Origin of the sequence: Streptomyces sp. NPDC058221, assembly GCF_042882365.1 — a bacterium.
Lineage (GTDB): Bacteria > Actinomycetota > Actinomycetes > Streptomycetales > Streptomycetaceae > Streptomyces.
On sequence record NZ_JBHVWF010000016.1, the window covers coordinates 34,348 to 85,767 of the forward strand.

Annotated in this window: 46 protein-coding genes, 1 tRNA gene and 1 pseudogene; 30 read left to right on the forward strand and 18 right to left on the reverse strand. The window is 70.9% G+C overall.

Annotated elements, in window-relative coordinates; all coding sequences use genetic code 11:
• The first annotated feature begins 74 nt into the window (after nucleotides 1–74).
• From ACFVW8_RS08085 to ACFVW8_RS08095, 3 genes are all read left to right on the forward strand, one after another.
• Nucleotides 75–1,016 carry an exopolyphosphatase gene (locus tag ACFVW8_RS08085; protein ID WP_389687289.1) on the forward strand — a complete coding sequence of 314 codons (942 nt, stop codon included), beginning with the start codon at nucleotides 75–77 and terminating at the stop codon, nucleotides 1,014–1,016.
• A 450-nt stretch (nucleotides 1,017–1,466) separates the two neighbouring features.
• Nucleotides 1,467–2,852: an NAD(P)/FAD-dependent oxidoreductase gene (locus ACFVW8_RS08090; protein WP_389687291.1), complete on the forward strand. Its 1,386-nt coding sequence runs from the start codon at nucleotides 1,467–1,469 to the stop codon at nucleotides 2,850–2,852.
• A 365-nt stretch (nucleotides 2,853–3,217) separates the two neighbouring features.
• Nucleotides 3,218–4,522, forward strand: a complete 1,305-nt coding sequence (locus ACFVW8_RS08095; RefSeq protein WP_389687293.1) for a class I SAM-dependent methyltransferase — start codon at nucleotides 3,218–3,220, stop codon at nucleotides 4,520–4,522.
• 72 nt (nucleotides 4,523–4,594) lie between these two features.
• Here ACFVW8_RS08095 and ACFVW8_RS08100 read toward each other — a convergent pair whose 3' ends face one another.
• The 3 genes from ACFVW8_RS08100 to ACFVW8_RS08110 form a co-directional block, all read right to left on the reverse strand.
• A complete protein-coding gene (locus ACFVW8_RS08100) occupies nucleotides 4,595–7,123 on the reverse strand; it encodes an ABC transporter permease (RefSeq protein WP_389687295.1) in 2,529 nt (842 codons plus the stop codon).
• A 102-nt stretch (nucleotides 7,124–7,225) separates the two neighbouring features.
• Nucleotides 7,226–7,996 carry an ABC transporter ATP-binding protein gene (locus ACFVW8_RS08105; RefSeq protein WP_389687297.1) on the reverse strand — a complete coding sequence of 257 codons (771 nt, stop codon included), beginning with the start codon at nucleotides 7,994–7,996 and terminating at the stop codon, nucleotides 7,226–7,228.
• A 251-nt stretch (nucleotides 7,997–8,247) separates the two neighbouring features.
• The gene (locus tag ACFVW8_RS08110; RefSeq protein WP_389687298.1) at nucleotides 8,248–9,267 is read right to left on the reverse strand and encodes a LacI family DNA-binding transcriptional regulator; all 1,020 of its coding nucleotides are present in this window, start codon (nucleotides 9,265–9,267) and stop codon (nucleotides 8,248–8,250) included.
• 222 nt (nucleotides 9,268–9,489) lie between these two features.
• Between ACFVW8_RS08110 and ACFVW8_RS08115 the strand changes: the two genes are divergently transcribed.
• From ACFVW8_RS08115 to ACFVW8_RS08155, 9 genes are all read left to right on the forward strand, one after another.
• Nucleotides 9,490–11,223, forward strand: coding sequence for an ABC transporter substrate-binding protein (locus ACFVW8_RS08115; RefSeq protein WP_389687300.1), 1,734 nt, complete (start codon nucleotides 9,490–9,492; stop codon nucleotides 11,221–11,223).
• A 119-nt stretch (nucleotides 11,224–11,342) separates the two neighbouring features.
• Complete coding sequence (locus tag ACFVW8_RS08120; protein ID WP_389687302.1) at nucleotides 11,343–12,338, forward strand: ABC transporter permease; 996 nt, start codon at nucleotides 11,343–11,345, stop codon at nucleotides 12,336–12,338.
• On the forward strand, nucleotides 12,335–13,240 hold the full coding sequence (locus ACFVW8_RS08125) for an ABC transporter permease (protein WP_389687304.1): 906 nt from the start codon (nucleotides 12,335–12,337) through the stop codon (nucleotides 13,238–13,240). The genes ACFVW8_RS08120 and ACFVW8_RS08125 overlap by 4 nt, the downstream gene beginning before the upstream one ends.
• 83 nt (nucleotides 13,241–13,323) lie before the next feature.
• The gene (locus tag ACFVW8_RS08130) at nucleotides 13,324–14,265 is read left to right on the forward strand and encodes an ABC transporter ATP-binding protein (protein WP_389687306.1); all 942 of its coding nucleotides are present in this window, start codon (nucleotides 13,324–13,326) and stop codon (nucleotides 14,263–14,265) included.
• Nucleotides 14,250–15,158: an ATP-binding cassette domain-containing protein gene (locus tag ACFVW8_RS08135; RefSeq protein WP_389687308.1), complete on the forward strand. Its 909-nt coding sequence runs from the start codon at nucleotides 14,250–14,252 to the stop codon at nucleotides 15,156–15,158. Before ACFVW8_RS08130 ends, ACFVW8_RS08135 begins: the two co-directional genes overlap by 16 nt.
• On the forward strand, nucleotides 15,155–17,575 hold the full coding sequence (locus ACFVW8_RS08140) for a glycoside hydrolase family 2 TIM barrel-domain containing protein (RefSeq protein WP_389687310.1): 2,421 nt from the start codon (nucleotides 15,155–15,157) through the stop codon (nucleotides 17,573–17,575). Before ACFVW8_RS08135 ends, ACFVW8_RS08140 begins: the two co-directional genes overlap by 4 nt.
• A 248-nt stretch (nucleotides 17,576–17,823) precedes the next feature.
• A tRNA-Leu gene (locus tag ACFVW8_RS08145) sits at nucleotides 17,824–17,909 on the forward strand.
• 363 nt (nucleotides 17,910–18,272) lie between these two features.
• Nucleotides 18,273–18,437, forward strand: coding sequence for a hypothetical protein (locus ACFVW8_RS08150; RefSeq protein ID WP_389687312.1), 165 nt, complete (start codon nucleotides 18,273–18,275; stop codon nucleotides 18,435–18,437).
• A complete protein-coding gene (locus tag ACFVW8_RS08155; RefSeq protein WP_389687314.1) occupies nucleotides 18,437–19,471 on the forward strand; it encodes an N-acetylmuramoyl-L-alanine amidase in 1,035 nt (344 codons plus the stop codon). Before ACFVW8_RS08150 ends, ACFVW8_RS08155 begins: the two co-directional genes overlap by 1 nt.
• A gap of 283 nt (nucleotides 19,472–19,754) precedes the next feature.
• On the opposite strand, the pseudogene ACFVW8_RS08160 reads toward ACFVW8_RS08155, so the two are convergent.
• Nucleotides 19,755–19,889 (reverse strand): annotated as a pseudogene (locus ACFVW8_RS08160) (dienelactone hydrolase); the annotation flags it as partial.
• Between ACFVW8_RS08160 and ACFVW8_RS08165 the strand changes: the two are divergent.
• Nucleotides 19,865–20,104 carry a GNAT family N-acetyltransferase gene (locus ACFVW8_RS08165; protein ID WP_389687316.1) on the forward strand — a complete coding sequence of 80 codons (240 nt, stop codon included), beginning with the start codon at nucleotides 19,865–19,867 and terminating at the stop codon, nucleotides 20,102–20,104. The pseudogene ACFVW8_RS08160 and the gene ACFVW8_RS08165 sit on opposite strands and share 25 nt — an antisense overlap.
• A 26-nt stretch (nucleotides 20,105–20,130) precedes the next feature.
• On the opposite strand, the gene ACFVW8_RS08170 is transcribed toward ACFVW8_RS08165, so the two are convergent.
• Nucleotides 20,131–20,859 carry a hypothetical protein gene (locus ACFVW8_RS08170; protein ID WP_389687318.1) on the reverse strand — a complete coding sequence of 243 codons (729 nt, stop codon included), beginning with the start codon at nucleotides 20,857–20,859 and terminating at the stop codon, nucleotides 20,131–20,133.
• Between the two features lie 106 nt (nucleotides 20,860–20,965).
• Between ACFVW8_RS08170 and ACFVW8_RS08175 the strand changes: the two genes are divergently transcribed.
• The 6 genes from ACFVW8_RS08175 to ACFVW8_RS08200 all read left to right on the forward strand — a co-directional run bounded on the left by ACFVW8_RS08175 (nucleotide 20,966) and on the right by ACFVW8_RS08200 (nucleotide 26,429).
• Complete coding sequence (locus tag ACFVW8_RS08175; RefSeq protein ID WP_389687320.1) at nucleotides 20,966–21,601, forward strand: TetR/AcrR family transcriptional regulator; 636 nt, start codon at nucleotides 20,966–20,968, stop codon at nucleotides 21,599–21,601.
• 406 nt (nucleotides 21,602–22,007) lie between these two features.
• The gene (locus tag ACFVW8_RS08180; protein ID WP_389687322.1) at nucleotides 22,008–23,564 is read left to right on the forward strand and encodes a hypothetical protein; all 1,557 of its coding nucleotides are present in this window, start codon (nucleotides 22,008–22,010) and stop codon (nucleotides 23,562–23,564) included.
• 25 nt (nucleotides 23,565–23,589) lie between these two features.
• A complete protein-coding gene (locus ACFVW8_RS08185) occupies nucleotides 23,590–24,171 on the forward strand; it encodes a hypothetical protein (protein ID WP_389687324.1) in 582 nt (193 codons plus the stop codon).
• A 36-nt stretch (nucleotides 24,172–24,207) separates the two neighbouring features.
• On the forward strand, nucleotides 24,208–24,657 hold the full coding sequence (locus ACFVW8_RS08190) for a hypothetical protein (RefSeq protein WP_389687326.1): 450 nt from the start codon (nucleotides 24,208–24,210) through the stop codon (nucleotides 24,655–24,657).
• A 39-nt stretch (nucleotides 24,658–24,696) separates the two neighbouring features.
• Nucleotides 24,697–25,110 (forward strand): DUF3592 domain-containing protein, encoded by a 414-nt coding sequence (locus ACFVW8_RS08195; protein ID WP_389687328.1) that lies wholly within the window; start codon nucleotides 24,697–24,699, stop codon nucleotides 25,108–25,110.
• A gap of 95 nt (nucleotides 25,111–25,205) precedes the next feature.
• The gene (locus ACFVW8_RS08200; RefSeq protein WP_389687330.1) at nucleotides 25,206–26,429 is read left to right on the forward strand and encodes an alpha/beta hydrolase family protein; all 1,224 of its coding nucleotides are present in this window, start codon (nucleotides 25,206–25,208) and stop codon (nucleotides 26,427–26,429) included.
• 103 nt (nucleotides 26,430–26,532) lie between these two features.
• On the opposite strand, the gene ACFVW8_RS08205 is transcribed toward ACFVW8_RS08200, so the two are convergent.
• Both ACFVW8_RS08205 and ACFVW8_RS08210 read right to left on the reverse strand, forming a co-directional pair.
• The gene (locus tag ACFVW8_RS08205; RefSeq protein WP_389687332.1) at nucleotides 26,533–27,006 is read right to left on the reverse strand and encodes a carboxymuconolactone decarboxylase family protein; all 474 of its coding nucleotides are present in this window, start codon (nucleotides 27,004–27,006) and stop codon (nucleotides 26,533–26,535) included.
• Between the two features lie 91 nt (nucleotides 27,007–27,097).
• A complete protein-coding gene (locus ACFVW8_RS08210; protein ID WP_389687334.1) occupies nucleotides 27,098–27,733 on the reverse strand; it encodes a hypothetical protein in 636 nt (211 codons plus the stop codon).
• A 269-nt stretch (nucleotides 27,734–28,002) separates the two neighbouring features.
• On the opposite strand from ACFVW8_RS08210, the gene ACFVW8_RS08215 reads away from it, so the two are divergent.
• Nucleotides 28,003–28,605: a DinB family protein gene (locus tag ACFVW8_RS08215; protein ID WP_389687336.1), complete on the forward strand. Its 603-nt coding sequence runs from the start codon at nucleotides 28,003–28,005 to the stop codon at nucleotides 28,603–28,605.
• 86 nt (nucleotides 28,606–28,691) lie between these two features.
• On the opposite strand, the gene ACFVW8_RS08220 is transcribed toward ACFVW8_RS08215, so the two are convergent.
• Nucleotides 28,692–30,035: an MFS transporter gene (locus ACFVW8_RS08220; protein ID WP_389687338.1), complete on the reverse strand. Its 1,344-nt coding sequence runs from the start codon at nucleotides 30,033–30,035 to the stop codon at nucleotides 28,692–28,694.
• A 59-nt stretch (nucleotides 30,036–30,094) separates the two neighbouring features.
• Between ACFVW8_RS08220 and ACFVW8_RS08225 the strand changes: the two genes are divergently transcribed.
• Both ACFVW8_RS08225 and ACFVW8_RS08230 read left to right on the forward strand, forming a co-directional pair.
• The gene (locus tag ACFVW8_RS08225; protein ID WP_389687340.1) at nucleotides 30,095–31,078 is read left to right on the forward strand and encodes a helix-turn-helix domain-containing protein; all 984 of its coding nucleotides are present in this window, start codon (nucleotides 30,095–30,097) and stop codon (nucleotides 31,076–31,078) included.
• Nucleotides 31,079–31,213: 135 nt separating this feature from the next.
• Complete coding sequence (locus tag ACFVW8_RS08230; protein ID WP_389687342.1) at nucleotides 31,214–32,074, forward strand: Bax inhibitor-1/YccA family protein; 861 nt, start codon at nucleotides 31,214–31,216, stop codon at nucleotides 32,072–32,074.
• Nucleotides 32,075–32,153: 79 nt separating this feature from the next.
• Here the strand turns inward: ACFVW8_RS08230 and ACFVW8_RS08235 are convergent, their stop codons facing one another.
• Nucleotides 32,154–32,381, reverse strand: coding sequence for a DUF4287 domain-containing protein (locus ACFVW8_RS08235; protein ID WP_136329858.1), 228 nt, complete (start codon nucleotides 32,379–32,381; stop codon nucleotides 32,154–32,156).
• 103 nt (nucleotides 32,382–32,484) lie between these two features.
• Between ACFVW8_RS08235 and ACFVW8_RS08240 the strand changes: the two genes are divergently transcribed.
• A complete protein-coding gene (locus ACFVW8_RS08240; protein ID WP_389687344.1) occupies nucleotides 32,485–32,802 on the forward strand; it encodes a hypothetical protein in 318 nt (105 codons plus the stop codon).
• Between the two features lie 90 nt (nucleotides 32,803–32,892).
• Here ACFVW8_RS08240 and ACFVW8_RS08245 read toward each other — a convergent pair whose 3' ends face one another.
• The 3 genes from ACFVW8_RS08245 to ACFVW8_RS08255 form a co-directional block, all read right to left on the reverse strand.
• Nucleotides 32,893–33,744: a hypothetical protein gene (locus tag ACFVW8_RS08245; protein ID WP_389687346.1), complete on the reverse strand. Its 852-nt coding sequence runs from the start codon at nucleotides 33,742–33,744 to the stop codon at nucleotides 32,893–32,895.
• A gap of 284 nt (nucleotides 33,745–34,028) precedes the next feature.
• The gene (locus tag ACFVW8_RS08250) at nucleotides 34,029–35,249 is read right to left on the reverse strand and encodes an acetyl-CoA C-acetyltransferase (RefSeq protein ID WP_389687348.1); all 1,221 of its coding nucleotides are present in this window, start codon (nucleotides 35,247–35,249) and stop codon (nucleotides 34,029–34,031) included.
• A 256-nt stretch (nucleotides 35,250–35,505) separates the two neighbouring features.
• Nucleotides 35,506–36,579: an SGNH/GDSL hydrolase family protein gene (locus ACFVW8_RS08255; protein WP_389687378.1), complete on the reverse strand. Its 1,074-nt coding sequence runs from the start codon at nucleotides 36,577–36,579 to the stop codon at nucleotides 35,506–35,508.
• Between the two features lie 209 nt (nucleotides 36,580–36,788).
• On the opposite strand from ACFVW8_RS08255, the gene ACFVW8_RS08260 reads away from it, so the two are divergent.
• Nucleotides 36,789–38,195, forward strand: a complete 1,407-nt coding sequence (locus tag ACFVW8_RS08260; RefSeq protein ID WP_389687350.1) for a cystathionine beta-synthase — start codon at nucleotides 36,789–36,791, stop codon at nucleotides 38,193–38,195.
• A 301-nt stretch (nucleotides 38,196–38,496) separates the two neighbouring features.
• Here ACFVW8_RS08260 and ACFVW8_RS08265 read toward each other — a convergent pair whose 3' ends face one another.
• On the reverse strand, nucleotides 38,497–39,312 hold the full coding sequence (locus tag ACFVW8_RS08265) for a helix-turn-helix transcriptional regulator (RefSeq protein WP_389687352.1): 816 nt from the start codon (nucleotides 39,310–39,312) through the stop codon (nucleotides 38,497–38,499).
• Between the two features lie 149 nt (nucleotides 39,313–39,461).
• On the opposite strand from ACFVW8_RS08265, the gene ACFVW8_RS08270 reads away from it, so the two are divergent.
• Entirely contained in the window at nucleotides 39,462–40,223 is a 762-nt protein-coding gene (locus ACFVW8_RS08270; protein ID WP_389687354.1) for an SDR family oxidoreductase, read from the forward strand.
• 23 nt (nucleotides 40,224–40,246) lie between these two features.
• Here ACFVW8_RS08270 and ACFVW8_RS08275 read toward each other — a convergent pair whose 3' ends face one another.
• The 3 genes from ACFVW8_RS08275 to ACFVW8_RS08285 all read right to left on the reverse strand — a co-directional run bounded on the left by ACFVW8_RS08275 (nucleotide 40,247) and on the right by ACFVW8_RS08285 (nucleotide 41,467).
• Entirely contained in the window at nucleotides 40,247–40,672 is a 426-nt protein-coding gene (locus ACFVW8_RS08275) for a hypothetical protein (protein ID WP_389687356.1), read from the reverse strand.
• 85 nt (nucleotides 40,673–40,757) lie between these two features.
• Nucleotides 40,758–41,087 (reverse strand): YrdB family protein, encoded by a 330-nt coding sequence (locus ACFVW8_RS08280; RefSeq protein ID WP_389687358.1) that lies wholly within the window; start codon nucleotides 41,085–41,087, stop codon nucleotides 40,758–40,760.
• Nucleotides 41,084–41,467, reverse strand: a complete 384-nt coding sequence (locus ACFVW8_RS08285; RefSeq protein ID WP_389687360.1) for a hypothetical protein — start codon at nucleotides 41,465–41,467, stop codon at nucleotides 41,084–41,086. The genes ACFVW8_RS08280 and ACFVW8_RS08285 overlap by 4 nt, the downstream gene beginning before the upstream one ends.
• A 59-nt stretch (nucleotides 41,468–41,526) precedes the next feature.
• Here ACFVW8_RS08285 and ACFVW8_RS08290 point away from each other — a divergent pair, with 59 nt between their 5' ends.
• From ACFVW8_RS08290 to ACFVW8_RS08300, 3 genes are all read left to right on the forward strand, one after another.
• Nucleotides 41,527–41,973 (forward strand): MarR family winged helix-turn-helix transcriptional regulator, encoded by a 447-nt coding sequence (locus ACFVW8_RS08290; protein ID WP_389687362.1) that lies wholly within the window; start codon nucleotides 41,527–41,529, stop codon nucleotides 41,971–41,973.
• A gap of 101 nt (nucleotides 41,974–42,074) precedes the next feature.
• Nucleotides 42,075–42,920 carry a MurR/RpiR family transcriptional regulator gene (locus ACFVW8_RS08295; RefSeq protein ID WP_389687364.1) on the forward strand — a complete coding sequence of 282 codons (846 nt, stop codon included), beginning with the start codon at nucleotides 42,075–42,077 and terminating at the stop codon, nucleotides 42,918–42,920.
• 644 nt (nucleotides 42,921–43,564) lie between these two features.
• Nucleotides 43,565–45,208, forward strand: coding sequence for a DNA repair helicase XPB (locus tag ACFVW8_RS08300; protein ID WP_389687366.1), 1,644 nt, complete (start codon nucleotides 43,565–43,567; stop codon nucleotides 45,206–45,208).
• Between the two features lie 13 nt (nucleotides 45,209–45,221).
• Here the strand turns inward: ACFVW8_RS08300 and ACFVW8_RS08305 are convergent, their stop codons facing one another.
• The gene (locus ACFVW8_RS08305; protein ID WP_389687368.1) at nucleotides 45,222–45,410 is read right to left on the reverse strand and encodes a hypothetical protein; all 189 of its coding nucleotides are present in this window, start codon (nucleotides 45,408–45,410) and stop codon (nucleotides 45,222–45,224) included.
• Nucleotides 45,411–45,791: 381 nt separating this feature from the next.
• On the opposite strand from ACFVW8_RS08305, the gene ACFVW8_RS08310 reads away from it, so the two are divergent.
• On the forward strand, nucleotides 45,792–47,894 hold the full coding sequence (locus ACFVW8_RS08310) for a HelD family protein (protein WP_389687370.1): 2,103 nt from the start codon (nucleotides 45,792–45,794) through the stop codon (nucleotides 47,892–47,894).
• Between the two features lie 153 nt (nucleotides 47,895–48,047).
• Here ACFVW8_RS08310 and ACFVW8_RS08315 read toward each other — a convergent pair whose 3' ends face one another.
• Nucleotides 48,048–48,737 (reverse strand): copper homeostasis protein CutC, encoded by a 690-nt coding sequence (locus tag ACFVW8_RS08315; RefSeq protein WP_389687372.1) that lies wholly within the window; start codon nucleotides 48,735–48,737, stop codon nucleotides 48,048–48,050.
• 252 nt (nucleotides 48,738–48,989) lie between these two features.
• Here ACFVW8_RS08315 and ACFVW8_RS08320 point away from each other — a divergent pair, with 252 nt between their 5' ends.
• Nucleotides 48,990–51,341 (forward strand): heavy metal translocating P-type ATPase, encoded by a 2,352-nt coding sequence (locus ACFVW8_RS08320; RefSeq protein ID WP_389687374.1) that lies wholly within the window; start codon nucleotides 48,990–48,992, stop codon nucleotides 51,339–51,341.
• Nucleotides 51,342–51,420 lie beyond the last annotated feature (79 nt).

Here is a 51,420-nt window from a genome sequence, read left to right on the forward strand (position 1 = left end):
GGAGGGGCTTGAAGTGCCGCCGGGAGGCTTGAATTGCCGTCGGAGCGGCTTGTTCTGCTGGAGAGGCTGAAGACATGACGCGTGTGGCCGCCATTGACTGCGGTACCAACTCGATCCGTCTGCTCGTCGCGGACGCCGACCCCGCTACCGGGGAGCTCGTCGAACTCGACCGGCGGATGGAGATCGTCCGGCTCGGGCAGGGCGTCGACCGGACCGGGCGGCTCGCGCCCGAGGCGCTGGAGCGGACGTTCGCCGCGTGCCGGCAGTACGCGTCGGTGATCAAGGAGCACGGCGCGGAGAAGGTCCGCTTCGTCGCCACCTCCGCCTCCCGGGACGCGGAGAACAGGGGCGACTTCGTCCGTGGTGTGCTGGACATCCTGGGCGTCGAGCCCGAGGTGATCACCGGTGACCAGGAGGCGGAGTTCTCCTTCGGCGGGGCCACCAAGGAGCTCGCCGGCCGGGACGACCTGGCGAAGCCGTACCTCGTGGTGGACATCGGCGGCGGCTCCACCGAGTTCGTCCTCGGTGACGACCGGGTGCGGGCGGCCCGGTCCGTGGACATCGGCTGTGTCCGGATGACCGAGCGCCACCTCGCGCGGGAAGCCGGGATCGTCGACCCGCCCACGCCGGAGGCGGTCGACGCCATCCGGGCGGACGTGGACGCCGCCCTGGACCTGGCCGGGGAGAGCGTGCCGCTCACCGGGGCCGGCACGCTCGTCGGGCTGGCCGGCACGGTCACCACCGTGGCCGCGGTCGCGCTGGGTCTGGAGGAGTACGACTCCGAGGCGATCCACCACTGCCGGGTCTCCCTGGAGCAGGTCCGGGAGATCACCGGGCGGCTGCTCGACTCGACCCACGCGGAGCGCGCCGCGATCGGTGCGATGCACCCGGGGCGGGTCGATGTGATCGCTTCCGGAGCGCTGATCCTGCTCGCCGTCATGGAACGGACCGGGGCCCGCGAAGTGGTCGTCAGCGAGCACGACATCCTCGACGGGATCGGCTGGTCCATCGCCTAGGAGCAGGCCGGGGAACAAGGGGTGCGGCGGAGGGCGGAAACGTCGCTCATACGCATTCCCGCCTGCACTTTTGAGCCGCCGGGAGGGCCTCTGGCGGCCCCTTGCGGGACGCGTCGCGACGAACTTCGTGAACTTCTTCACAAGGAATTGGGTCCCTGGGGGCGGACTTCTGCTCCGTACGGGCCCCGGGGAGGGTGCGCGGGGTCACTCGCGCCGTGTGCCGGGCGGTTCCGGGGGTGTTGCGGGAGCGTGAACCGACGGGGTGGTCCACCTCGCCCGGCGACTCAAGGGCCAGCTCACAAGCGGTGAACAACGTTCGCCGGAGTGCTGTGGTTCCCCCTCCGGGCCATGACCTGGGTCACGTGGGCGGCGAAGTGTAGCAGAGGGTGGGGCATACCTTGTGAAGGGGCTCACGAGCCTGCCCCCTGAGGGGGGTGGATACTCGATGGCATGAGCACCACGGAGCGTCCCAGGATCCTCGTAGTAGGCGGTGGGTACGTAGGCCTGTACGCAGCTCGGCGCATTCTGAAGAAGATGCGCTATGGAGAGGCGACCGTCACGGTCGTCGACCCCCGGTCGTACATGACGTACCAGCCCTTCCTCCCCGAAGCTGCTGCCGGCAGCATCTCGCCTCGGCATGTCGTCGTCCCGCTGCGACGCGTCCTGCCGAAGGCCGAGGTACTCACCGGCCGCGTCACGACCATCGACCAGGACCGCAAGGTCGCCACGGTTGCGCCGCTCGTCGGCGAGGCCTACGAGCTGCCCTTCGACTACCTGGTCATCGCGATGGGCGCGGTCTCCCGTACCTTCCCGATCCCCGGCCTGGCCGAACAGGGCATCGGTATGAAGGGCATCGAGGAGGCCATCGGCCTGCGCAACCACGTTCTGGAGCAGCTGGACAAGGCTGACTCGACCACCGATGAGGATGTCCGCCGCAGGGCGCTCACCTTCGTCTTCGTGGGCGGCGGTTTCGCCGGTGCGGAGACCATCGGCGAGGTCGAGGACATGGCCCGCGACGCGGCGAAGTACTACACGAACGTGAAGCGCGAGGACATGCGCTTCGTGCTCGTCGACGCCGCCGACAAGATCCTTCCCGAGGTCGGCCCGAAGCTGGGCACCTGGGGCCGGGAGCACCTGGAGTCCCGTGGTGTCGAGGTCTTCCTCTCGACTTCCATGGACTCCTGCGTCGACGGTCACGTGGTGCTGAAGAACGGCCTGGAGGTCGACTCCAACACCATCGTGTGGACAGCCGGCGTGAAGCCGAACCCGGCGCTGGCCCGCTTCGGCCTGCCGCTCGGCCCCCGCGGTCACGTGGACACCTCCGAGAAGCTCCAGGTGCAGGGCACCGACTACATCTGGGCCGCGGGCGACAACGCCCAGGTCCCGGACCTGATCGGCCGCAAGGCCGGCAACCCGAACGCCTGGTGCCCGCCGAACGCCCAGCACGCGCTGCGTCAGGCCAAGGTCCTCGGTGACAACGTCATCTCCGGGATGCGCGGCTTCCCGCAGGGTGACTACAGCCACGCCAACAAGGGTGCGGTCGCCGGTCTGGGCCTGCACAAGGGCGTCGCGATGATCGTCATGGGCAAGGTGAAGATCAAGCTCAAGGGCCGTCTCGCCTGGTACATGCACCGTGGTTACCACGGCATGGCGATGCCGACCTGGAACCGCAAGATCCGGATCTTCGCCGACTGGACCCTCGCGATGTTCCTCAAGCGCGAGGTCGTCTCGCTCGGCGCCATGGAGACGCCGCGCGAGGAGTTCTACGAGGCCGCCAAGCCGGCCCCGGCGCCCGCCGCGGCCCAGCCCGTGGGCGAGAAGGCCAAGGCCTCCTAGCGCGCACCCCGGACCGGGGGCCAACGCCTCCCGGTCCGCCCGCGGATACCCGTATCCGCGCAGAGCACGTCGCACGACGCCCGAAGGGGCCGTCCGCCATCCGTGGTGCGGACGGCCCCTTCGGCGTATCGGGGCAGGCCGGGGCGGGGCACGGTACAAGGGTTCGGCGGCCAGTGACCCGGCGGATGCATGGTCCGTACAGGTATTTTGCCGTTCCATTGCGAAGTAGCGGGATGGCGCGGCCGCCGGAAACTGTTGAGGGGGGTGTACCTCGCCTGCGGCGCCGAAGGGTGCCGGGGCGTGGTCCGAGACATGTGTGGGCATGTCTGGGCACGTCGGGAAACACCATCACGGAGGTGTGCGCCATGGCAGACGCCGCGTTGCGGCTGACCGCTCTCGCCCAGGAGTTGCTGGGAGAACCCCTACCGGTCCGCATCCGGGCCTGGGACGGCAGCGAATCCGGACCGCCCGGTGCCCCCGTCCTCGTCATCAGGAACCGCCGCGCCCTGCGCCGGCTGTTGTGGAAACCCGGCGAACTCGGCCTGGCCCGCGCCTGGGTGGCCGGCGAACTGGACATCGAGGGGGACCTGTACGAGACCCTGGACCTGATGGCCGGGCTGATCTGGGACCGGGGGGCCGAGGCGAAGGACAGCGTCCATCCGGTCCGCGACCCGAAGCTGCGGGCCGCCGCCAAGGGGATGCTGCAGCTGGCCGGGCCCTGGCCGCCGCCGCCTCCGCCGCCGGAGGAGGTACGCCGCCGCACCGGAGCCCTGCACACCAAGCGCCGCGACAAGGAGGCCATCAGCCACCACTACGACGTGGGCAATGACTTCTACCAACTGGTCCTCGGCCCGTCCATGGTCTACTCCTGCGCCTACTGGGAGGACGACGGCACCCTGGAGGACGCCCAGCGCGACAAGCTGGACCTGGTCTGCCGCAAGCTCGCGCTGAAGGAGGGCGACCGGCTCCTGGACGTCGGCTGCGGATGGGGCTCCATGGCCATCCACGCGGCCCGCGAGTACGGCGCCCGGGTCACCGGTGTGACCCTCTCCACCGAACAGGCCGCCTTCGCCAGGAAGCGCATCGCGGAAGAGGGCCTGACCGACCGGATCGAGATCCGGGTCCAGGACTACCGGGACGTCAGGGACGGCCCGTACGACGCCATCTCCTCCATCGGGATGGCGGAACACGTCGGCTCGGTCCGCTACCGCGAGTACGCCGACGACGTCTACGCACTCCTCAAGCCCGGCGGGCGTCTCCTCAACCACCAGATCGCCCGCCGCCCGGAGAAGGACGAGTCCGCGTACCACGTGGACGAGTTCATCGACGCCTATGTCTTCCCGGACGGTGAACTGGCCCCGCTGGGCCGTACCGTCGCGACCCTCGAAGAAGCCGGTTTCGAGGCCCGTGACGTCGAGTCGCTCCGCGAGCACTACGCACTGACCCTGCGCCGCTGGGTCGCCAACCTGGAGAAGGACTGGCAGCGCGCGGTGAAGATGACCTCGCCCGGCCGGGCCAGGGTCTGGCGGCTCTACATGGCCGCCTCCGCGCTCTCCTTCGAGCACAACAAGATCGGCGTCAACCAGATCCTGGCCGTGCGGCCGGCGGACGGCGGAACCGCCCGTATGCCGCTGCGCGCCCGCGACTGGAAGGCGGACGCGACCGGCTGAGCCGGGCACGCGCAGGAGGGCCGGTACCCGCGGTGGCGGATACCGGCCCTCCTGCGCGTATGCCGTCCGGCGCTATTCGGTCTTGATGGCCGTCAGCATGTTGAGCTTGGCGGCGTTGCGAGCCGGCCACAGGGCGGCCAGCACCCCCACCAGCCCGGCGAGCACCAGGAAGAGCGCGATCCGGCCCCACGGCACGACCAGTTCGTACTGCGGGATCGAGGACGAAGCGGACTGGCCGATCGCCCAGCCGAGGAACATGCCGAGCCCGATGCCGACCACCGCGCCGAACAGCGAGATGACGACGGCCTCCAGCCGGATCATGCGCTTGACCTTGCGCCGGTCCAGGCCGATCGCCCGCAGCATGCCGATCTCCTGCTGCCGTTCGAAGACGGACATGGCCAGGGTGTTGACGACTCCGAGCACGGCGATGATCAGCGCCATCGCCAGCAGGCCGTACATGATGTTCATCATGAGGTTGATGTCGCCGCCGAACGTGTCCCGGATGTCCTGGCGGTCCATCACGCTCATGCCCGGGTTGTCGCCCAGCGCGTTCACCACGGACTTCTCGTTGGCCGCGCTCGCGCCGCCGTCCGCCTTCACGAAGATCTCGCGGATGTCCGGACGGCCCTCGTGCGGGGCCACCTTGTCGCGGGGGATCAGGACCGGCGACAGGAACTCGTTGTCCTTGTAGAGCGCGCCGACCTTCAGGTTCTCCTTCTTGTCGTCGTCGTACGTCACCGGGACGGTGTCCCCGGTCTTCCAGCCGTTCGACTTCGCGGTCTTCTCGGAGACGACGATCTCGCCCTTGCCGAGGGAGTCCGCCGAGCCCGAGACGGTGTCGACGGCGAGCACCTTCTGCACGTCGCCGGGGGTCACGCCGGACGCCGAGAGGTCGGCGCCGCCGACCGTCAGCCAGACGGACTGCTGGGGTGAGACCGCGGTGACGCCGTCGGCCTTCTCCAGGGCGGTGAGCGCCGACTCGTCGAGGGAGTCCCCGCCCGCCATCGAGACCATGTAGTCGGCCTTGATGTAGTCCGTCGTCGTCCGGTCGACCGCCTGGCCGAGGGTGACGCCGAGCACCGAGATGCCGGTGACGAGGGTGAGACCGATCGCCAGGGCGGAGGCGGTGGCGCCGGTGCGCCGCGGGTTGCGGACCGCGTTCTGCGCGGCGAGCTTGCCCGAGACCCCGAACAGTCGCCGCAGCAGCGGGCGCACCAGGGCGATCACCGGGCGGGACAACAGCGGGATGAGGATGATGACGCCGATCAGCGCCAGGAAGGCGCCGGCCGCGATGGCGAGCTGAGCACTCGTGCCGGACTGCGTGGAACCGGCCACGATCGCCACCGCACCGAGCAGCGTGATGACCGCGCCGATCGAGTTGCGCAGCACCAGGGACTTCACGGTGGCCACCGCGTACTGGCTGTTCATCGCCGCGACCGGCGGGATCTTCGCGGCCCGCCGGGCGGGCAGCCAGGCGGCCAGCACGGTGATCAGGACGCCGACACCGAAGGCGGCGACGACCGTGGTCGGAGCGACCACCAGCGGACCGGCCGGGATCTTGCCGCCGATCAGTCCCATCGCGGAGCGCAGCCCGGTGGCGAGGGCGAGGCCCACCGCGAAGCCGATGACGGACGCGATCAGACCCACCACACCCGCTTCGAGCAGCACCGAGCGCTTGACCTGACGGCGCGAGGCACCGACGGCCCGCAGCAGCGCCAGTTCCTTGGTGCGCTGGGCGACCAGCATGGTGAAGGTGTTGGCGATCAGGAAGATGCCGACGAAGAGGGCGATGCCCGCGAAGCCGAGCAGCAGCTTGTTGAGGCTGCTCAGGCCGCGTTCGGTCTGCTCTGCCTCCTCGTCCGCGACCACCTTGCCGACCTTGGCCTCGGCGTCCTTGGGCAGCAGCGGCTTCACGGCGGCCAGCACCTGCTGGTCGGACGCGCCGGACGCGGCGGCGACGGAGACGTTCCGGAACTCGCCCGGCCGCAGGAAGAGCTTCTGCGCCACCGCGGTGTCGAAGAGGACCAGGCTGCCGCCGGCGTTGACCGCGCCGTCCTCGGTGGTGAAGACGCCGGAGAGGGTGTACTCCTTCACCGGCCCGTTCGTGGCGACCCGTACCTTGTCGCCGACCTCGTACTCGCCCTTCTCCGCGGTGTCCTTGTCCAGGGCGATGCTGCCCGCGGCGGTCGGACCGGAGCCGTCGGTGAAGGTGTACTGCGGGTCCTTGCCGCCCTTGCCGGGGGCGAAGTTGGCACCGGTGTTGGTCCAGCCGTTGCCGATCAGCTTGCCGTCGGGGTCGGCCACCCCGGCGAAGCCGTCGACCCGGCCGGTGGCGGTGCGCACACCGTCCAGGGCCTGGATCTTCTTCAGGGTGGCGGCGTCGATGGCGGGGGTCTTCTCGTCACGCTGGTTGGCGTACGTGGAGACCGCGACGGCGACGTCGTCGTAGTTCTTCGCCGACTGGTTGCGGAAGGCGTTGCCGAGAGTGTCGGTGAAGACCAGGGTGCCGGAGACGAAGGCCACGCCGAGCATGACGGCGAGGACGGTCATCAGCAGCCTGGCCTTGTGCGAGAGCACATTGCGCAGGGCGGTACGGAACATGTCAGTCAGTCCTGGGAGCAGAGGGGTTCCGGATGGGGGCATGGCTCAGTCGTCGCGCGGCACGGGGCGGTGCGACGGAGGAGCCCGGGAAGGGCGCGGGGCTCAGCTGGTGCGGCCCTTGGCGTCGAACGCCTTCATCCGGTCCAGCACCCCGTCGGCGGTGGGGTGCATCATCTGGTCCACGATCGCCCCGTCCGCGAGGAAGATCACCCGGTCCGCGTAGGAGGCGGCGGCCGGGTCGTGGGTCACCATCACCACGGTCTGGCCCAGCTCGCGCACCGAGTTGCGCAGGAAGCCGAGGACCTCGGCACCGGAGCGGGAGTCCAGGTTCCCGGTCGGCTCGTCACCGAAGATGATCTCCGGCTGCGAGGCCAGGGCACGGGCCACCGCGACGCGCTGCTGCTGGCCGCCGGAGAGCTCGGTGGGCCGGTGCTTCAGCCGGTCGGAGAGGCCCACCATCTCGATGACCTTGTGCAGCCACTCCTGGTTGGGCTTGCGGCCCGCGATGTCCATCGGCAGCGTGATGTTCTCCAGTGCCGTCAGCGTCGGCAGCAGGTTGAACGCCTGGAAGATGAAACCGATCTTGTCCCGGCGCAGCTGGGTGAGCTGCTTGTCCTTGAGCGAGCCCAGCTCCGTCTCGCCGATCCGCACCGATCCGCTGCTGAAGCTGTCGAGCCCGGCCACGCAGTGCATCAGCGTGGACTTGCCGGAGCCGGACGGGCCCATGATCGCGGTGAACTCGCCCTGCGGGAAGTCCACGGTGACCCGGTCCAGCGCGGTCACCTTGGTCTCGCCCTCCCCGTAGACCTTCGACAGTTCCGTGGCGCGGGCAGCCACCGCGGTGGCGCGGTGAGCGGTGGTCATGGTGGTCACGGGAGACTCCAGGGTCGGTTTCGTACGGAACGGAGAGTGTGCGTGGCCGGCCCCTGCTGGGGCGGCGGCCGGGGAAGGGCACTGCTCCATCGTCTCTTCCGCCGGGCCACCGGTCGTCACTCCCGGTGCCCGTTCCCGGGGCCGCCTTGAGTCGCACCGGGAGGGTCCCGCGTCCTCCTGCGGTATGACACGGGCCCTGAGACGGGCGACGCCGGCCGGGTGCCTGCCCGGCAGGGATTACGGGGCAGCCCCTACCGCGGCGCTGCCGTCGACCCGCGTGGGACGAGCCGGGCCGCCGCGTCCTCGAACCCGTCGGCCGCGCCGTCGGTGACCAGGGCCAGCAGGGTGCGCGCGGCGTGGCCGCCGTACGCGGGGATGTCACGGCTCAGCGCGGTCAGCGGCGGCCGGACCACCCGGGAGAGCTGGGAGTCGTCCCAGGCGACCAGCGAGAGGTCGCCCGGTACGTCGAGTCCCATCTCCTGGGCGACCGACAGCCCGGCGACGGCCATGATGTCGTTGTCGTAGATGACGGCGGTCGGCCGCTGCGGGGAGCTGATGAGCTGTCGGGTGGCGTGCGCCCCGTCCTCGCCGGAGTAGTCGGTGTGGACGATCACCGGCTCGCCGAGCCCGAGTTCGGCGCAGACCTCGCGCTGGGCGCGGTCGCGCAGCCCGGTGTGGTTCAGCCCGGGCAGCCCCGCGACCCGGGCGATCGACCGGTGCCCCAGCGCGGCCAGATACGTGAGGGTGTCCCGTACCGCCGCCGCGTCGTCCGACCACACCGAGGCGAGCGGGCCGGCCGCCGACGGGTGGCCGATCACCACGGCCGGCAGCCCGAGTCCGACGATGCCCTCGATCCGCGGGTCGGGGCTGTGCAGATCGGCGAGGAACACCCCGTCCACCCGGCCCTCGCCCCACCAGCGGCGGTAGACCTCCAGCTCCTGGGCCGGGTCGCTGACGACCTGGAGGAGCAGGGCGCAGCCGCGCGGCGAGAGCTCGCTCTCGATGCCGCTGATCAGCTCCATGTAGAACGGCTCCATGCCGAGCAGCCGGGCGGGCCGGCACAGGGCGAGGCCCACCGCGTCGGCGCGCGCCCGGGTGAGGGCGCGGGCCGCGCTGTTGGGCTGCCAGCCGATCTCCTGCGCGATGGCCTTGATCGAGGCGCGGGTCGCCGGGGAGACGCCGGGCCGGTCGTTCAGCGCGTACGACACCGCGACCTTGGAGACGCCGGCGCGGCGTGCGATATCGGCGATCGTGGGGCGGTGCCTGGGCATGCGACCTCGCTTAACCGGTTCGTGTTCGACGCCCATCCTAAGCACCGGCGGCCTCCCGGTCAGCACCTTACCGGGAGGCATTGATCACTCAACTCCCTTTGCCAGCAACGAAATGGGAGCGCTCCCGCACCCTTGACAGGCTCTCCGGGCGGCCTTAACTTCACGGCACTTACCCGGTTCAGTAGCTCCGCTCGGCAGGGACGGCGGGGAGAAGGAGGGACGATGGGCACGGGATTCCGGGGACGGATCGCGACCACGCTCGCCGTGATCGCACTCGCCGCCACCGCGTGCACGGGGGGCGGCTCCTCGGCGGGCGGCTCGGGCGGATCCGGCGGCGGGAGCGGTGCGCTTCCGCGTAACGAGACGCTCTACACCACCGGTACGCAGTGGGGGCCGCCGGCCAACTACAACCCGCTGCACAACTGGGACCACGCCACCGGCACCAAGGGCCTGGTCTACGAGACCCTGTTCCACTTCGACCCCAACGCGGGCAAGCTGACACCCTGGCTCGCCGAGTCGGGCAGCTGGACGGGCGACAGGACGTACGAGCTGAAGCTCCGTCCGGGCATCACCTGGTCCGACGGAAAGCCGCTCACCGCCAAGGACGTCGCGTACTCCTACGGGCTGGGCAAGATCGAGGCCTCGTCCTTCCACACCCTGTGGAGCTGGCTGTCGGACGCGAAGGCGGTGGACGCCACGACCGTCCGCTTCACCTTCAAGGAGGCCCGCTACCAGGAGTGGGACTACACCCTCTACGGCCAGCCGATCGTCCCCGAGCACATCTGGGGCAAGCGCTCCGAGAAGGAGATCCTCGACGGCGTCAACGACAAGCCGGTCGGCAGTGGCGCGTACACGCTTCGGAGCCACTCCCAGGACCGGGTCGTCTGGCAGCGGCGCGACGACTGGTGGGGCGTCAAGGCGCTCTCCATGAAGCCCGCACCCCGCTACATCGTGGACGTCTCCAACCCCAGCAACGAGGTCGTCATCGGCCAGCTGGGCCAGGGCCAGCTGGACCTGAGCAACAACTTCCTGCCCGGCGCCGCCTCGCTGGTCAAGAGCAAGAAGGTCGTCTCGTACTACGACAAGCCGCCCTACATGCTCTCCGCCAACACCGCCTGGCTGGTGCCCAACACCACGAAGAAGCCGATGAACGACGCGGCCTTCCGCAGGGCTCTCGCCGCCTCCGTCGACGTCGGGAAGATCGTCAAGGGCGTGTACGGGGGGCTGGTCAAGCCCGCCGACCCGACCGGGCTGCTCCCGCAGTGGGACAAGTTCGTCGACCAGGGCCTGGTGGCCAGCGAGGGCTTCCGCTTCGACACGGCCAAGGCCAGGCAGACCCTCGCCGACGCCGGATACAAGGACACCGACGGCGACGGTCTCGTGGAGAACAAGGACGGCTCCAAGCTCAGCCTGAAGCTGGCCGTACCCACCGGCTGGACCGACTGGATGGAGGCCGCCAAGGTCATCGCCTCGTCCGCCAAGGCCGCGGGCATCGCCGTCACCACCGAGTTCCCCGACGCGAACGCCCTCAACGAACAGCGCGGCAAGGGCAACTTCGACCTCGTCGTCAACAACGAGCGCCAGCTGTCCAACACCCCGTGGACGTACTACGAGTACATGTTCCAGCTGCCCGTCCAGAAGCAGCAGAACACGGTGAACTTCGGCCGCTACGAGAACAAGGAGGCCTGGAAGCTCGTACAGGAGCTCGGCGGGGTGAAGACCGATGACACCGAGGGCATGAAGAAGGTCATCTCCAGGATCCAGGACATCCAGCTCAAGGAGATGCCGGTCATCCCCCTCTGGTACAACGGCCTCTGGGCCCAGTCCACCACCGGGAGCTGGACGAACTGGCCGTCGGACGCCGCAGGTGCGCCCAAGTACGCACCGGCGCTGTGGCGCAACTGGCTGGAGATGGGCGGCTTCGAGGCGCTCACGCAGCTCAAGCCCGTCAAGTGACACGGCCGTTCTGAGAACGACCGGCACCCCGCCGGTCTCTCCGCATCCATGACCGCCCCGCCGTGCGCGTGCCGCCCTGACCGCTGCCCGCACGGCGGGGCTCTCCCCGGGGAGCTCCCTTGCGCCGCTACTTCGCCCGAAAACTTCTGATCTACGCGCTGACCTTCGTCGTCGCCGTCACCGTCAACTGGATGATCCCGCGCTTCATGCCCGGCGATCCGGTCGCCGCCATGGTGGCCCGGGCCAGGGTCTCGCAGCCCGAGGCCGTCGAGGCGATGCGCTCCTACTACAACGGCCTGTTCGGCTTCGACGAGCCCGTCTGGCAGCAGTACCTGCACTTCTGGAGCGCCCTGCTGCAGGGCGACTTCGGGCTGTCCATCTGGGTCTTCCCCAAGCCCGTCGCCGATGTGCTGCTCGACGCCCTTCCGTACACGCTGGGTCTGATGATCCCGGCCGTCCTGCTCAGCTGGTTCGTCGGCAACTGGGCCGGGGCGCTGGCCGCCCGGCGCAAGGTTCTCGACAACACCGTGCTCCCGGCCGGGTACCTGCTGACCGCGATGCCGTACATGTGGATCGCCGTCATCCTGGCCTGGGCGCTCGGCTCCAAGGCGGGCTGGTTCCCGATCTCCGGCGGCTACAGCCTCGACATCCAGCCGAGCTGGTCCGCCGCCTTCGCCGTCGACCTGCTCCAGCACTGGGTGCTGCCGTTCCTCTCGCTGTTCCTGGTCGCGCTCGGCGGCTGGGCCATCGGCATGCGCAACATGATCATCTACGAGCTGGAGTCCGACTACTCGTCCTATCTGGCGGCCCTCGGCGCCCCGCAGCGGCTCATCCGCCGCTACGCCTTCCGCAACGCCGTCCTGCCCCAGATCACCGGACTCGCCCTCCAGCTGGGCGTCCTGGTGGCCGGGGCGCTCGTCACCGAGATCGTCTTCGCCTATCCCGGGCTCGGCTCGCTGATCCTGGCCGCGATCCAGAACCAGGACTTCTTCCTGCTCCAGGGCGCGTTCCTGTTCATCGTCATCGGCGTACTGATCGCCAACTTCCTCATCGACCTGGTGTACGTCGTCGTCGACCCCCGCACCCGTACCGGCATGGCAGGAGGCCAGTCATGAGCACCGTGCCCGAACCGGCCACCGACCCGGCCGCCGCGCCCGCCTCCGCCGCACGCCCCGGCCGGGAGACGCTCCACTACGCCGTGCGCAACCCGAAGCTCCTCATCGGGTTCTCCGTCGTCGTGCTCCTCCTGCTCGTCGGCCTCGTCGGACCGCCGCTGCTCGACAGCTCCGACCCCAACGAGTACGTCGGCCCGCAGGCGGCGGCGCCGGACGGCACGTACTGGATGGGCACCACCACCTTCGGCCAGGACGTGTACGCGCAGTTCGTGCACGGGCTGCGCGCCACCTTCCTGGTCGGCGCCGTCGGCGGGGCCATCGCCGCCGTCATCGCCATGCTCGTCGGCTTCCTGGCCGGCTACCGCGGCGGAGTCGTCGACGAGATCCTCAACATGCTCACCAACGTGGTCCTCGTGCTGCCCGCGCTGGCCGTGCTGCTGATCATCAACGCCTACCTCGGGGTCCGCTCGGTGCCCGTGCAGGGCCTGTTCATCGGGCTCACGTCCTGGCCCTGGGCGGCGCGGGCGATCCGGGCCCAGACCTTCTCGCTGCGCACCCGGGAGTTCGTGGACCTGGCCCGGCTCAGCGGCAGCGGCACCTGGCGGATCGTCTTCCGCGAGATCGCACCCAACATGAGCTCGTACCTCTTCATGATGTTCATCCTGCTGTTCGGCGGTTCCGTGCTGATCGCCTCCTCCCTCGACTTCATCGGGCTCGGCCCCACCGAGGGCGTCTCGCTCGGGCTGATGCTGCAGAGCGCCCAGCAGTGGAGCGCGCTCCAACTCGGCATGTGGTGGTGGTTCGTTCCGCCGGGCGCCGGGATCACCGCGATCGTCGGCGCGCTCTACGTCGCCAACGTCGGCCTCGACGAGGTCTTCAACCCGAAGCTCCGGGAGGCCTGAGACATGACGTCGACCGTGACCGGTCCCGGAGAGACCCGGGCAGATGCCGCTGACTGCGACCGACCTGCGGGAGGTCCGAGGACATGACCCTGACCGTGAACGATCTACGCGTCCACTACCGCACCCTGCGCGGAGAGGTCCGGGCCCTGGACGGCGTCTCCTTCGGACTGGCCGACGGGGAGATCCTGGGCCTCGCCGGTGAGTCCGGCTGCGGCAAGACCACGCTCGGCAAGTCGCTGATCCGCCTGGACGGCCGGATGCGGCACGCGGGCGGCACCGTCACCCTCGACGGCGACGACGTACCGGTCGCCGACGACCGGGCGATGAACGCCTTCCGCTTCCACCGGATCTCACTCGTACCGCAGTACTCCATGAGCGCCCTCAACCCGACCCGCCGCATCGGACGCATGATCCGCGAGCTGCTCGCCTCGCGCGGCGTCAGCGTGGACACCGCCGAACTGCACCGCAGGCTCGACCTGGTGGGCCTGGACCACGACGTCCTGGACCGCTATCCGATCGAGCTCTCCGGCGGCATGAAACAGCGCGCCGTCATGGTGATCTCCACCCTGCTCGACCCGGCCGTCCTCATCGCGGACGAGGTCACCTCGGCCCTCGACGTCTCCACCCAGCGGGCCGTCGTCGGCGCGCTCACCGGACTCCGCGACAAGGGCCTGGTCACCAGCATGATCTTCGTGACCCACGACCTCGGCCTCACCTCGCACATCGCCGACTCCATCATGGTCATGTACGCGGGCAAGCTCGCCGAGAAGGCCCCCACGAAGGTGCTGACGACGCAGCCCCGCCACCCGTACACCAAGCTGCTGCTCGGCTCGCTCCCCGAGGTCGGGGCCAGGTACGCCGACAAGCCCCTCAAGGGCATCGCGGGCGCCCCGCCCTCCCTGCTGAACCCGCCGGCCGGCTGCCGCTTCCGGGACCGCTGCCCGATCGCGGACGAGCGGTGCGCCGAGGAACCCCCGGTCGTGGAGATCGCCCCCCGTCACTCCGTCGCGTGCTGGAAGGCCTGATGCTGACCCTCGACCACGTCACCAAGACCTACCGCGCCGGAGCCTTCGGCGGCGGGTCCGTCACCGCCGTCGACCGGGTGTCCTTCACCGCCGCACCCGGCGAGGTCGTCTCCCTCATCGGTGAGAGCGGCAGCGGGAAGTCCACCATCGGCCGGATGATCCTCGGCCTGACCGGCGTCAGCTCCGGCAGCCTCACCCTGGACGGACGAACGGTCCGTCCGGGAAAGGACTTCTACCGCCGGGTCCAGGGCGTCTTCCAGGACCCCTTCTCCTGCTACAACCCGGTCTTCCGGGCCGACCGCGTCTTCGACCTGATCCGCCGCGCCTACCACCCGGGCGTGCCCGACAAGGAGTGGGCCGACCGCGTCGAGAAGGCGGTACGGGACGTGCGCCTGGACCCCGGACAGGTGCTGGGCCGCTACCCGCACCAGCTCAGCGGCGGCCAGCTGCAACGGCTGCTCATCGCCCGCGCCCTGCTGCTCGACCTGAGCTTCCTGGTCGCCGACGAGATCACCAGCATGCTCGACGCCTCCACCCGCATCGACGTCCTCAACCTGCTGGCCGTCCTGAAGGAACGCGGCCTGGGCGTCCTCTACATCACCCACGATCTGGCGCTCGGCACCTACCTCGCCGAGAAGACCGTGGTGCTGCGCCGCGGCCGGGTCGTCGAACGGGGCGACACCCAGAAGGTGTTCGGCAACCCGCTGCACCCCTACACCCGAACCCTGCTGGCCGCCGTGCCCCGGCTCAACACCCCGTGGACCCCGGCCGAACCGCTGGAAACCTGCGCCTTCCACGAGGCGGGGGCGCCCGGGACCGACCTGTACGAGAGCGAGCCGGACCACTTCGTCGCCTGCGCCCAGCTCCACGACTGCGGAAGGACCGCCACGTGACCCTTCGCCACCTGCCCCTGCACGAGGCCTGGACGCTCACCGCGGACAGCCACGTGCCCCTGCGGCTCCCCACAGGCGGCGTCCCCGCTACTGTGCCCGGCTGCGTCCACACCGACCTGCTCGCCGCGGGACTGATCGACGACCCGTACCTGGACGACAACGAGAACCGGCTCGGCTGGATCGGCCGCACCGACTGGACATACCGGACCACGTTCGACTGGACGCCGGACGGCCACGACCACGCGGCCCTGCGCTTCGACGGCCTCGACACCGTCGCCACCATCCTGCTCAACGGCACCGAGGTGGGCCGCACCGCCAACCAGCACCGCTCCTACCGCTTCCCGGTTCGCCCGCTGCTCGTCGAGGGCACCAACACCCTCGCCGTACGCTTCACCGCCCCGTACACCTACGCCGAGGAACTGCGCGACCGGCTCGGTGACCGCCCCGGCGCGTATGCGGAGCCGTACGCCTTCATCCGCAAGATGGCGTGCAACTTCGGCTGGGACTGGGGGCCCACGCTGGTGACGTCCGGCATCTGGCGGCCGGTCGCGCTGGAGACGTGGAGCGGTCCGCGGATCGCCTCCGTGAAGCTGCTCCCGGACCTGGATGCGGACGGGGTGCCGCGCCTGACCGCCGAGCTGGAGGTCGAACACGACGGCCTGGCGCCGCCGTCGGGCGAGGTCGGGGTGATCGGGGCGGGCGCCGTCTTCATTGCCTCGGAGGACGAGCACCGCATCTCGGTCACCCTCTCGGTTCCCCAGGCCGAGGTCTGGTGGCCGCACAGCCACGGCGAACAACCGCTGTACGACGTGACAGTCCGCGTCGGTGACGACGTCCGCAACCTCAGAACGGGCTTCCGCGCTGTCACCCTCGAACAGGAGGCGTTCCGCTTCGTCATCAACGGCGAATCCGTCTTCGTGCGCGGCGTCAACTGGATCCCCGAGGACTGCTTCCCGCACCGCCTCACCCGCCAGTGGATCTCCGCCCGCCTCGACCAGGCGGTCGCCGCCGGAGCCAACCTGATCCGGATCTGGGGCGGCGGCCTCTACGAGAGCGACGACTTCTACGAACTGTGCGACGAGAAGGGCCTGCTGGTCTGGCAGGACTTCCCGTTCGCCTGCGCCGCGTACCCCGAGGAGCAGCCGCTGTGGGACGAGGTGGCGGCCGAGGCCCGGGAGAACGTCACCCGGCTCGCCCCGCACCCCTCCCTGGTCCTGTGGTGCGGCAACAACGAGAACCTGGAGGGCCACGCGGACTGGGGCTGGCAGAAGGAGCTGGGCGACCGCACCTGGGGACGGGGCTACTACCACGAGCTGCTCCCCGCGATCGTCGCCGAGACGGACCCCACCCGCCCCTACTGGCCCGGCTCGCCCTACTCCGGCACCGAGGACATCCACCCGCAGGACGCGGCCCGCGGCACGATCCACATCTGGGACGTGTGGAACCGCGCCGACTACCGCGCGTACGCGGACCGGGTGCCGCGCTTCGTCGCCGAGTTCGGCTTCCAGGGCCCGCCCGCGTACGCGACCCTGCGCCGCGCCGTCAGCGGCCCGCTCGCCCCCGACGCCCCGCTCATCGCCCACCACCAGAAGGCCGAGGACGGCAACGCCAAACTGCTCCGGGGTCTGGGCGACCACCTGCCGCAGCCGGGCCCGGACTTCGACGACTGGCACTGGCTCACCCAGCTCAACCAGGCGCGCGCGGTCGCCTTCGGTATCCGCCACTTCCGCTCCCACACCCCGTACTGCATGGGCACGATTCTCTGGCAGCTCAACGACTGCTGGCCGGTGGTCTCCTGGTCCGCGGTCGACGGCGACGGCCGCCGTAAACCCCTCTGGTACGCCCTGCGGTCCGTCTACGCGGACCGCCTGATCGCGGTGCGCGACGGCGCGGCCCACCTCGTCAACGACGCCCCCACCCCATGGACCGGCACCCTGCGGCTGACCCGGCACGGTCTGGACGGGGCGGTACTGGCCGAGGAGGAGGTGGCGGTGAGCACGGCAGCGCGCTCGGTCACCCGCGTACCGCTGCCCCCGTCGCTCGGCGAACCGGCCGACCGGACCCGCGAACTGCTGGTCGCCCGGCTGGGCGACACCAGGACGGTGGAGTTCTACGAGGAGGACACCCGCCTCGCGCTCCCGCCGGCCCGCTACGAGGTGACGGTGACGGAGACGGCGACGGAGGACTCGGCAGGGCCCCCCGGCTACCGCGTCGAGGTCACGGCCCGCACCCTCCTGCGGGACCTCGCGCTCTTCCCCGACCGGCTGGCCCCGTCGGCCGAGGTGGACGACATGCTCGTGACCCTGCTGCCCGGGGAGAGCACCGTGTTCATGATCACAGGTGCGGTCCTGCCGGACCCCGGGGCCCTGGGCTCGCGGCCCGTGCTGCGCTGTGTGAACGACTTCGTCAGCCGGTAGGGGTGGCGCGCCCCTGGCGATCCGTGGCGCGCCCCTGGCGAATCGGCTGTGTGGGTGCGGCGAATTTCCGTCAATTCGGATTGCCGGCCGCCGCGCCCACAACCCCACCAGGGCATGTGACTATGCCTCCTGGCTGTGCTGACGCACCCTCAAACGGTCAATAAAATAAGACAACATCGAGCCACTGTTCGGCCGATCGAGGGAGAGCCCCGGATAGGGTCATGTGCCAACGCGAACCCGCGCGCCAAGCCCGGATGGTGGAATGCAGACACGGCGAGCTTAAACCTCGCTGCCCCTCGGGGGCGTGCCGGTTCAAGTCCGGCTCCGGGCACCACCGCGCACGTGGTCTGACCTGCGTATACGGCCGATTCCGTACGTCTGCCCTCCGGGTGACCGGGCGCACCGTGGGCGCGGGCGACGGGAGCCCGTTCGTCATGGGCGCGGACGGCGCCGAGGTGCCCCCGTGACGACGTCCGGCCCTGCGCCTTTGCATCGCGTGTGACCTCCCGGCCGGCGTCGTCACCGCGCACCCGCCCGACGATGCGGGCAACGACGGGAGCGGGGTGCGGGCTGACCGGTGGCGGGTTGGCCGGCGCGTCGCCCGCCGTGACGTTTGACCGGGGCGGCCGTGGCGCATCGTACAACCGAATCCAGGTCAACATCCGCGTCCTGGTGATCAGCTTCCAAGGAGTTCCCCATGACAGCAACTGCCTTCGCGCTGACAGGAGTTCATCCGAGCGAGGTGTCGGTGACGTGCCGGGCCCCCGGCTCCGGGCATTTCGGCACCGGGGCCGAGGAGCCGGAGACGACCGCCCGGCGGCTCTCCGGCCATGAGGGACCGGCCCCGGCGGACGGTGTGTGATGGCGACCCCGCTCACCGCTGACGCGCTGCTGAAGGCCCTGCGTGCCGAGGGTGTGACGGTGGTGCAGGTCGGGGACTGGCGCACCCACAACCGTAACCACAAAGGCGCCTGGGGTCCCGTGCACGGATCGATCGTCCATCACACGGTGACGTCCGGGACTGCGGCCACGGTCGCGATGGTCCGGGACGGTTACGCCGATCTGCCGGGTCCGTTGTGCCACGGGATGATCGCGAAGGACGGGCGGGTGCACCTGGTCGGGTACGGCCGCGCCAACCATGCCGGCGGCGGCTGCCCGGTCGTCCTGGAGCAGGTCATCGCCGAGTCCTACGGCGCCCGTCCTTCCCCGCCCACCCGCGGCAACAGCGACGGCACGGATGGCAACGCGCGCTTCTACGGGTGGGAGTGCGAGAACCTCGGCGACGGAAAGGACCCGTGGCCGGAGGTCCAGTACGACGCGATCGTGCGCACCCAGGCCGCGCTGATCCGGGCCCACCGCGCCAAGGGCGATGAGTGGGGCACCGAGGCCAAGTCGTCGATCGGGCACCTGGAGTGGTCGAACGACAAGATCGACCCACGCGGATTCACCATGCCGGCCCTGCGCGCGGACGTCGCGGAGCGGCTGCGGCACCCGGCGAGCTGGAACCCCACGGAGGACGACATGCCCGAACGAGCCAATCCCACGGTCAAGAAGACGACTGCCCGCTCGTCCGGCGAGTGGCTGACCGTGCCGCTCTCCGGTCCGCTGGTCACCGGCGCCGCGCACTACTCCGGCACCGTGACTCTGCGCCTGGCCGGCGTCAGGGCCGGGGCGACGGTGCAGCTGCGGTTCTACGAGACCAAGGGCGGCAAGCGCCACAAGACCGGCCAGATCGTCGAGCGCGCCGGCACGGACGGGGACACCTTCGTGGACGTGAGCAACGCCGGCGGGCACGCTGATGACGGCGCCGCCCTGGGCGTCGAGTACGCGGTGTTCGGCGACGAGGGGACGCACGATCTGCTGTCCGGCCAGGCCCAGCTCCTCTACTGGAAGTGAGGTCGGGCTGACGCGCCTTGTCACCCATCGAGGAAGCGGCCGATCCGGGATCTGTTCGCCCGGCACCGCCCGTACCGGCTGACGCCGAGCGTGCACGGTGCCCGACCGCCGAGACGCACGGACAGGGTCACCCGGCGAGCGAACGCACGACGGTGCCGGGCGAAGGGGGAACAGGCATGGCAGGAACAGGCATGGCAACAGGGCAGGGCCCGTGGTCCGGCAATGCCCCCGCGCAGGGTCGGAACGGTGCTCGGCGAGCGTGACCTGTACGACGACGTCCGGATCACTCCGTCACGGGCAGGCACTCGGCGAGCAGGCCGACGACGTCTTGCCGGGCTCGCTGCGCAAGCCGCGGGTGGTATCCGACGCCGGGGCGCACGGTGTGGTCGACCGATGGGTGGTGGAAGGCGTGCAAGGCCCGTAGACCACGAGGCGCCGGACTTCTACGTTGTCCCTGAACAGCGCAATCGCGGTCTGGGCAGGGCCCTGCTCGACGAGGCCACCGGCTACGCGCGCGCTCACGGCCTGGATACGTTGATCGTGTGGCCGTCCGAGCGCAGTGCGCCGCTGTACCGGCGCTGCGGATTCGACGGACCGGACGAACTCCTCGAACAGCCCGTCGCGCCCAGCTGAGCGAAGGGCCGGTGCGCCCGTCCTCGTCACGCCGTCCCGTGCGGGGCCTCCCCGCCCGTCGCGGCACGGGTGTCAGGTGCGGGGCGGTCCGCGGTGCGGTGGGTGAGGGCGCAGACCGCGGCGCCCAGTGCGAAGCCGTAGACGGAGACCAGGCCGTGGCCGTTGGACTGGGTGAACCAGACCGCGAGGCCGAGTGCGGGGACGGCGGCGGCGAGCAGGGTCTCCTTGAGGTGCTCCCGGTCGTTGCGGCGGCCGGTGCGCAGGGTGTGCAGGAGCAGGGCCGCGGACAGCGTTGCCGCGAGGAAGTACGTGGCACCGGAGCTTCCGGCGAAGTTGCGGGGGTCGGTGCTGTGGCCGTTCTCGCCGAACAGGGCGTCGATCTGCTGGGGCAGCAGGATGCCGGCGAGGAACAGGCCCAGCGTGAGGGGTGCGCCCCAGAACCAGTTGGCCAGGGCGGCGATGACGGCGAGGGTCGCGATGTTCCACGCCCCGCCGAACAGGCCGCCGTTCTGCATGAAGGTCGAGGTGAGGACCCGCCACCAGCCGGACCTGGCGGGGTCGCTGTCGAGGGCGTCCATCGCGCCGGACCAGCAGGCCTGGGTGATCACCCCGGCCAGGGCGACCGCGGTCAGCCCCACCGCCGCCCACGGGACGCGGCGGCCCCGCAGGGTCTCCTGGCCGAGCAGGGCCAGTCCACCGTTGAGCATCAACACCATCAGTACCGCCGTGGTCACGTTGAACAGCAGTCCGCCCATCGCCACCACCCCCCTTCTAACGCTGTTTGAATCCCGGTGGTGACGACAGTAGGCGAACGTCGGCGAATTTTCAAACATTGTTTGAAAGTCGGTTACAGTGGGTCCCATGAAGCTGAGCAAAGACCGGATCATCGACGCCGGCATGGCGGTGTTCGCCGAGGCCGGCTACCACGGCCTGTCCATGCGGCAGGTGGCGAAGCGGCTCGATGCGCAGGCCGGCAGCATGTACTACCACGTGCCCAACAAGGCCGCCCTGCTCCAGCTGATGGCCGACAGACTGGCGCAACAGGCGTACGACGCGGGCACCGAGGCGCTGGCCGGGCTGCCGGAAGGGGCGGGCTGGCCGGAGCAGGTCGAGGCCCAGGCCGTCGCGCTCCGGCAGAGCCTGCTGAAACATCCGGGCGGCGCCGTCATGTTCGCCGACAGCCCGAAGGTGCTCAGTACCGGGGCGCTGTCCCTCATGGAGCGGCTGCTGCTGACCCTCAAGGACGGCGGCATCCACGACGAGCACCTCGGTGTCGCCGGCGACGCGGTGTTCAGCCACATCACCGGGTTCGTACTCCAGGAACAGAGCGAGCCGCCCGTTCTCGACGTCAGCGCCGAGGACGTCGCCGAACTCCGGCGGCGCTTCCCGATGACGCTGGCCGCAGCGGCCTCCCACGAACAGGACGAGATCTTCGCCCGCGGCGTGCGCCTCCTCTGCGCCGGGATCCGGGCGCTCGGAGAGGAAGGGCACGCCTGATCGGCGGGACGGCATCAGGCCGACCGGCTGGTGACCGGGGGAGTATGGGTCCGCCTGCGTACCTGCGTACCTGCGTACCTGCGTACCTGCGTACCTGCGTACCTGCGTACGTACCTGCGGGCCTGCGTGCCTACGGTCCGTCGGCGCCGTGCTGAGACCCTGTCCGGGAAATAGAAGCGAGCAATGCAGCCGGGCGGCCACTCCAAGCAACATCAATTACGTTCTCCACTGCTCGCTGACCCCTTTTGTCCGCCGGGTCGGTCCTTTGGTCGGCAGCGTCTCCGAATTGGAACCTGAATTGGGCCCACGGGCCCGTGCCGTAACAGGCGCACCTCTCATAACCTCCCTGCCCTGAGGGTCATACGGGGAGGACGAGAACATGCCGCGGACGAGGTATCGGGATCCCATGCCCAGAAGCAGACGGGGTGACCGGGGGGCGACCGCGTTCGAGTATCTCGGCACGATCTTGGTCGTCGTCGCCCTCATCGGCGGTGTGGCGGCGGCCGGTGTCGGCGGGCAGATCGGCCACCGGATCCACTGCCTCGTCGCCTCGATCGGCGGTGGCAACGGCGGGTGCGACTCCGGCAAGGGCGGCGAGGCGGGCGCCGATCCCAACGCCGAATTCGAGCCCATCACCTGCGCGACGGTCACGAAGTCCGGTACTCAGGGCGGCAAGGTGGGCGTTTCCTTCGAGACGCTCGGTATCGAATTCGGCGGCGAATTCGGCTTCGAGGAGACGACGTCCAAGGCCAAGACGGACGTCAACAAAGACGGAAAGATCGACGACAAGGACGAACAGGTCTCGCTCACCTTCACGGACGCCGCGTCGGTGAAGGGAACGGAAAAGCCGAAAGCCCGGGTCAAGATCGGCGACGTGGGCAAGGACAAGGTCGAGATCGGTGCCGGGCTCTCGGTCACCACGGGCGACACCTGGGTGTTTGACAGCCAGAAGGAAGCCGATCAGTTCCGCAAGGACCTCGAGGAGTACAAGAAGCTCAGCCGGCTGAACAAGCTCTCCAACCTCAGCCCGGTCGTGGGCGGCGCCACTGAGGTGGCCAAGTGGTTCGGCAAGGGGCCGAAGGCCAAGGAGAGCCGCCTCAAGAAGAACATCGAGGACAGGCTCGGCAACAAGCACATCACCACCCAGAAGCTGAGCCTGGAGGTCGCCGCGCAGGCCGGGTTCCAGTTCGGGTCGGGGATGAACGCCCCGGACACCACCAACCCGGACGGCACGACGACCCCGGCGCCCAAGCCCGGTGCCACCGCCGAGGCGGGCGTCAAGATCTCCGAGTCCCAGGAGGTCACCCTGACGCAGAACCACATCAACAACACCGACGCGTACACCTACCAGGCCAAGGCCACCGGTGGCGCGTATGCCAAGGGCGAGGCCGGGCCCGCCAAGGCCGGTGCCGAGGCGAACGGCTCGGCGGCGGGCGCCATCACCGTCACGGTCGACAGCAGGACCGGCAAGCTGAAGAGCATCACGATGACCCGGACCCTTGAGGGGAAGGCGGACGCCAACGCCGGTCTCAACGGTGACGTCAACGGCAACAAGAAGGGCGGCGGGACGACCTCCCAGGTCGTCACGACCACCGTGCCGCTCGACGACAAGAGCCTCTCCAAGGAGGAGTCCGACCGGATCAAGGCCCAGATGTTCTCCGGGCAGGGCATGAACAGTGCGTTCAACTACCTGTTCACCGGCACACCCGTCCCGACCGAGGACCCCGGCACCGACGACCCGTTCGGCCACTACGCGTTCCAGCACGGACAGGTCAGCAAGCAGGAGTACGACGGCTCCTCCTCGTCCGAGGAGATCGGCCTCGACGTGAACCTGGAGGTGGCGGGTATCAACGGCGCCTACACCACCTCCGAGAGCGAGAAGAACCTGCAGAAGGCCGAGTTCCTGGGGGCTCCCGCCAACGGGCAGCGCTCCTTCGTTCCGTACAGCTACTGTGCGAACTGATCGACCAGCACTAGGAGACGTGATCATGACCTACCGCTCCCTCCGCCGGACGGTGCAGGCCGTCGCCGTCACGACCGCTGTCCTCACCGCCGGACTCACGCTCGGCGGCTGCGGCTCCGACAAGGACGACGCACCGGCCGCGCCCAGCGGCTGGAAGGAGCTGTCGGGGCCGACCGTGTCACTCTCCTACCCGGCCGGTCTCACCGAGCAGAGCAAGGCGGAGCGCGGCAAGCTCAACGATGCCGCCGCACTGCGCAGCGAGGGGGACCGGCCCACGGTCAAGGTCTCGATCCAGAGCGGCTTCGCCAACGCCTCCAACGCGGACGACGCGGCCTCCGTCGGCCGCGCCCTGCTCATGGCGACCACCGAGGTGAAGGACACCAAGGACGCCGGTATCCCGGGCGCGAAGGGCGCGAAGCGCATCGACTTCAGCTACACCGGTACGGGTGTGCCGCAGTCGCCCCCGAAGGGCGCCAAGGTCAACGGCGTGGTCATCACGGGCGTCGACTCCAAGGGCAAGATCTACTCCGTGCGCATCGACGCCCAGGCGGGCAAGCTCAGCGACGCCGACCGGACGAAGATCGTCGACAGCATCGAGGTGAAGTAGTGCCCGAGCGCCGGCCGACGACGAAATGGCAGCCGAATGTCCCGATCTGACGCACATCGCGGGTACGCTCCCGCCGCCTCGGGCGGCAGGCCGCGGCTGATCGACCTGATGCTGCCCTGGGCCGCGGGCATCCTGGTGACCCTGGTCGCGGAGCTGGCCGTCGCGGTGGTCGTCTGGGACTGGGTGGCGGGCGACGACCCGTCGAAGGTGGCCTCGCCGGCCCGTACGATCCTGTTCCTGCATCTGCCGTCCGCCATCTGCATCGCGCTCGGCACCTGGGCCGCGGCGGCCCTGCACCGCTCACCGTCCCGGGACTCGCGCGTCAGGCACGCCCTGGCCGCGTTCGCGCCCGCCGTCGCTCTGCAGCTGGTGATCTACGTGTCCCAGGGGTCCGACCTCACGGTCGTCACCTTCCTGGTCCAGTTCGTGGTTCTGCCGGCCGGCTGTGCGGTGGGCTTCCTCGCCGACCGGCTGCGCAACGGCTAGCGGGACCAGGGACCAAGGCATCGAAGGATCAAGGATTCCATGAACACCTCGTACGTACTCATAGCTGTGGTCGCCCTGGCGGCACTGAGGTCGCTGGGACGGACCGCACAGCAGCTGCGTGGGGCGCGCTCAGGCGTCTCCGCGCCGGCGCGCTGCATCCGGGCGTACGAGCGCGACACGGCGACCGGCTCATCGGGCGACCGGCGGGCCCGGCACGTCTTCGCGTTCACCGCGCAGAACGGGGAGTGGGTCGAGTTCCAGGACGGCGGCAACAAGCGCTTCATCGAGGGCGCACGGGTCACGGTGCGCTACGACCCCGCCGACCCGAAGCGGACCGCGACCCTGGCCGGCAGCCCGCGTGCGGCCCTGGCCGAGGGGGCCGTCGGCCTGGTCCTGATGGCGCTCGTGCTGGTGATGTTCCTGACCGACTTCCCGGAGAACCTCTTCTCCTGACCGTCCGCGCTGTGCGGTGTACCTCTCTGGACGTATGCCAACTACCTCTGCGGAGCGATGTGTTGGGCGGGGCGCGCCGCCTAGGTTCCGGACCCATGAACAGACGTAGCCGCGCCTCCTCCGCACTCCCCGCACTGCCCGTGCTTGCCCTGGCCCTCACGCTTCTCACCGCCGGGGCGGCCTCGGCGGCCCCGGTCCCCGCCCCCGGGGTCTCCGCCGCCGCCGGCGCCACGGCCGCGGAGTCCGGGATCGAACTTCCGCGCCCCGCAGGCCCGTACGCGGTCGGCGTACAGACCCTGCATCTGACCGACCACACCCGCCGCGACCCGTGGGTGCCCTCGGCGGACAGAGAGCTGATGGTGTCGGTGCACTACCCGGCCCGTGCCGGGCGAGGTGCTCCGGCGCCCTATATGACGGACGAGGAGGCAGGGCTCCTGCTGGAGGCCCGGGGCCTCGGCGGCGTCGTTCCCGCCGCGACCGTCGGCGCCACGCGCACCCATGCCCGCCAGGACGCCGGGCCGGCGGCCGGCCGCTTCCCGCTGCTGTTGCTCTCGCCGGGCTTCTCGATGCCGCGTGCCACCTTGACCTCCCTCGCGGACGACCTGGCGAGCCGCGGCTATGTCGTCGCCGCCGTCGACCACGCGTACGAGTCCGTCGGCACGGCCTTTCCCGGCGGACGGGTGCTCACCTGCCTCGCCTGCGAACAGGTCACCGACGACGAGGAGCAGGCGCGTGCGGTGGTGGGCCGCGCGGACGATCTCTCGTTCGTCATCGACCGGCTGACCGGTCGGAACGGGCCGGCCGTGACCGTGCGGGGGCGGCCGGGCCTTCCGTACGCGCACATGATCGACCCGAAGCGCATCGGCGCGGCGGGGCATTCGATCGGAGGCGCGAGCGCGGCCGCGCTGATGGCGAGGGACGAGCGGGTACGGGCCGGCGTGAATCTGGACGGCGACTTCTTCGCCCCGCTCCCCGCCGGGGGCCTGGGCGGCCGGCCGTTCATGATGATGGGCGCCGAGTCCACGCACGCCCCCACCGCCGGGGCGAGCGACTGGCCGGCGGCCTGGGCGCTCCTGGACGGCTGGAAGCGCTGGCTGACGGTCTCGGGGGCCGAGCACTTCTCCTTCACCGACCTGCCGGTCCTGGCCGACCAGCTGGGCCTGGCCGATCCTGCGGCTCCGCTCACCGGGCAGCGGAGCTGGCAGCTCACGCGTGACTATGTGGCCGCGTTCTTCGACGTGCATCTGAGGGGTGCTTCCGATCCGCTGCTCGACGGCCCGGCAGCGGACCGCCCGGAGATCACGTTCCAGCAGCCGTGAGCCGTGATCCGGGCGTGGGTTGACCGGCCGGAGCGGTCCCGTGGCGCCCTGAGGCTCTCCGTCGGGCCACAGGGCGCCCACCGGCTCCCGGCTCCCGGAGCCGCTATCCGTGCCGGCCGACCTCGTAGCCGCCCGCGGGCTGCCGGGTGATGACGTTCAGCCGGTTGAAGGCGTTGATGATGGCGATGACGCACACCAGGGCGGCGAGCTGCTCCTCGTCGTAGTGCTTGGCGGCGTTGGCCCAGACCTCGTCCGGGACACCGCCCGCCGCGTCGGCGATGCGGGTGCCCTGCTCGGCCAGCTCCAGTGCGGCGCGCTCGGCCTCGGTGAAGACGGTGGCCTCCCGCCAGGCCGCGACCAGGTTGAGGCGCAGCTCGCTCTCCCCGGCGTGTGCGGCCTCCTTGGTGTGCATGTCGATACAGCCCGCGCAGCCGTTGATCTGGCTGGCGCGGAGCTTCACCAGCTCCTGCGTCGCCATCGGCAGCGCCGAGTCGGCGAGGGTGTTGCCCGCGGCGATGACGTGTTTGAGGGCCTTGGCCGCGACCGGGCTGTCGAAGGGGTTCAGACGGGCGTTCATGATGCGCTCCCTTGCGGTCTCTGTTCGGTGCCTCTGCCTCTTCGACGGATCGGCCCGGCGAGATGTAACACCACCAAATGTGACGTACGTCTCAGGATCCCGCTCGCGGTGCGGGTCCGTCGGCCTCGTCCATCACCTCGTCCAGGGCCTCGCGGGCCAAGGGGGCGAAACGCCGCTGCGCGGTCTCCACGAGGAGGCCCGTCTCCGCCGAGGCGGAGCGATAGTGCTCCTTCTGCTCTTCGCTCAGTGGCCCCTTGCCCAGCTCCATCAGGTATTCCACCGGCGGATGGATGTGCCGGTCGATGGCCTCCGCCCAGGCGGACGCGGCCCGCGCCACCGGGGCGGGGCCTTCGAGCTGAACCCGGTTGGCGGCCTGCCGGGTGGTCCGTGCGGCGTCGATGGCGAGGCCGCGCCTGGTGTCGTAGCGCTGCTGGTCGTAGGGGTCCAGCGTCAGCCTGGCCAGTTGCCAGACCGCTCCCTGTGCTTCGTGCCCGGCGTCCATGAGGGCCTGGTAGGCGGCCTGTCTGCTGTCCCGGCGCCACTTGCGGTGCTCGACTCGCAGATCGCGCCGCCGGGTTCGGTCGTCGGCCGCCTCCTGGCGTATCTGCTGCCGTTGCAGGGACTCGTCCTTGCGCCGTTCGGTCCGGGCGGTCACCAGCGCCGTCAGCCCGCTGCCGAGCAGGGTGCCGCCGACCGCGATGCCTGTGGTCATCCAGGTGCTCTCCATGGGGAGAGATTGTGCGGCAGGGCGCGAGCGGACCGGGAGCAGGGCCGAACTCCGCTTCTCGGCCGCCCCGTTGGGGCCCCTCGGCCGGGCATCGGGCCGCGGTAGCCTCGCTCCATGTCCGGGACATCCGTAGCGCGCTTCTACGACGAACTGGCCGACGACTACCACCTGATCTACCCGGACTGGGACGCGTGCACGGCAACGGCGCCCCGCGCACGCATGTGAATAAGCCGTTGGAGAGGGACCGGGCGCCCTGCCAGGTTGGGCTCATGATCGGAACAGGCCACAAGAAGGACCTTCACCTCTATCTGCAGGACGCGCGCGACACCTTCCTGTGGAAGCTGGAAGGGGCGTCCGAGTACGACATCCGGCGCCCCCTGACCCCGACCGGCACCAACCTGCTGGGGCTGGTCAAGCACGTGACCGGAGCCGAGGCGTTCTACTTCGGCGCCGCCTTCGGCCGGCCCGTCGACGCGCCGGAGCTCTGGATCGCGGGTGACGCCGAGCCGAACGCGGACCTGTGGGCCACCGCCGACGAGACGCGCGCTGCGATCGTCGCCCAGTACCGCCGGGTGTGGGCCCACTCCGACACGACGATCGACTCGCTGGAGCTCGACGCCGTCGGCCGCCTGCCCGGGGAGGCGGGGACGGAGCTGACCCTTCACCGGATCCTTGTCCACATGGTCGCCGAGACCCAGCGGCACGCCGGGCACGCCGACATCGTCCGGGAACTGATCGACGGGACCACGGGCCTGCGGATCGGGAGCGACAACATGGCCTCCGGCGACGCGGAGTGGTGGGCGGGCCACCGGGACCGGGTGGAGCGCGCGGCCCGGGACGCCCCGGACGGCTCCGGTTCGCCGGTTCGCTGAACCGTCGGAGGAGCCGCCCGCCCGGTACGCCCCGGCCTGTCCGGCCCGCGGGGCCGCTGTCACCGGCACCGGGTGCCGGGACACCGTCAAACGGCACCCGCCGGACCCGGAGCGGCCGGAGCGGTCTCAGAGGCAGCGGCGCGGGCGTGGGGCAGACGGCGTACGGCGCGGGAGGCCAGGGGGAGGATGGCCGCGGCGGCGGACACGACGCCCGCCGCCGCGGCGACGTGGAAGGCACCGCAGGCCTCGGCCAGCGGGCCGACCGACAGCTGGCCTACCGGGATCGCGACGTAGGAGAGCAGGTCGTCGTACGAAGCGACGCGCGAGAGCACCTGGGGCGGGACGTGCTCCTGCAGCGAGGTGTCCCAGGAGACCGCGGTGACGGCGGAGCCCAGCCCGGCGACGAACGCGGCGGCGAGCAGCCACGGGGCGGGCAGACGCGCACCGATGGCGAGCAGGGGGAGCGCGGCGAGTGCGCTCGTCAGTTGTCCCAGGCGCAGCAGGTGCCGGACCACCAGCCGGTACATCAGCAGACTCGACACCAGCAGCCCGATCCCGCGGGCGCTGAGCACGAAGCCCCACGTCGCCTCGCCGCTGATCTGCCGGGTGAGCTGGGGGCCGAGAATCTGCCAGGTGCCCGTCTGGGCCAGATTCATCAGGCAGAAGGACAGCGTGCCGACCCACACCCAGCGGATCGCACGGAGCTCCGTCCACCCGTCGCGGATGTCGGTCAGCACGGTGGTGGCGGCGGCCTTGCGCGGGGGCGCGCTCGTATCGCCGGCCACCGCGTTCTCGCCGGGGAACGTGAGCCGCGCGAGGAAGGCTGCCGCGAGCAGGTAGGTGAACGCGTCGAAGGCGATGGCGGGGCCGCTGCCGACCGCCACCACGAGCACGCCCGACAGGCTCGGCCCGAGAATCTTCGTGGCGTTGCGGGCCGTTCCCAGCAGCGAGTTCGCCTGCTGGAGCCGGGACCTGTCGACGAGCTGCGGCAGGACTCCGCGCAGGGCTGGGGTGGTGAACGCGGCCAGTGCGCCGTTGAGGAACTCCAGTACGGCAACCGGGAACAGCGAGTAGTGGCCGGTCAGCAGGAGCGTCGCGACACCGCCCTGGGTGAGCGCCGAGCCCAGGTGGGCGGCGACCAGCACGTTCCGGCGTGAGGAGCGGTCGGCGACGGCCCCGCCCACCAGGAGCAGCGCCAGCAGCGGCAGCATGTGGACGGCCAGGACTACACCGAGGTCATGGGCGCTGCCGGAGGCGTCCAGGACCGCGAAGGCCAGCGCGACCGGGGCCATCGAACTGCCGAGCAGCGACACCAGACGGCCGGCGTAGAACGCGCGGAACCGCGGCTGCCCGAGAAGAGGCGGCTGTTTGAGGAGAGGTGGCTGTGTGGGAGGAGGGGGCTGCTTGGGAAGAGGGGGAAGCGGATGCACCGGGCGGATTCTGCGAAGGTCCGCCCGGTGCGCGCTAACGTTTCGGCAGGAGGCGAAAGATGGTGCTGCTGCGGCTGAGCTCGATGGCCCTGTCCCGGTCCAGGTTCGCGCTGTCGCCGCTGGCCGAGACGCTGGGGTCGATGAGCGTGCTGATCAAACCGTGCTCCGACCCCTGGCTCACTCCCTGGTACACCCGTCACCGCGACGCCTTTCTCGCCGTCCTTGACGCCGACCCCTTCGCCAAGGGGCTGGTCGAGCTGATCTGCTCGACCAAGTACCTGCCCGGCTTCGTCACCCTCCCGCCGTCCGGCGGCATGCGCACCGCCTTCGCCGACGAGCTGGAGCCGGTGGCCGCCGCCCCCGACGCGGCCGTGCGCGCCGACCTGGAGGCAGCGGTGGCGCACAGCTGGCAGCGGCACGACCTGGAGTGGCTGACCGGGCACGGATGGGGAGCCCGGACAGCCGGCTTGTTCCGGTACACGTGGGAGACGCACGTCCTTCCGGACTGGCCGCGCCGCCGGGCACTGCTGGAACGGGACGTCAGCCACCGGGCGGGGCTGCTGGCCGCCTACGGCTGGCCCCGGGCCCTCCAGCAGATGAACCGCCGCAGCGCCTGGGTCGGGGCTGACGCGATCCGCTTCAGCCACCAGCCCGGACCGGACCGCGTCGTCGGCGAGGACGGCATGCTGTTCGTACCGGTCTGTGTGACGAGCGGCACCTGGCTCTCCGAGGAGCCGCCGGCCCGCTACGCCCTGGTCTACCCGGCCCGCGGGTCCGCTGCCGCCGCCACCGGGCGGCCGGAGCCCGCCCACGCACTGGAACGGCTGATCGGCACCGGCCGCGCCGCCGTGCTCCACGAGCTGGAACGCCCCGCCACCAGCACCGAACTCGCCCACCACTTCGGCCAGTCGCTCGGCACGGTCGGAGGGCACCTGGCCGTCCTGCGCGAGGCCGGCCTGATCGCCGGTACGAGAGTCGGCCGGCGTGTCGTCTACCGGCGTACCGGGGCCGGCGATCTCCTCGTCGGACCGCGCCCGGTCTGAGCAGGGAACGAGGCGCCGCCGGGGCCGGGCCCGGCGGGCGATCGCGGAAAGATCCTCCCCTGGCACTAGAGAGTTTGTTTTGCCTACCCATTACTCTTGTTCCAAGGCCACGCTGGGTGGCCATGGAGGAGTGAGATGAGGAGCAGCAACCCGGTCTTCTCGCGACGGGGCTTCAGCCGCGACAACGGTTACGCGAACTTCAACGCGGCGCCGCAGGCCGGGGCCCCCGTGGCGGGTGCCAACCCGTACGCCACCAACCCATACGCCCAGCCGGACGCCCAGTACGGTGCCCCGCAGGCGCCTGCGCGCCCGAGGGCGATGACGATCGACGACGTCGTCACCCGTACGGCGCTGACGCTGGGCACGGTCGTGGTCGGTGCAGCGCTCTCCTGGGCCCTGCTCCCGGTCGACGAGGCCAACCTCGGCAAGTCGTACGGAATCGCGATCGGCGCCGCGCTGATCGCCTTCGTGCTGTCGCTCGTCCAGTCGTTCAAGCGCAAGCCCGTTCCCGCGCTGATCATCGCGTACGCCGCCTTCGAGGGCGTGTTCCTCGGCGTCATCTCCAGTGCGGTCAGCACCTACATCTCGCCGGGTGTCGTGATGCAGGCGGTGATCGGCACCATGTGTGTCTTCGCCGGTGTGCTGTTTGCGTACAAGATGCGCTGGATCCGCGTCACCCGCCGTTTCTACGGCTTCGTGATGGCTGCCGCCATGGGCTTCATGCTCCTGATGGTGGTCAACCTGCTGTTCGCCGCCTTCGGCGGCGGTGACGGCCTCGGCTTCCGCAGCGGCGGTCTCGGCATCCTCTTCGGTGTCGTCGGCATCATCCTCGGCGCGTGCTTCCTGGCCCTGGACTTCAAGATGGTTGAGGATGGCATCGCCTACGGCGCCCCGCGCGAGGAGTCCTGGCTGGCGGCCTTCGGCCTCACCCTGACCCTGGTGTGGATCTACCTGGAGATGCTGCGCCTGCTCTCCATCCTGAGCGGCAACGACTAGACCTGGCGCCCGGATACATCAACGGCCCGCAGACTCCTTCGCAGGAGCCTGCGGGCCGTTTCCGTTGCGCGGGGAGGGGCTACAGAAGCTTGCGGGCTGCTCGTCGCAGGTCGTACTCGTGGATGAGCGCCTTCGCGTGTCCGTACGCGAGGTCGTGTTCGCTCCGCAGCCAGCTGACCTTCTCCTCGAAGCGGAGAGCGGGGCCGTCCTCGACGGTGCGGAGCCAGTCGGAGATCTCACGACCGGTGCAGTGCGGGATTCTGGAGAGCAGATTGCGATGGGTCTCTTCGGACAGGACTTGGGACATCGGCGCCTCCGACGCGTTGTGCGCGGTACTGGTCCTTCCCGACACCGTGCCTGAGCGTCGGCCCGTTGGCAACCATCCCGGCGGGGGCGCGTAGGGTCGCGGCGTGCTCGATACGACGCCTTTGATCATCGCCGTGGACCGATTCGCCGACCGGCTGCGCGCGGCCCCGCAGAGCAGGCTGCAGCGGGGGGCGGCCGCCGAGGGGCTGGCCGTGGCCAGGCAGCTGGCGGTGCGGGCCCAGCGCATCGAGGCACCCGACCGGGAGCCGAGGACCATGCCGGACGGCGGGATCTTCGCGATCGGCGACCAGCTCGCGGTCGCGGGGCGGGATCTGGCCGTGGCACTGGAAAAGGCCCCGTCGGCGGAGCTGGACGAGGCCGTGCGATGCGTCGAGGAGGCGAACGCCCGGGCGTTCGCCTAGGCGGTGAGCGCGCGCTGCGCGCGGTGTCCTGCGGCAGCGGCCGGCGAGGGCCGCTGTGTGGGGGGAGGGGCCGGACGACCGGTCAGCGGGCTAGAAGCTCGCGATGACGCGGTCGGCCAGTATGTAGACGTTGTCCCTGCCGCAGGAGAACGTCAGCGCGTACGCACCTGAGACACCGGAACCGCCCAGCAGCACCGGGTGTTCACCGGAGCGCAGCGACTCGGCGAGCTGCTCGGCCGTCTCGCGGTGACCGGGGGTCATACAGAGCGTGGTGCCGTCGGCGAAGACGTAGACGTCGAGAGTGCCGAGCGGGCCGGGGCGCACGTCGGAGAGTTCCGTACGGCTGTCGGCGAGCTCTTCCAGGCGGTTCACCGTACGCTCGTGGTCGGTGACAACGGGTGTCTGCACCGGCACGAAGTCGGGGTGTGAGGGGTGGCGGCGGCGGGCCGCGGCCAGCTCGGGGGAGTCCTCGGCGAACTCGGCCGTCTCGGGGAACTCGGTGATGTCGGCCAGCTCCGTCAGCTCCTCCAGCGCCTCGGCGGCATCGAGGTCCATCGCCTCCAGGCCGACGAAATCGGCCTGGCGCGGCATGAAGAACGGGGCGTCCTCGCCGAGTCCGGCCAGACCGCCCAGCAGGGACGGTGCGTCGGCGGCGTCACGGGCTTCCTGCGAGGCCCAGAAGGCCCGGGCCTCGGCGAGCTCGCGCTCCCGTTCCTCGGCCAGCGCCTCGGCGACCGCCGCGCGTATCTCGGCGGCGGGGGTGGCGTCGTTCCGGCTCTGGGCCGGGACGGCGGCGGTACGGGCGTGGCCGTCGGCCAGCTCCCTTCGAAGGGCCGATACCTGCTTACGCAGCCCGTGAGCGGCGTGCAGAGCAGCGGCGCCCACGGCCGTGGCAGCGGCGGTGGTCAGCAACAGGGCAAGAGGCATGGCGCTCACTGACATACTCCCGATTTCAATCGATCCCCCGACTTCCTACATCAGCTTGACCTCTACCGGCACCATGTGTCAGTGCATTACGTCACGAATTGGACAGGTCTTTGTGCCTGAGGTTTAGCCCTGATGCGGGTGTGACCTGCGGGGATACCTCTCCCTCAGGAGATAGGTCACATCCTGGGGGAGATTCGGTCACGGTCGGGGCTCGGAACCGGCCACGCGGCCCGGTCCGGAGGGCCCGAAAGGCCGAAGGGCCGGGGCATCCCGGCCCCGGCCCCGGTCTCTGTCTCAGCTCAGCTCAGCCGCTCGATGACCATCGCCATGCCCTGGCCGCCGCCCACGCACATCGTCTCCAGACCGAACTGCTTGTCGTGGAACTGCAGGCTGTTGATCAGGGTGCCGGTGATCCGGGCGCCGGTCATGCCGAAGGGGTGGCCGACGGCGATGGCGCCGCCGTTGACGTTGACCTTGTCCAGCGGCAGGCCGAGGTCGCGGTAGGACGGGATCACCTGGGCGGCGAAGGCCTCGTTGATCTCGGCCAGGTCGATGTCGCCGACGCTCAGGCCGGCCCGCTTCAGCGCCTGCTTGCTCGCCTCGACCGGTCCGTAGCCCATGATCTCGGGGGAGAGACCGGAGACGCCGGTGGAGACGATCCGGGCCAGCGGGGTCAGGCCCAGCTCGCGCGCCTTGGTGTCGGACATGATCACGAGGGCCGCGGCGCCGTCGTTGAGCGGGCAGCAGTTGCCCGCGGTGACCAGGCCGTCAGGACGGAAGACGGGCTTCAGGCCCTGCACGCCCTCCAGGGTGACGCCCGCACGCGGGCCGTCGTCCTTGGAGACGACCGTGCCGTCCGGCGTCGTCACCGGGGTGATCTCGCGCTCCCAGAAGCCGTTCTTGAGGGCTTCCTCGGCGAGGTTCTGCGACCGCACGCCGAACTCGTCCATGTCCTGACGGGTGACGCCCTTGGTCCGGGCCAGGTTCTCCGCGGTCTGCCCCATCGAGATGTACGCGTCCGGCACCAGGCCGTCCTCGCGCGGGTCGTGCCAGCTCGCGCCCGACTCCTCGGCGCGGGCGGCGGTGCGGGCCTCGGCGTCGGCGAAGAGCGGGTTGTGGGTGTCGGGCCAGCTGTCGGAGTTGCCCTTGGCGAACCGGGACACCATCTCGACACCGGCCGAGATGAACACGTCGCCCTCGCCGGCCTTGATGGCGTGCAGCGCCATGCGGCTGGTCTGCAGGGAGGACGAGCAGTAGCGGGTGACCGTACAGCCGGGAAGGTGGTCCATCCCCATCTGCACGGCGATGATGCGGCCCAGGTTGTTGCCCTGCTCGCCGCCGGGGAGGCCGCAGCCCAGCATCAGGTCGTCGATGTCCTTGGGGTCCAGCTCGGGGACCTTGGCCAGCGCGGTCTGGATGATCGTGGCGGTCAGGTCGTCCGACCGCAGGTCCTTGAGCGAGCCTTTGAAGGCCCGGCCGATCGGGGAACGGGCAGCTGAGACGATCACGGCTTCGGGCATCACGCGGCTCCATGAGGGCTGGAAGGCTGTCGGGCTGGACTGCTCTGGAAGTTACCCGGACGTACTGCTGAGGTCACCCGACAGGGCATGTGATGCGGGCCTCTTTTCTAAGCAACCGCTCAGTCCGTCGGTTCGGGGGCCCGGAGGCCCGTCGGTTCGGGGCGCGGAAGCCCGCGGGCTTAAGGGCTGTCCCGAAGGGCGCCGGTTCGACCCGTCCGGACGCCCGTCGGTTCGGGCGGCCCGGAGGCTCATCGGCTCAGGCGGTCCGGGGCGAGGTACCGGTATCGGTGCCCGGACGCCGGTCCACCCGCGTCGAACCGCCCGCCTCCCCGGGCGCTTCTCCGTGCGCCCCCGGACGCGGGTGCGGATGCGGCTCGGTGGCGGCGGGCAGACGCCGCCGCCTGCGGTGCTTGAGGAGCGCCCAGGGCGCCCGCGCCCCGGTGACCTCCGTACCGGCCTCCCTGGCCGCCTGGGAGGCCGCCTTGGCCACCGGCAGCATGTCCTCGCGCCGGGCGCCGTCCAGATGATCGGACTCCGGCCACAGCCCCAGCACCGCGCAGAGCGTCGGCAGCATCGCCATCGCCGCGGTCGCGTAGCCCTCCGCCGAGGGGTGGTAGTTGTCCGGGCCGAACAGCTCCCGCGGGTTCGCCTCGAACTCCGGGCCCAGCAGATCGCCCAGCGACACCGTGCGCCCGCCCTGCTCGACCGAACCGATCGTCTGCGCCGCCGCCAGCTGCCGGCTCACCCGCCGGGCCAGCCACCGCAGCGGCTGGTAGACCGGCTCGATCGTGCCCAGGTCGGGACAGGTACCGACCACCACCTCGGCCCCCGCGGTGCGCAGCCTGCGCACCGCCGTGGTCAGACAGCGCACCGACTGGGTCGCCGGAATCCGGTGCGTCACATCGTTCGCCCCGATCATGATCACGCAGACGTCCGGAGCCCCGGACGGGTCCGCCAGCAGCAGCGAGACCTGCCGCTCCAGATCGTCCGACCTGGCCCCCGGCTGCGCGGCGTTGCGCAGATCCACCGGCCGCTCCGAGACGGCCGCAAGACCCGAGGCCAGCAGTGCCCCCGGAGTCTGTCCGGCCCGGCGCACCCCCTGCCCGGCCGCCGTCGAGTCCCCCAGCAGTCCCAGCCGCAACGGGTCCGACGGTCCGGCGAACGCCACCCCGTACCGTCCGTCCGCGCTCGGCGGGACCGGTGCGACACCACCGCCCACCAGCCGCTTCGCCAGTTGGACCTCCGCCAGCAGGACGCCCACCGCCGCGGCGCCCAGCAGCCCGACGCTGCCGCCGCCGTAGGCCGCGCCCGCTGCGATCCGCCGTGCCACCCTTGCCCTCGACACAGTCCGGTCCACCTCCTCGTCGCCTTGCGGCCTCACCCGCGATCGCCTGCGGCGTCGCGGGCCGTCGCGGTGAGGTCGTCACCGCCGTACACAGAGCTAACTGCCCGCAAGAGGCCGTCGTTCAATCGCTTCGCCCGATCTCGTGCCCGTACGCATACTCTTGCCGCACCATCACGGAGACCCCGGAGTACACGGTGCAATTCCACGATTCGATGATCAGCCTTGTAGGCAACACCCCGCTGGTGAGGCTGCGCAGTGTGACGGCCGGCATCCAGGCGACGGTCCTGGCCAAGGTCGAGTACTTCAACCCCGGCGGGTCGGTCAAGGACCGGATCGCCCTTCGCATGATCGAGTCCGCCGAGCAGAGCGGTGAGCTGCAGCCCGGAGGGACGATCGTCGAGCCGACGAGCGGCAACACGGGCGTCGGGCTGGCGATCGTCGCGCAGCAGAAGGGGTACAAGTGCATCTTCGTCTGCCCGGACAAGGTGTCCACGGACAAGATCAATGTGCTGCGCGCCTACGGGGCGGAGGTCGTCGTCTGCCCGACCGCCGTCGACCCCGAGCACCCGGACTCGTACTACAACGTCTCCGACCGGCTGGTCCATGAGACGCCCGGAGCCTGGAAGCCCGACCAGTACTCCAACCCGAACAACCCCCGTTCCCACTACGAGACCACCGGTCCCGAGCTGTGGGAGCAGACGGACGGGAAGATCACGCACTTCGTGGCGGGGGTCGGCACCGGCGGCACGATCAGCGGTACCGGCCGCTATCTGAAGGAGGTCAGCGGCGGCGCGGTCCAGGTCGTCGGCGCGGACCCGGAGGGTTCGGTCTACTCCGGCGGCTCCGGGCGGCCGTATCTGGTCGAGGGCGTCGGCGAGGACTTCTGGCCGACGGCGTACGACCGCACGGTCACCGACGAGATCGTCGCCGTGTCCGACAAGGACTCCTTCCAGATGACCCGCCGGCTCGCCAAGGAGGAGGGGTTGCTGGTCGGCGGCTCCTGCGGGATGGCGGTCGTGGGCGCGCTGGAGGTCGCGAAGCGGCTCGGGCCTGACGACGTGGTCGTCGTCCTGCTCCCGGACAGCGGGCGCGGCTACCTCAGCAAGATCTTCAACGACGAGTGGATGGCCGACTACGGCTTCCTGGAGGACGGCGGACCGTCCGCGCGCGTCGCGGACGTCCTCGACTACAAGGAGGGACCGATCCCGACGCTCGTCCACATGCACCCGGAGGAGACCGTCGGCGAGGCGATCGACGTCCTGCGCGAGTACGGCGTCTCGCAGATGCCGATCGTGAAGCCGGGCGCGGGCCACCCCGACGTGATGGCCGCCGAGGTCATCGGCTCGGTGGTCGAGCGGGAGCTGCTGAACGCGCTCTTCGCCCAGCGCGCCTCGCTCTCCGACCCGCTGGAGAAGCACATGTCACCGCCGCTGCCGCAGGTCGGTTCCGGCGAACCGGTCGAGGACCTGATGGCGGTGCTCGGCGGCACGGGCGCGGCCGACGCGGCGATCGTGCTGGTGGAGGGCAAGCCGAAGGGCGTGGTCAGCAGGCAGGACCTGCTGGCCTTCCTCGCCAAGGGCGCGGCGGCCCCCAAGCCGTAGGCGCGAAGCCCTCGTTCCGGCGGGCCGCAGCCAGGGCCTGTCCCGGGGCTTCGCGAAAACGGTACGAGCGCGACACGTGCCCGCAGCACCGGCTTAACACGGCTCGGGCAGATTGATGGGTGTCGGCAGGGAAACCCGCCGGCACCCATACGGCGACACGGACTACGGAGCGGCTCCCGGACCTCCACCGTCGCCCGGACGCGGAGACCGGCCCTGACCCGGGCCCGCGTCCCTCGCGGGGACCGCCGTCGTCCCGCCCCCTGGGAAACCGGGGGTGCGGCGGTCCCCGCGATACAACGCGTCAGGGCGCTGCCGTCAGCAGCGCCAGGCGTCCGGCGGACTCCGTTCCCGGCTCCGGGGTGTAGACCACCAGGCACTGGTCGGGATCCCCGGGCACGTCGAGCGTCTCGTACGGGAGCGTGAGCGGACCCGCGACCGGGTGGCTGATCCGCTTGACGCCGTACGCCTTCGCCTTCACCTGATGGTCCGCCCACAGCCGGCGGAAGTCCTCGTTCTTCACCGACAGTTCGCCGACCAGTGCGGCCAGCTGCTTGTCGTGCGGGTGCAGGCCCGCGTCCAGGCGCAGATGGGCGACCGTCTCCGCCGCCACGGCGGACCAGTCCGGATAGAGCTCCGGTGAGCCGGGGTCGAGGAACACCTGACGCGGGATGTTGCGCGCACCCGGGGAGAGCCGCGAGAAGCCGAGCAGCGCGTCGGCCGCCCCGTTCCACGCCAGTACGTCCATCCGGCGGCCCAGGACGAACGCCGGTGCCCCGCCCAGGGTGTCAAGCAGCAGCCGCAGCCCCGGCCGCACCCGCTGGGCGGCGGCCGGCGCCGCCGTGCGGGGCTTCGGGCGCGCCACCGTACGCAGATGGGCGTGCTCCGTCTCGTCCAGCCCGAGCACCCGGGCTATCGCGTCGAGCACGGAGTCCGAGACGCTCGGGCCGCGCCCCTGTTCCAGCCGGATGTAGTAGTCGACGCTCACTCCCGCGAGCTGTGCGACCTCCTCGCGGCGCAGTCCCGGAACCCGTCTGCGGCCGTAGGAGTTCAGCCCGACGTCCCCGGGCTGGATGCGGGCACGTCGTGAGCGGAGGAAGTCTCCGAGGTCGCCGTCCATGCCGCTGATCGTAGAAGACCCGGCCACAGCCCAGCCTGGTACTGCCGGACCCAGGAAAGACGCATCCCTGGGTAGCGGCGTCCCGCAGCCGCAGAGTTGGGCCCGGGCCGGGGAAAAGCCCCGGCAGCACAGCACCGAGGAGTACAGACATGTCGTACGGGACGCTCGCAGGCCGCACCGCCGTCATCACCGGAGCCGCCAGCGGCATGGGGAACGCGACCGCCCGGCTGCTCGCCGCGCAGGGTGTCCGGGTGGCGCTGCTGGCCCGCCGCGCGGAGCGGCTGGAGGAGCTGGCCGGGAAGATCACCGCCGACGGCGGTCAGGCGCTCGCCGTCGCGACCGATGTCACCGACCAGGCGTCCGTGGACGCCGCGGCCGAGCGGGTGCACGCGGAGTTCGGCCGGGTGGATCTGGTGGTCAACGCGGCCGGTGTGATGCTGCCGAACCCGGTGGACGAGGGCCGCACCGACGAGTGGCAGCGGATGCTGGACACCAATGTGGCGGGCGCCCTGCGCATCATCCGGGCCTTCACCGCGGACCTGGTGGCGGCCGCCGCCGACGGACACACCGCCGACCTGGTCAACATCTCCTCGATCGGCGCGCACATCACGTTCCCCAACTACGCGGTGTACGGCGCGACGAAGGCCGCGCTCAGCTATCTCTCGGCCTCGCTGCGCACCGAACTGGGCCCGCGCGACGTCCGGGTCACGAACGTCGAGCCGGGTCTCACCGACTCGGAACTGGCCGGTCACGTCGACAACGCGGAGCTGAGCGGGGAGCTCGACGGCATGTTCGACGCCCTCGGCGGGCTCACCGCCGACGAGATCGCCGACCTGATCGCCTACACCACCAGCCGTGCGCGCCACATCAATCTGCGCCAGCTGATCGTGCTGCCGACCCGTCAGGCGTGAAGAAGGTCCGGCTGCACCGCCGCTCAGCCCTCCCAGTCGGACATCGGCCGCTCCTCGTCCCGGCGCCTGAACAGCCGCCCGCCGTGGGCGACCTGGAGGGCGTTCACGCCGACGATCCCGAGCCAGGCCACGACCAGCCCCTGGATGCCCGCGTTGGCGACACCGATCGCGGACAGCGGGATGGCGAGGACCAGCGAGACGATCGCGAAGCCGAACCGCTCACCGAAATGCCCCAGCGGGGGCTCCGGGGAGCGAGCCCCCCTGGCGACGACGATCTGCTGTTCCGCGAGATGACGCCTGACCCGCCGGTCGAGCGTGCCGTCGAGCCGCTGCTCGACCTTCTCCAGAAACGACTCGACGAGCGCGGGCTCGTACTCGGCCCCCAGCTCGCTGCGGGCTTGCAGGGTGGCCTTGAGCTCCTTCTTGAGCTCGGTGTCGGGTGCGTCCATGGTTTCCACGGTACGAAGCGGGGGCGGCCGGGTCAGTGGGGCTAACCCCCCTGTTTGTCCGGGGGTGCGCCGGGGCCGTCCGGGCCTACTGGTGCCAGGCCACCGCGAGGCCCTTACTGACCGCCACGACGGCGGCGAGGGCGAGGGCCGGAACGGCGTATCCGGCCAGCGCCAGGGCCACGGCGCCCGCGCCGAACCAGCCGGCCTCGAAGACCACCCGTATCGCGCCGTGCACCTTGTGGGGTGCGTCGGGTGCACCGAACAGCCACCACAGCACGACCATGAGAGCCGGCCCGCCGATGCCCGCGAGCAGCCGCAGCGCCCACCCGGTGCCGAGAGAGAAGCCCCAGGTGGCCACGGATCCCAGGACGGCCAGTTCCGCCAGGAAGATGATCAGCAGGTTGAGTGACTTCATGCCGCGGTCCCCACGACAGGTGTGCCGGTGCGGCGGGTCAGCCACCAGGCGGTGCCGAGGTGGGTGGCCGCTGCGAGCGTCCCGCCGACGGCCATGCCGGTGACCCCCCGGCCGGCGCCGATGCACGCGTCGCCCAGCTGAGCCGCCCCGGCCACCGCCAGGACCGGTACCAGCGCGCGGCGTTCGCCCTTCAGCAGGTACACCAGTGCGGCGGCGAGCGGGACCGCCCGGACCGCGTACGCCTCGGCGTACACGTGGAGTCCGGCCGTCGGATCGGTGCCGGCCGGCAGGAGGAGCGTGGGGCGTGCCACCGCGATCACGGCCGCGACGGCCGAGCCCGCGGCCATGGCCACGTTGAGGCCGACCAGTGTGCGTCGCATTTCGTCACCTCATGAATCATTGACTCTATGAATGATTTCTCGATGATATGGTGCGGAGTGTGAAGGATGTCAAGCAGGAGACGCTGACCGACACCGTGGCCTTCCGGCTCGGCACGCTCGGCGCGATCACCGCCGAACTGTTCGCCGAGCGGCTCGCCGCCCACGGACTGAAGCCCAAGCACGCCGGGCTGATGGCCCTGCTGGCCAGTGGCGCGGCGGCCTCGCAGCAGGACATCGCCCGCACCATGCGGGTGACGCCCAGCCTGGTGGTCGGCCTCGCTGATCACCTGGAGGAGCTCGGCGCGGTCGGCCGGGAGCGCGACTCAGGCGACCGCCGCCGCCAGATCCTCACCCTCACCGACCGGGGCCGCGAACTGCTCGCCCTCTGCACGGCGACGGCGAACGCCATCGACGAGGAGCTGACGGCGGCTCTCGACGAACCGCTGCGCGCCGCTCTGCGTGCGGCGCTGGCCGAGCTGGCCGTACGGGCGGGCCTGCCCGGATAGGCCCGCGACGGGCCTCTGCATATGGACATGCAGACGCCTTCCTGGCTGAATGGATTCGGCGGCGCCGGAGCGCGGCGCGACGCGTCTACCGAGGGGACAGGATGAGCGGGAGCAGCCCGGCCGCGAGGTTGCAGCAGCTGTTCGAGGGGCGCAGGCTCACGCCGACCCAGCGGCGCATCGCCCACTCGATGGTGCGCAGGGCAGGCGACGCCCCGTTCCTGTCCAGCGTCGAACTGGCCGAGCTGGCCGGCGTGAGCCAGCCCTCCGTCACCCGGTTCGCCGTAGCGCTCGGCTTCGACGGCTATCCCGCGCTGCGCAGACATCTGCGCGAGGTCACCCCGGCCGGACCCGTCGACGGCGGCGGTGAGGACACGTACAACGAGTATCAGCAGGCGGTGCTCGGCGAGATCGAGAACCTGCGGCACCTCGCCGAACTCCTCGCCGACCCCGGCCCGGTCGAACGGGCCGGCCGGCTGCTCGCCGCCTCCCGTCCGCTGCCCGTGCTCGGGCTGCGCGCCGCCTCGTCGCAGGCCCGCGGATTCGGGTACTTCGCCGCCAAGGTGCACCCCGATGTCCGGGTGCTCGACGAGGGCGGCAGCATGCTGCACGACCGGATCGACGCCGCGAGGCGGGCCGGGGCCGGCGCGCTGATCTGTTTCGCACTGCCGCGCCACCCACGGGAGGTCGTGGACGCCCTCCGCTACGCACGGGAGCAGGGGCTGGCCGTGGTGTCGGTGGCGGATTCCGCCTTCGCCCCGGTCGCCCGGCACAGCGATCTGCTGATCCCGGCCGCCGTCGGGACCGGGCTCGCCTTCGACACGGCGTGTGCGCCGATGCTGCTCGGGCGGGTGCTCCTGGAGGCCATGTGCGACGCCCTGCCGGACGCGCAGGCGCGGCTGGAGGAGTTCGACGTGGCGGCGGCGGCGCGGGGCCTGTTCATCGAGTGAGGGTTCTGTCCTCAATCGCCGGACGGGCTTGGTTTGGTGCGGGTTTCCCGCGGGGGTGCGGGGTGCGGGGTGCCGTGGTGCGTGGGGTTCCGGGTCCCCCGGGGCGGGGGTTCCGTCCTCAAGCGCCGGACGGGCTTGGTGTGTGCGGGTTGCCCGTGGGGTGCGCGGTTTCTCGGTGGGTGGGGGTCCGGGGTCCCTCCGGGGCGTCTCCTCAAACGACGAACGTTCCGCGGGTACGCGATGAAACCCGGGTATCTGTTCGTCGTCCTGCGGGGACTCCCCTGCACGCCCCCGGACCCGGCCGCCGTGCGTCTGCGACCGTCGTGGGGCCGGTGTGCAGGCGCGGGTGATGCTGGGGTGGGGACGTGCAGGGGAGTCCCCGCAGGAAATGGCGTACGACCCGGGTCCTTCTCGGACCCGGGTGAACACGCCATTTTTGAGGAGACGCCCCGGAGGGGCACCGCCCCCCACCCACCGCGCAAGGGCGCACCCCGCGGGGGCACCCGCACCAAATCAAGCCCGTCCGGCGATTGAGGACAAAAGGCCCGCACCCCGGGCCACCGCATCCCGCCACCGCATACGGCACACTGGAGGTTTGGCCAACCCGCCGCCTCCGGGCGGCCCCGCAGAAAGGGCCGAAGCGCGTGACCGGACCCCTCATCGTCCAGAGCGACAAGACGCTGCTCCTGGAAGTCGACCACGAGCAGGCAGACGCCTGCCGCCGTGTGATCGCGCCCTTTGCCGAGCTGGAGCGCGCGCCCGAGCACATCCACACCTATCGGCTGACCCCGCTCGGGCTGTGGAACGCGCGAGCCGCGGGGCACGACGCCGAGCAGGTCGTCGACGCCCTCGTGAAGTTCTCGCGCTACCCCGTACCGCACGCGCTGCTCGTCGACATCGCAGAGACGATGGGCCGGTACGGCCGCCTCACGCTCTCCAAGCACCCGGTCCACGGACTGGTGCTGACCTCCAACGACCGGCCCGTCCTGGAGGAGATCCTCCGGTCGAAGAAGGTCCAGCCGCTGGTCGGCGCCAGGATCGACCCGGACACCGTGGCCGTGCACCCGTCCGAGCGCGGGCAGGTCAAGCAGACGCTGCTGAAGCTGGGCTGGCCGGCCGAGGACCTCGCCGGTTACGTGGACGGCGAGGCGCACCCGATCGAGCTGGACGAGAGCGGCTGGGCGCTGCGGCCGTATCAGCAGCAGGCCGTCGAGGGGTTCTGGCACGGCGGTTCCGGTGTAGTCGTGCTGCCCTGTGGGGCCGGAAAGACGCTGGTCGGGGCGGGCGCGATGGCGCAGGCCAAGGCGACCACGCTGATCCTGGTGACGAACACCGTCTCCGCCCGGCAGTGGAAGCACGAGCTGGTGAAGCGGACCTCGCTGACCGAGGAGGAGATCGGCGAGTACAGCGGGACGCGGAAGGAGATCCGGCCCGTCACCATCGCCACGTACCAGGTGCTGACGACCCGCAGGAAGGGCATCTATCCGCACCTGGAGCTCTTCGACTCCCGGGACTGGGGTCTGGTGATCTACGACGAGGTGCATCTGCTGCCCGCGCCGGTCTTCAAGTTCACCGCCGATCTCCAGGCCCGGCGCCGGCTGGGGCTCACGGCGACGCTGGTCCGGGAGGACGGCCGCGAGTCGGACGTCTTCTCGCTGATCGGGCCCAAGCGGTTCGACGCCCCGTGGAAGGAGATCGAGGCGCAGGGCTACATCGCGCCCGCCGACTGCGTCGAGGTACGGGTCAATCTGACGGACACCGAGCGGCTCGCGTACGCGACCGCCGAGGCCGAGGAGAAGTACCGGTTCTGCGCGACGACCGCGACGAAGCGGAAGGTCACCGAGGCGCTGGTGCGCAAGCACAAGGGCGAGCAGACGCTGGTCATCGGGCAGTACATCGACCAGCTCGACGAGCTGGGTGAGCATCTGGACGCCCCGGTGATCAAGGGCGAGACCAGCAACGCCCAGCGGGAGAAGCTGTTCGGGGCGTTCCGGGAGGGCGAGATCAGCGTGCTGGTCGTGTCGAAGGTGGCGAACTTCTCCATCGACCTGCCGGAGGCCACGGTCGCCATCCAGGTGTCCGGCACGTTCGGTTCGCGTCAGGAGGAGGCGCAGCGGCTCGGCCGGGTGCTGCGGCCGAAGGCGGACGGGCACGAGGCGCGGTTCTACTCGGTGGTCGCCCGCGACACGATCGACCAGGACTTCGCGGCCCACCGCCAGCGGTTCCTGGCCGAACAGGGCTACGCGTACCGGATCGTGGACGCGGACGAGCTGCTGGCGGGCAGCTGAGGGGGACGGGCGGTCAGCGCGTGCGCCGGACGCCCGCCTCCTCCGCGTACTCGCCGAGGACGACGACGCCGAACGCGGCCCGTACGAAGATCTTCGCGGCGCGCAGGGCGTCACCGGCACGGTGACTGTGAGGGTGACCGGTGGCCGCGGTCGCGCCGTGCGCGGGGCCGGTCTTTCGCGGGTTCAGGGTGACGGTGCTCATGTATTCCATGGTGCTCCGCCCGGCCCGTGAGGGCGTCGCCCGGCAGGCGGAAGACGGCGGAGCCGCGCCTACCCCTGTGGTCGCATGCCATCCCCTACGGGGTGGACCCGGTCGTACGCCGATATTCGGTCGCGCCCGGCCCTGACCGTCGATACAATCGCCGGTCTGCCCGCCTCCCGCACCGTGGTACCGGCCGTCCCTCAAGGACGTGCGCCGGCAGCCGGGGGAGCGCCGCCGACCGGACGGAAACCGGCCGACAGCCCGTACGCACGCCCTCGTGCGTACCAGTGATCGATCCCCGAGCGGACCGCATCGCCCCCGGTGGACCGCCGGGAGCGGGGTGCGGTCCGCCGTCCTGCGTTGAATGCCGGAGGCAACACCGTGCCCGCGCACGAACACGAGAGCGACACCACCACCGACCCCCTGGCTCATGAACGCGCCCATCTCGCTGCCTCGCGCGCCGCGCTGCGTGCCATGCGCGAGGATGCCCAGGCCCTGAACATCCGCGATGTCACGGCGAACTGGGTGAACGCCGCGGTACTGCAGGCCCAGATCGCCGACCGCATCAAATCGCTCGCCGACCTCGCCCACACCCCGCTCTTCTTCGGGCGGCTCGACTACCTCCATGTGGTCGGTGCGGCACAGGCCGAGGGCGCGGAGGGCGAGCAGTTCTACATCGGACGCCGCCATGTCCACGACGCCGACGGCGATCCGATGGTGATCGACTGGCGGGCGCCGGTCTCCCAGCCGTTCTACCGGGCGTCCCGCAACGAGCCGCTCGACGTCGGCCAGCGGCGCCGCTTCGGCTACACCGGCGGTGAGCTCACCGCCTACGAGGACGAGCACCTCACCGATCCGACCGAGACCGCGCAGACCAGCAAGCTGCTGCAGGCGGAGATCGAGCGGCCGCGCGTCGGTCCGATGCGCGACATCGTCGCGACGATCCAGCCCGAGCAGGACGAGATCGTCCGCAGCGAGCTGGGCGGATCGGTGTGTGTGCAGGGCGGGCCCGGCACCGGGAAGACCGCCGTCGGCCTGCACCGGGTCGCGTATCTGCTGTACGCGCACCGGGAGCGGCTGGCCCGCACCGGGACGCTGGTCATCGGCCCGAACCGGTCCTTCCTGCACTACATCGAGCAGGTGCTGCCGGCCCTGGGCGAGCTGGAGGTGAAGCAGGCGACCGTCGACGACCTGGTGACGGCCCAGGTCGAGGTCCGGGGCACGGACGAGGCGCGGGCCGCCGTGGTGAAGGGCGATGCCCGGATGGCCCAGGTGCTGCGGCGTGCGATCCGCTCGCATGTGACGCTGCCGACGGAGCCGGTGATGGTCGTGCGCGGCTCACGGCGCTGGCGGGTCCCGGCGTACGAGATCGAGGAGATGGTCAACGAGCTGCTGGCCCGCGACATGCGGTACGGGGCCGCGCACGAGGCCCTTCCGCAGCGCATCGCGCACGCCGTGCTGGTGCGGATGGAGGAGGCGGGCGAGGCGCCCGACGACCGGGTGCAGAACGCGGTGGCGCGCACCCCCGCGGTGAAGGCGGCGGTGAAGGCGATCTGGCCCGCGGTCGATCCGTCGAAGCTGGTGCTGCGGCTGCTGTCGGACCCGGAGTTCCTGGCCGCGCAGGCGGACGGGCTGCTGACCGAGGACGAGCAGAAGACGATCCTGTGGACCAAACCGGCCCGCAGCGTGAAGTCCGCGAAGTGGTCGGCGGCGGACGCGGTGCTGATCGACGAGGCGAACGACCTGGTGGCGCGCACGCATTCGCTCGGTCATGTGGTGATCGACGAGGCGCAGGACCTCTCCCCCATGCAGTACCGGGCGGTGGGCCGCCGCTGCTCGACCGGTTCGGCGACCGTCCTCGGGGACCTGGCGCAGGGCACGACACCGTGGTCGACGCAGAGCTGGGCGCAGGCGCTGCACCATCTCGGAAAGTCGGACGCGGTGGTGGAGGAGCTGACGGCCGGCTTCCGTGTGCCGCGCGAGGTGATCGCGTACGCGTCACGGCTGCTGCCGGTGATCTCGCCGGGCCTGGCGCCGGTCGAGTCGGTGCGTGAGTCGCCCGGTTCGCTGTCGGTACGGGAGATGGCGGACGCGCACGCGCTGGACGCGGCGGTGGTGGCGGCCTGCGAGGAATCGCTGGAGCAGGAGGGTTCGACGGGCCTGATCGCCGCGGACGCCCGCATCCCGGCTCTGGAGGCCGCCCTGACAGCGGCGGGCCACCCGTACCTGTCACCCGGCCAGGAGACGACGGCCGAGTCCCGGCTGACCCTGGTCCCGGCGTCCCTGGCGAAGGGCCTGGAGTACGACTACGTGGTGCTGGACGAACCGGCGGCGGTGGTCGACGGCGAGCCGGACGAACGAACGGGCCTGCGCCGCCTGTACGTGGCCCTGACCCGAGCGGTCTCGGGCCTGATCGTGGTCCACGCGACCCCCCTGCCGGAGCGGCTGAGCAATGGTTCAAGCCCCTCCGGACGACCCGCTTAAGCCTCTCCGGGCGACCTGCTCAAGCCCCTCCGGGCGCCCCGTCCAGGCCCTCCCGGGCGAGCCATTCAAGCCCCTCCGGCGATTGAGGAGCGGGGGCCCGGGGGCGGAGCCCCCGATCCACGGACCGGGCCCCGCCCCCGAACCGGCCACCGCCTACCCGTCCAGCAGCCCCCGCCACTCCCGTACCGCCGCCGCGTCCACCGGCCCGGACCAGCCGCCCGGCCGCGCCGCCCCGCCGATGTGGACGGCGTCGATACCCGCGTCCAGCAGCTCCGGCAGATGGTCGAGCCGCAGCCCGCCCCCGACGAGGATCTGCGGCTCGTACCCCGGCTCCCCCTTGCGCGCCGCCTCGACCAGCAGCGTGGGGATGCCGTCGTCCACCCCGGCGGGTGATCCCGCGGTGAGGTACGTGTCGAGGCCCGGCAGGTCCGCGAGCGCCTTGCGCAGGGCGTCCCGGTCGGCTGCGCGGTCGATCGCGCGGTGGAACGTCCACCGGCAGCCGTCCAGCTCGGCGACGATCCGCTCGACCGCGACCAGGTCGGGGTGGCCGTCCGCGTCCAGGAAGCCGAACACGAACTCGTCCGCGCCCTCCGCCCGCAGCTCGCGCGCCTTGCGCACGAGTACCTCGATGTCACCGGCCGCGAAACCGTTCGCCACTCTGAGCATCACCCGCAGGGGGATGTCCACCGCGGCACGGATCGCCGCGAAGGTCGCACAGGACGGGGTGAGGCCGTCCGCCGCCATGTCGGTGACCAGCTCAAGCCGGTCCGCACCACCCGCCTGGGCAGCGACCGCGTCCTCCGCGTCGAGAGCGATCACCTCCAGGACTGCACGGTTGCTCATGGGAACCCAATCCTCCAGAAAGCAGCTATAGGTCTAGTCCAATGGCCAGCCTACGGGCCGAGCGGCCCAGGGCGCAGCCTCACCGCGCACGTGAAGATACGCCAGGTCAGACGACCGCCCCGCAATCGAACGCCCAGGGTTCGCGCACCCATGGCCGATCACCCTTGCTTCTCCATGGGGGCAGGGGGTATACCTGAATCAGAACGAGATACCCCCGAGGGGTATAAATGATCCCCTCCCGAGGAGGCCCCCGTGTCCGCGCACACCGCAGCCACCACCGGCGCCGCAGAGGTCGAGCTCGCCATCGGCGGCATGACCTGCGCCTCGTGCGCGGCCCGTATCGAGAAGAAGCTCAACCGGATGGACGGGGTCGAGGCCACCGTCAACTACGCCACCGAGAAGGCCAAGGTCAGCTACCGGGGCGACGACGTCTCCGTGAAGGACCTCATCGCCACCGTCGAGAAGACCGGCTACACCGCGCAGGAGCCCGCTCCCCCGGTGCGTACCGAGGACGCGTCCGCCGGGGCGGCGGAGGAGGACGAGCTCCGCCCGCTGCGGCAGCGGCTGGTGACCGCCGTCCTGCTCGCGGTGCCGGTGATCGCGATGGCGATGATCCCGGCGCTCCAGTTCGACAACTGGCAGTGGCTCTCGCTGACCCTCGCCGCACCCGTCGTCACCTATGCCGCCTGGCCTTTCCACCGTGCCGCGTGGACCAACGCCCGGCACGGCGCGGCCACCATGGACACGTTGATCTCGCTCGGCACATCGGCCGCGTTCCTGTGGTCGGTGTGGGCGTTGTTCTTCGGCACCGCCGGCATGACCGGCATGACGCACCCCTTCGAGCTGACCATCGGCCACAGCGACGGCGCCGGGAACATCTATCTCGAAGCCGCCGCCGGAGTCACCGCGTTCATCCTGGCCGGGCGCTACTTCGAGGCCCGCTCCAAGCGGAAGGCGGGCGCCGCGCTGAAGGCCCTGCTCGAACTGGGCGCCAAGGAGGTCACCGTGGTGCGCGACGGCCGCGAGGTCACCGTGGACACGGCGGACCTCCGGGTCGGGGACCACTTCCTGGTCCGGCCGGGCGAGAAGCTCGCCACCGACGGCACCGTCGTCGAGGGCAACTCGGCGGTGGACGCGTCCATGCTCACCGGTGAGTCGGTGCCCGTCGAGGTCGGCGCCGGCGATCCGGTGACCGGTGCCACGCTCAACGCGGGCGGCCGGCTCGTCGTCGAGGCGACCAGGATCGGATCCGACACCCAGTTGGCCCGGATGGCGAAGCTGGTCGAGGACGCGCAGAACGGCAAGGCGGCGGCCCAGCGCCTCGCCGACCGGATCTCGGCGGTGTTCGTCCCCGTCGTGATCCTGCTCGCGCTCGGCACGCTCGGCTTCTGGCTCGCCAACGGCTCGGGGCTGACGGCCGCCTTCACCGCGGCCGTCGCCGTACTGATCATCGCCTGCCCCTGCGCCCTCGGCCTCGCCACACCCACCGCCCTCATGGTCGGCACCGGACGCGGCGCCCAGCTCGGCATCCTCATCAAGGGACCCGAAGTCCTGGAGACCACCCGGCGCATCGACACGATCGTGCTCGACAAGACCGGCACCGTCACCACCGGCAGGATGACCCTCCAGGCCGTCCACACCACCCCCGGCACCACCGAGGCCGACGCGCTGCGCCTCGCCGGCGCCCTGGAACACGCCTCCGAGCACCCCATCGCCCAGGCCGTGGCCACCGGAGCCGCCGAACACACCACCGAACCCCTCCCCACCCCGGAGGACTTCGCCAACATCCCCGGGCTCGGCGTCCAGGGCGTCGTCGAGGGCCACGCCGTGCTCGTCGGCCGCGAGCAGCTGCTCGCGCAGTGGGAGATCCGCCTCCCGGCGGAGCTGGCGCGCCGCAAGGCCGAGGCGGAGGCGGCGGGCCGCACGGCGATCGCGGTCGCCTGGGACGGCGGGGCGCGGGCGGTCCTGGAGGTGGCCGACGCGGTCAAGGACACCAGCGCCGAGGCCGTCGAGCGGCTCCGCGCACTCGGTCTGGAGCCCATCCTGCTGACCGGCGACAACCGGGCTGTGGCGGATTCCGTGGCCCGCACGGTCGGGATCGAGACGGTGTACGCGGAGGTCATGCCGGAGGACAAGGTCGACGTCGTCAAGCGCCTGCAGGCGCAGGGGCATCTCGTCGCGATGGTCGGTGACGGCGTGAACGACGCGGCCGCACTCGCCCAGGCCGACCTGGGTCTCGCGATGGGCACGGGCACGGACGCGGCGATCGAGGCGGGAGACCTGACCCTGGTCCGGGGCGACCTGCGGGCCGCCGCCGACGCGATCCGGCTGTCGCGCAGGACGCTGGGCACCATCCGTACGAACCTGTTCTGGGCCTTCGCCTACAACGTGGCCGCCCTGCCGCTGGCCGCGATGGGTCTGCTGAACCCGATGATCGCGGGTGCGGCGATGGCGTTCTCCTCGGTGTTCGTGGTCGGCAACTCGCTGCGGCTGCGGGGCTTTCGCGCCGGGGCGGGGCCCTTGGGCGGGCGGCGGTGGGGTTTCCTTGGCCTTACCCTTGTCCGGGGCGTGGGGGTTCCGTCCTCAAGCGCCGGACGGGCTTGATTTGGTTGTCCGCGGGGTGCGCGTGTCTGTCCGGTGGGTGGGGGTCCGGGGTCCCTCCGGGGCGTCTCCTCAAACGACG

Bases quoted from the DNA above. Each gene is read 5' to 3' on its own strand.
- ACFVW8_RS08085 (WP_389687289.1), top strand. From the start codon at position 75: ATGACGCGTGTGGCCGCCATTGACTGCGGTACCAACTCGATCCGTCTG.
- ACFVW8_RS08090 (WP_389687291.1), top strand. From the start codon at position 1,467: ATGAGCACCACGGAGCGTCCCAGGATCCTCGTAGTAGGCGGTGGGTAC.
- ACFVW8_RS08095 (WP_389687293.1), top strand. From the start codon at position 3,218: ATGGCAGACGCCGCGTTGCGGCTGACCGCTCTCGCCCAGGAGTTGCTG.
- ACFVW8_RS08100 (WP_389687295.1), bottom strand. From the start codon at position 7,123: ATGTTCCGTACCGCCCTGCGCAATGTGCTCTCGCACAAGGCCAGGCTG.
- ACFVW8_RS08110 (WP_389687298.1), bottom strand. From the start codon at position 9,267: ATGCCCAGGCACCGCCCCACGATCGCCGATATCGCACGCCGCGCCGGC.
- ACFVW8_RS08115 (WP_389687300.1), top strand. From the start codon at position 9,490: ATGGGCACGGGATTCCGGGGACGGATCGCGACCACGCTCGCCGTGATC.
- ACFVW8_RS08125 (WP_389687304.1), top strand. From the start codon at position 12,335: ATGAGCACCGTGCCCGAACCGGCCACCGACCCGGCCGCCGCGCCCGCC.
- ACFVW8_RS08130 (WP_389687306.1), top strand. From the start codon at position 13,324: ATGACCCTGACCGTGAACGATCTACGCGTCCACTACCGCACCCTGCGC.
- ACFVW8_RS08150 (WP_389687312.1), top strand. From the start codon at position 18,273: ATGACAGCAACTGCCTTCGCGCTGACAGGAGTTCATCCGAGCGAGGTG.
- ACFVW8_RS08155 (WP_389687314.1), top strand. From the start codon at position 18,437: ATGGCGACCCCGCTCACCGCTGACGCGCTGCTGAAGGCCCTGCGTGCC.
- ACFVW8_RS08165 (WP_389687316.1), top strand. From the start codon at position 19,865: ATGGGTGGTGGAAGGCGTGCAAGGCCCGTAGACCACGAGGCGCCGGAC.
- ACFVW8_RS08170 (WP_389687318.1), bottom strand. From the start codon at position 20,859: ATGGGCGGACTGCTGTTCAACGTGACCACGGCGGTACTGATGGTGTTG.
- ACFVW8_RS08175 (WP_389687320.1), top strand. From the start codon at position 20,966: ATGAAGCTGAGCAAAGACCGGATCATCGACGCCGGCATGGCGGTGTTC.
- ACFVW8_RS08180 (WP_389687322.1), top strand. From the start codon at position 22,008: ATGCCCAGAAGCAGACGGGGTGACCGGGGGGCGACCGCGTTCGAGTAT.
- ACFVW8_RS08185 (WP_389687324.1), top strand. From the start codon at position 23,590: ATGACCTACCGCTCCCTCCGCCGGACGGTGCAGGCCGTCGCCGTCACG.
- ACFVW8_RS08190 (WP_389687326.1), top strand. From the start codon at position 24,208: ATGTCCCGATCTGACGCACATCGCGGGTACGCTCCCGCCGCCTCGGGC.
- ACFVW8_RS08195 (WP_389687328.1), top strand. From the start codon at position 24,697: ATGAACACCTCGTACGTACTCATAGCTGTGGTCGCCCTGGCGGCACTG.
- ACFVW8_RS08200 (WP_389687330.1), top strand. From the start codon at position 25,206: ATGAACAGACGTAGCCGCGCCTCCTCCGCACTCCCCGCACTGCCCGTG.
- ACFVW8_RS08205 (WP_389687332.1), bottom strand. From the start codon at position 27,006: ATGAACGCCCGTCTGAACCCCTTCGACAGCCCGGTCGCGGCCAAGGCC.
- ACFVW8_RS08210 (WP_389687334.1), bottom strand. From the start codon at position 27,733: ATGGAGAGCACCTGGATGACCACAGGCATCGCGGTCGGCGGCACCCTG.
- ACFVW8_RS08215 (WP_389687336.1), top strand. From the start codon at position 28,003: ATGATCGGAACAGGCCACAAGAAGGACCTTCACCTCTATCTGCAGGAC.
- ACFVW8_RS08225 (WP_389687340.1), top strand. From the start codon at position 30,095: ATGGTGCTGCTGCGGCTGAGCTCGATGGCCCTGTCCCGGTCCAGGTTC.
- ACFVW8_RS08230 (WP_389687342.1), top strand. From the start codon at position 31,214: ATGAGGAGCAGCAACCCGGTCTTCTCGCGACGGGGCTTCAGCCGCGAC.
- ACFVW8_RS08235 (WP_136329858.1), bottom strand. From the start codon at position 32,381: ATGTCCCAAGTCCTGTCCGAAGAGACCCATCGCAATCTGCTCTCCAGA.
- ACFVW8_RS08245 (WP_389687346.1), bottom strand. From the start codon at position 33,744: ATGTCAGTGAGCGCCATGCCTCTTGCCCTGTTGCTGACCACCGCCGCT.
- ACFVW8_RS08250 (WP_389687348.1), bottom strand. From the start codon at position 35,249: ATGCCCGAAGCCGTGATCGTCTCAGCTGCCCGTTCCCCGATCGGCCGG.
- ACFVW8_RS08265 (WP_389687352.1), bottom strand. From the start codon at position 39,312: ATGGACGGCGACCTCGGAGACTTCCTCCGCTCACGACGTGCCCGCATC.
- ACFVW8_RS08270 (WP_389687354.1), top strand. From the start codon at position 39,462: ATGTCGTACGGGACGCTCGCAGGCCGCACCGCCGTCATCACCGGAGCC.
- ACFVW8_RS08275 (WP_389687356.1), bottom strand. From the start codon at position 40,672: ATGGACGCACCCGACACCGAGCTCAAGAAGGAGCTCAAGGCCACCCTG.
- ACFVW8_RS08280 (WP_389687358.1), bottom strand. From the start codon at position 41,087: ATGAAGTCACTCAACCTGCTGATCATCTTCCTGGCGGAACTGGCCGTC.
- ACFVW8_RS08285 (WP_389687360.1), bottom strand. From the start codon at position 41,467: ATGCGACGCACACTGGTCGGCCTCAACGTGGCCATGGCCGCGGGCTCG.
- ACFVW8_RS08295 (WP_389687364.1), top strand. From the start codon at position 42,075: ATGAGCGGGAGCAGCCCGGCCGCGAGGTTGCAGCAGCTGTTCGAGGGG.
- ACFVW8_RS08305 (WP_389687368.1), bottom strand. From the start codon at position 45,410: ATGAGCACCGTCACCCTGAACCCGCGAAAGACCGGCCCCGCGCACGGC.
- ACFVW8_RS08315 (WP_389687372.1), bottom strand. From the start codon at position 48,737: ATGAGCAACCGTGCAGTCCTGGAGGTGATCGCTCTCGACGCGGAGGAC.